The organism is Devosia naphthalenivorans (assembly GCF_003056355.1).
In the GTDB taxonomy this organism is placed as follows: Bacteria; Pseudomonadota; Alphaproteobacteria; order Rhizobiales; family Devosiaceae; genus Devosia; species Devosia naphthalenivorans.
This window is the reverse complement of the sequence record NZ_PYVW01000018.1, coordinates 1-57,065: the sequence shown is the minus strand read 5'-3', so window position 1 is coordinate 57,065 and position 57,065 is coordinate 1. Positions and strand designations below refer to the sequence as shown.

The following is a 57,065-nucleotide window of genomic DNA, read 5'->3' as shown; positions in this document are numbered from 1 at the left end:
GAAGACGATATCGCACTGGTAATGCACCAGGAGCAGACGCTGGTGCTGTCGCAGTTCGATGAGGGCGTGGCGTTCGCTCTCGGCAGTTCCGTCAGGGAGCGTGCCCTGGCCGACAATCTCGGCCTTGTCGTCGATGTGCGTACCTGGGACCGGCAGCTGTTTTTTGCAGCGACTGCCGGCACCGCGGCCGACAATGCTGAATGGGTGCGCCGCAAGATCAATACGGTTCGCCGCTTTCAGCGCGCCAGCTACCGCATGGTGTTGGAGCGGGGCGAAGTGCCGTTCTCACCGCAGTCGGGCGCGGATCCGGCCGACTATGTGATTGCGGGCGGCGGCTTCCCCATTCGGGTGAAGGGCGCCGGGATCATCGGGTGCCTCACCATATCAGGCCTGCCGGGCCGTTCGGATCATGGCGTGGCCGTTGCCGCGCTAGCCATTCATCTGGGTTTCGCACCGGAAGATTTCGCCCTCCCTGCCGAGTGAGACAAATGAAGCTCAACTATCTGCTGCTCGACGTCTTCACGCGAGAGCCGCTCAAGGGCAATCAACTGGCCGTCGTGCCCAAGGCCGATGGCCTGCTTGACGATGAGATGCAGGCAATCGCGCGCGAGTTCAACCTCAGCGAAACGGTCTTCATTCTCAAGCCAAAGGCCGAGCGCAACACGGCTGCGGTCCGCATCTTCACCCCGCACACCGAACTGCCCTTCGCCGGGCACCCAACGATCGGCGCGGCAGTGGCGCTTGGCTTGCAGAACAAGGTCAGCGCTGTCCGTCTCGAGGAGAAGGTCGGCCTCATCACCGCGCTGTTTGAGAAAACCGGCAGGTGTTCGGGCGAGGCGCGCTTCGCGCTGCCACGGCTTCCGTCTCGTGTCGCCGACCTGACCGACACGCTTGGTATCGCCCAGGCGCTGGGTATTGAGGTCGAAGATATTGGTTGCGATGTTTACAAGCCTGCCGTGTTTTCCGCCGGGGTGACCTTTCACCTCGTACCGGTTCGGAATGCGGCGGTGCTGCGCAGAATCCAGGTTAACCAGGCCCTGTTCAGCACGGTGTTTCGCCACGATCACAACTCGGCCTATGTGTTCACGCTCACGGCTGACGAGCCGGACAATGATCTGGCCGCCCGCATGTTCGGCATGGACATTGGGGAGGACCCCGGCACGGGCTCTGCGGCAGCGGCCTTGATCGGTCTGCTGGCAGAAGACGCGCTCGGCACCGGACAGACCGACTACGTGCTGCGCCAGGGTCACGAAATGGGTCGCCCCTGCCGCATCACCATCCAGTTCCGCAAGAACGATGACGTGTTGATTCATGGCGGGATCGGCGGCCACGCAGTGATTATCGGGGAGGGTACGCTGGATCTGGGGGAGTGAGGGTGACCGCAGGCCGCCCCGGTAGACCTCATCCTGAGCTTGTCGAAGGACGAGGTCGTGGCACGATGTGGGCACGCCCTCGCGGTTCGACAGGCTCACCATGAGGGCTAGTGGCTTGGGAGCGGGGGCGCTTTAAGCAAAATCTTCACTTCATCCGAACCCCGCACTTGCAACGCCCAGGACTTTGTCGCATTGTTCAAACGAAATCGAGACCGTATCCATGCAGCGCAACCGCGCACAAGCCAAAGCAATCAGCCAGCGTGAGGCCCTCCAGGCCCGCCTGCGCATTGCCGGCGCCATGCTGCTGCTTCCAGCCGCGCTCCTTCTCCTTCTTATCAGCCCCTGATCACCGGCAGCTCGGTTTAACGAGCGGGTCGTCAGGGGATTACGCCACAAGCCGAACAGTAAATGTCCGGCCTCAAGAGAGCTTTGCTCCGGGCCGCCGATAGGAACCAAGACCATGTCCGCCACCACCGATTCCAACAAAGACCGCGTTTTCATCTTCGACACCACGCTGCGCGACGGCGAGCAATCGCCCGGCGCCACCATGACGCTGGAAGAAAAGCTGCAGGTTGCCGAAGCACTCGACGATATGGGTGTCGACATCATCGAGGCAGGTTTTCCCATCGCCTCCAATGGCGATTTCGAGGCCGTCGTCGCTGTCGCCAAGCAGGTCAAGAGCGCAACCGTAGCCGGCCTTGCCCGCGCTATCACCGCCGATATCGACCGCGCAGGTGAAGCTGTGCGGCACGCCCAGAAGGGGCGTATCCACACGTTCGTCTCGACCTCGCCGATCCATCTGGCTCACCAGATGAAAAAGACCGAGGACGAGGTTATTGAGATCATCGCGCGCACGGTCGCGCAGGCGCGCAATCTGATCGACGACGTCGAATGGTCGGCCATGGACGCGACCCGTACGCCGCTGGAATTCCTCAAGCGCTGCGTCGAGGCTGCGATCAAGGCTGGCGCCACCACGATCAACCTGCCTGATACCGTTGGCTACGCCGTTCCCGATGAACACGAAGCCATGTTCCGCACCATCATCACTTGGGTGCCGGGCGCTGATAAAGCCATCTTCTCGGCCCATTGCCACAACGATCTGGGCCTGGCTGTCGCCAATTCGCTGGCTGCCGTTCGCGGCGGCGCGCGTCAGGTGGAATGCACCATCAACGGGTTGGGCGAACGTGCCGGCAACGCGGCGCTCGAAGAGATCGTCATGTCGCTGCGCACCCGCGGCGATGTGATGCCCTATCAGACCGGCATCGAAACGACCCATCTCGCCCGCGCCAGCCGCATCGTTTCGGCCGCGGCCAATTTCCCGGTGCAGTTCAACAAGGCCATTGTGGGCAAGAATGCCTTCGCGCACGAAAGCGGTATTCATCAGGACGGCATGCTGAAGAACGCCGAGACCTACGAGATCATGACCCCGGCCAGCGTGGGCATCAAGGCCACGACCCTGGTGATGGGCAAGCATTCGGGGCGCGCGGCGTTCAAGGACAAGCTCAAGGAGCTGGGGTACGAGTTGGGCGACAATGCTTTCCAGGAAGCCTTTGTGCGTTTCAAGGATCTGGCTGACCGCAAGAAGCATGTCTATGACGCCGATATCGTGGCGCTGGTGGACGATGAAGTTGGCTCGGTTGGTGATCGTATCCGGTTGGTCGACATGGAGGTCGTGTCCAAAACGGGCGGCGTGCATCGCTGCAATCTGACCCTTTCGATCGATGGCGAAGAAGCCTCTGTTGCCTACGACGGGACGGGTTCTGTGGATGCAATTTTCAACGCTATCAAGGAGGCGGTGGGTCAGCAGCCGCATCTGGTGCTCTATGCTATTGATGGTGTAACCGGGGGTACGGACGCCCAGGCGAGTGCGCATGTGCGCCTGGAAATGAACGGCCGGATCGTTTCTGGCAATGCTGCGGAGCCCGATACGCTGGTGGCTTCGGCCCGTGCTTACCTCAACGCCTATAACCGTTTGCTGATCGAGCGCGGGGCGGCGGCGCAGGGGGCAATGGCGGGGTAGGCTTCGCTTTCGCCGCGAGCATGCTTCGGTTTTGCTTTGGATTTTCGCGCATCTGCACCGCTTGCGCTTGGCCCAGCTTTGTTCCATCAGTCTAGCGCGGGAACGGGGCAGGGCCAGCGGTGAAATCAGCAGAACTTCGCGGCCTTCTATCCGGGCTGGCATTGGTCGGAATAGCGGCGCTGGTCGCTATCGACGGCCCGCAATTGGTGCCCGGCCAGGACCTGCTGCAGAGCCTGCGCTTTCACATCGCGGCGCTCCTGCTCGGGTTGGTCGTCCTGCTCTTTGCCAGTCGGGCGCGCTGGCGGGGACTGTTGATGCTGGTGCTGGTGGGCGCAAGCCTGGGGCAGGGCGCGCTGGTGGTCTATCGGCAGCAGGAGGCGCGAGCGGCCTTCGACGCCCGTGATCCCGTCGCCACGGCGCGGGTTCTGAGCTTCAACGTGCTGGCCTACAATCAGCGCGGCGGTGACATCGCCGACTTCATGATCGAGTCGGCGGCCGATATTGTGTTCATCATGGAATCGAGGGCGATGCTCCCCCAGCTTGAGCGGCTGGCGAGTGCGTTCCCGTATCGGGCCGGCTGCGACCAGGCCGGGGACAATTGCGACACCATGGTGTTTTCACGCACCCCGCTGACCGATGTCCGGGTGGTGGCGCTGCAGCCGTTCGAACGCCTGCGACTGGTGATCGCCACAACCAGCATCGATGGCCAGGAGGTAACCGTCGTCGGCACTCATTTGAGCAAGCCGTATTTCGATGAAAGCGCCTGGATCGAGGTTCAGCACATTCGTCGCGCGCTCAACACCATAGAAGGGCCGCTCATTCTGGCCGGGGACTTTAACGCGGCGGCCTGGTCGGACCTGGTCGCGCGTTTTGCGGCCGATACGCAGCTTGTGCCGCCGCCTTACTATCCAGCGACCTGGCCGATCCGTTTTGGCGCACTGGGCGTGCCGATCGATAATATGTTCACGCGGGGCGGGGCGCGTATCGAAGCCATCGAAGCCATGGATGACCCGCTGGGCTCCAATCATCGGGGCCTGCTGGCGACGGTCGGTCTTTACGCCGACTGAAGTTTTGCGAGCACCTGTCCCAAGGCGCTGTCGAGCAGTTTCCGATCGGTGGCCGTTCCGGCGCTGACGCGGATGCAGTGGTTCAGCCCTTCCGCAGCCGGCTTGCGGACGAAGACGCCGTGCGCCGCGAGACCGGCGAGAATCGCCTGCGCATAGGCGGCATCCCGCCCGCAATCGATGGCGACGAAATTGGTGGCAGTTGGCAGCGGCGAAAGACCGTGCCGGCGGGCTATGGCGGCGGTGTCCTCGAGGGATTGCCGCACAGCCAGCAGCGAAGTCCTGAGGTGCTCGGTATCGGCCAAGGCGGCAATGGCACCGGCCTGGGCGATATTGTTGATGCCGAAATGGTTGCGGATGCGGTTGAAGGCGGAAATGCTCTCCCGCTCCCCGATCACATAGCCCACCCGGGCGCCAGCCAGCCCATGAGCCTTGGAGAAGGTGCGCATGCGCAGGAGGTGCGGGCGCTCCACCTCGATTGGCGGCAACGTCCCCTCCGGCGCGAATTCGCCATAGGCCTCGTCCAGGATAATCATGGTCGTTTCCGGCACCGCGGCAATGAACCGTTCGATGGAAGCGGCGTCCCACCAACTGCCCATGGGGTTGTCGGGATTGGCGACATAAACCATGGCGGCACTGGTGTTCCGGGCCGCGGCGGCGAGCGCCTCGATGTCCTCCCGCATGTCGCGATAGGGCACGGTGTGCATCACCGCCCCATGGCCGGCGATGTGGTAATTGAAGGTCGGATAGCCGCCGAGCGAGGTCACCACCGTTGTCCCGGGCGCTGCATAGAGGCGAACCGCCATGCCAAGGATGGCATCGACGCCTTCCCCGGGCATGACGTTTTCGGCGGGGATGCCGAGATGGGCGGCAATGGCTGCCCGCAGGTCGTGATTCTCGGGGTCGCCATAGTGCCAGCTCTCGGCCGCCGCCTGCTGCATGGCCGCAAGCACCGACGGGGCGGGGCCAAACGGGTTTTCGTTGGCGCCGATGCGGGCACGTGTCGGCACGCCTTCCCGCCGCTCGATGGCTTCGGGCCCAACGAATGGCGTGGTTTCGGGCAGGGCGGCAGCAATGGGGGCAAGGCTTGGACGGGGCACGGGTACGACTCGCAATGGTTAAACCATCTTAGGGCGTCGCCGTTGCAGCAAGCCAGAGCGTCGGGGAGCGATCAAAGAGGTTTCCCGCTCTTCTGCACAGGCTTGAAAATTTGCCAAACGCGGCAAACCTCAGTCCTCCTGCGAGATTTTGGGCCAACATACATGCGCGGCATTTGACTAAAATTGCCGGCAAGCTGGCAAGGTTCGCGAAGGCATACCCGCCCACTCTGGCCCATGCGTCGACCGAATCGTCGCTCCCCACTTCGACTACAAGGAGCCAAGCCTATGCTGCCAACCTATCTACTTGCCCGGGACCATCTGCAGCGCGCCGCGGCAATTATTCAGGGGGAAGACAACCGCTCTCGCCAGCTGCGTTATATCATCGAGCGCACCGTGACGCTGATGGACGATTTCCAGCCTGAAGAAGAACCAGACCAGGGCAATGTGCTGAATTTCGCGGAGTTCAGAGCCCGTTCAGCCGTGCGTTAAACGACCATCAAGCCTGTGCTGGCGGAGCAAATCCGCCGGCGCGGTCGATCACGATCTTGAGCTTTTCCTGCAAATCCGCCCGCGCCATGTTCCAGTCGCTGCTGCGCACCGGCACCCGCACCGCCAAGGTCACCGAAGTGTCGGTCAGTGTATCCACCAGGACTTCCGGCCGGCTTGCGGGCGCCACATAATCTCCCACCAATCCCTGCTGCACCTCACCGCGAACCTGAGCGATATCGGCGCTGCGCGGCACGTTGAACTTGAGTTCCACAACGCGGGACGCTTCCCGGCTGTAATTGGTGATCTTGGCGTTGGAGAGCTTGGAATTGGGCGCAAAGACGAAGACGCCGTCATAGGTCCGCAATTGCGTGCCGAACAGCCCAACCTCCACCACCGTTCCCACGATGCCATCGGCGTCGATGTAGTCGCCCACGTTGAAGGGACGGAGGAAGATCAGCAGGATACCCGCCGCAATATTGGACAGGGTGCCCTGCAGGGCCAGCGCAATGGCGATTCCCGCAGCGCCCAGCACTGTCAGGATGGATGCCGTTTCGACACCGAACTGGCCGAGCACGATGACAAAGGTAACGAACAGGATCGCGTAACGCACGACCTGGCTGACCAGCGGGCCCACTGTTGCGTCGCGCTTGAGCCGCTGCCGGAGCAGGTTGTACACATAGCTCGACACCATACCCGCCAGGAACCAGCCCGCCGCCAGAACCGCCAGCGCGACCAGGAACGACCATACATTGGCGATGACCCAAGCCGTAGAGATGCCGAAAAAGGCTGTGTTGTTCATGCTGTCTTCCTGCTCGTTGTGCTGCGGGATAAAGCCGGCGTCCGGTATATAGTTGCCGTAGATTCAGTGTTTACTCTGATCACAGGGGGTCGGTTTCACGAAGGTGGGAGTTTCGTTTGTGGCCAGGTCAAAGTGGGGTTCCCGCTTTCGCGGGAATGACGCGGTGGATGAATTGGAATCGAACGCTTGCCATTGGCGCGATGTCGTCAAAAACGCCGTGTTGCCCTCGGGTTTGACCCGAGGGCCATTCCGAGAGCCATTGCTGGAGCGGTGTGTCTGCGGAAAATGGCCCTCGGGTCAGGCCCGAGGGCAACACGGTGAGTAGGATAAATCTGTGCCATGCGGCCAAAGTGAACACTCCCATGCAGTAGGGCGGCTATGAATGGTGCCGGTTTGGCAGCGTGGCCGCCAGCCGCAATTGCTGCCGTATGAGGGAGCACTGCGGGTTTGGTGGACTTACAAACAGGTGATGTGAGGAAAGTGTCATCAAGCGCTGGACATGGCAAAATCCCTTTGATAGAGAGGCGCCACTTTGGAAGCTCCAGTAGGGGCGAGTAGCTCAGCTGGTAGAGCAGACGACTCTTAATCGTCGGGTCCACGGTTCGAATCCGTGCTCGCCCACCAAAGTCCCTCTCCCTTTTTTGTGGATTGTGCTCGGCATGGCGCCGGGCATCCGTGTCCTGCGTAATGCGGTCCGGCAGCCCAGGCCTCAAGCTGTCATCAATCTGTCGACAGGGCCCGCATCACCCGAATCTTGTTGGATTTTAGTCTAGGCGGCGCAGTTCTGCTTTGCAGTTGGGAAGCATGGCGCTATAGCGCTGACACACCCTTTCTGCCCTCCAACAAGGAATTTCCATGTTCGGCATCGACCCGAGTTTTCTGAGCTCGCTGGTACAGGTCATCCTGATCGACCTCGTGCTCGCCGGCGACAATGCCGTCGTGATCGGCCTGGCCGCTGCGGGCCTCGCAGACGACGTGCGCCGCAAGGCCATCCTGATCGGCATCATTGCCGCGACGCTCCTGCGCATCTTTTTTGCCCTCATCACCACGCAATTGCTCGCGCTCGGCGGTGGCCTGCTGATCGCCGGTGGCGTGCTGCTGCTTTATGTCTGCTGGAAGATGTATCGCGAACTCACCGTCTCCCAGGGCGATGAGCACGAAGCGCAGGAAGCGCTCGAGAACGCCGACACCAACGCCGATGGCACCGTTGCCGGCAAGGCACCGCGCAAGACGCTGCGCCAGGCCGTCATCCAGATCATCATTGCCGACGTGTCGATGTCGCTGGACAACGTGCTGGCTGTGGCTGGTGCTGCTGCGCACCACTTCGAAGCCCTGATCATCGGTCTGGCACTGTCGGTCGTGATGATGGGCGTTGCCGCCACCTTCATCGCCGGCCTGCTGCACAAGCATCGCTGGATTGCCTGGGTCGGCTTGGTCATCATCCTGTTTGTAGCCATTCGCATGGCCCTGGAAGGACTTGGTGCATTCGTCACCATCCCGGAAATCCCGCTGCTGTATTCGCCTCACGCTCCTGCGACAGCGCATTAAGCTTTGCTAACCACGCCCTGAACTTTGCGGCATTTGCCGCATCGGAATAGGGATTTGATCACCTCCACTCGCTACCTTCCGCTCGAATTACTTGAGCGGAAGGTTTCTTCGATGTCCGTGATCGCCGATAGACTGGTCCAGGATGGGCCAGAAGCGCGCCAGGCGCCCCGCTCCGATGCGATTTCCGCTCCGGTGCTGGAAACCAGGATCGTCAGCGGCGCCGAATGGGACGCTACCATCGCCGACTTCGACGAAGTCTGCCAGGAACAGCTGCATGCCTTTGCCATCAGCCGCTGGCCCAGCGTCGTGCAGGAGCCGATGCTGTTTCTTGCCAACGGAGAGATCGTTGGCGGTTCGCTGATGATGGTGCAGCGCCTGCCGCTTGGCCTCGGAACCATCGCGGTTTCCAAATGGGGTCCGATGCTGCGGTTTGCCGGACGGGCCGACGCGGACATGATCCATGCCGGCATGATCGAGGCGCTGATCGCCGAATATGCCGACAAGCGGGGACAGATGCTGTCCGTGCTGCCCCGCGCATCGACCACGCCGGTCAACGGCGCCTATCAGCGCCTGGTGGCGCGCGGCTTCAGGCGCGGCTCCGAGCTGATGTTCCCCAATCGCTATATCGTGGCGCTGCGGCTGGACGACGCCGCCCAGCGCAAGAGCTTCCACCAGAAATGGCGCTACCACCTCAACAAATCCGAAAAGGCCGGGCTGAGCTTTGAGCATGCCGAGCCGGAGCGGCTGGGCGAATTTGAAACGCTCTATGCCGCCATGACCGATCGCAAGCAGTTCCCCGACCACTCGGCCTACGAAACCGTGGAGACGCTGATGGCGCTGGACGACGGCCTGCGGCCCGAGCTGTTCTTCGTCCGGCACGATGGCGAACTGGTCGCGGGTGCCCTGATCTTCAAGGCGGGCGACCGCGCCGTCTATCTTTATGGCGCCACCAACGACAAGGCGCTGCCACTGCGCGCCGGCTATTTCCTGCATTGGCACATTATCCGCTGGCTGCGCGACCACACCAGTGCCAGCTGGTACGATCTGGGCGGCACCGACGGTTTCCAGGGGCTGCACCAGTTCAAGAAGGGCATGGTCGGCGATGCGGGCGTGATCCAGCCGGTGCCGCCGGTTGCCAATTATGCCAGCAAGCCCTGGGCCTATCTGGCAGGGGCGGGTGCCTTTGCCGCGCGCGACGGGGTCTATCATCTGCGCCGCATCGTCGATGGGTGGCGCAATCCCAAGGCGCGGCCGACGCAAGCGCGTACTTCCGGCGAGGCCAGCGAATGAGCCTGCAGCGGCGCCTGGCTTCGCAATCAACCATCATCTTCGCGGCACGCCTGGTGGGCGCGGGGCTCATTTTCCTGGTCCAGGCCTTCATCGCCCGCCTGTGGGGGGCGGAACTGCTGGGCGAATATCTGATCGTCATCGCCACGGTGAACCTGGTTTCCGTGATGATGCCGCTGGGTTTTCATACGGTGGGGACCTATTTCGCCGCTGAATATCGCGCGCGGGGCGAGCGCAAGCAGTTCACCGTCTTCCTGATGCGCAGCTATGGTCACGTGGTCGCGGCGCTGGTGGCGCTGATGGTGCTGGGCCTGCCGCTGCTGGGGCTGATCGGGCAGGGCGACAGCGTGCTGGCGCATCATTTCGTGCCGCTGGTGCTGCTCGCCTTCGCAACGGCGGTGATCTATGTCAATGGCGCCGTGCTGATCGGGCTCAAGCGCCCGATGGCGGGCTTTTTCGCTGATACCATCTTTCGGCCCATGGTGTTCTCGGCGGCCTTCCTCGCGGGGCTGGTGTTTTTCGCGCCGGTCGAGGGGTTTTCCTTCATGCTGTGGGCGATCGGGCTGGGCTATATCGTCGTGGCGCTTGTGCATTTCGCCATTGCCGTCAATTCCATCAAGGCCATTCCCGATAATGTGGCGGTTCGTCCGCTCGAAGCGCGCCGCTGGTGGCGCTTCGCCTTGCCGTGGGTGATGATATCGCTGGCGACGGATTTTTTCTTCGACATCGACCTGCTGCTGCTCAGCCACACGCTCAGCCGCGAGGATCTGGCGATCTTCGGGGTGTGCACGCGCATTTTTTCGCTGGTCTCGTTCGGCGTCGCGGCGGTCTATGCGGTCACCGTGCCCGATATGTTCGAGAGCGAAGCCAATGCCGACCGGGCCGCCTTCAAGCGCAAGATCGGCGAGGCCAATCTGGTGGCAAGCGGGATCGCGGTGGCGCTGTTCGGCATCATGGCCATCGCCGGGCCGTTTGCGCTGACGCTGTTTGGCCCGGCCTTTTCGGCGGGCGCTGCGCCGCTGGCGGTGTTGTGCCTCGGGCTCGTCGTCCGCTCGGTGATGGGGCCGGCATCGCTGGTGCTGTCCATCCATGACCGGCCCAATGCCAGCCTGCCGTCGGTGGCCATGGGGCTGGGCACGCTCCTGGTGTTCAACTGGCTGCTGGTGCCGCCCTTCGGGCTCATGGGGGCGGCCTTTGCGGCGCTGATTGCCATCACCATGTGGTCGGTCGGGCTGTGGTGGATCGCGCTGCGCACCGCCAAGATGGACGTTTCCATCATGGCCTGGTTCCGCAACCGCCGTGCGGTGCCGGTGCCGGCGGAGTAGGGGTTTACCGTCTAATCGCCAGCTTCAGCCTGCGCAGCAATCTGTGCCTGAACCCGCCCTTGATGCCCCGGTCATAGCCGGGTTCGGCCTTGGCGAGCTTGTGCTCGAAGAGCAGGTAGTCTTCGCCGAAGATGTGCTGTTCCAGCGTTGCCGTATGCGCGAAGCCCAGCCGGAGCATGATGGCCGCCGCCGCTTCATTGCCGTGCTTGGTATAGGTTGCAACCTTGTGGAAGCGGCCATTGTCCCAATGCTTGAGGAAGGTGCGCATGCCCTGCACGCCCAGCGTCGAGCGGCGGTATTCGGGGAATACATAGGACCAGTAGAGCCATAGCGTGCCCAATTCGGGGCCCGAGATCATGAAGCCCCCAACCTTGCCGTCGCGCAGGTGCAACATGACGTGGAAAGGGTCCGCGTCGATGAGGCTGGCCAGATAGTCGGGCGTCAGCCGGCCGCTCTCATAGGCCTTGAACTCCTCGCTATAGAACGGGGAGGTGGCGATCGCCTCCTGCAGCCGCCCATGCACGAGGGCGATCTCGGCATAGCTGGCGCCGCGCATGGTCGCGCTTTTCGCCTGGGCTGGTGCCTTGGCGTCGGACGATTCGATCGCGGCATCGGTCATGACGGTCTCCAATCCTGGGGAGACACGTTACCACCCCGCGTCCAACGCCCGAAGCGGACTCAGCTGCGGCAGTTAATATCGTCTAGCCAGAGACTTGCAGTGAGTTGGGCTGCATTGGGCTTGCCCGGCGCGCGTGTGGTCACTAGAACGAAGGTTGGGAGAGATAAGGGAGGAAATCTATGAGCGAGCAGCTCGTATTCCAGCCAAGTGCGGCTGCAGTCGCACGCACCCATGTAACCGCGGCACAGTACGACGAGATGTATGCGCGCTCGCTCAGCGATCCGGATGGATTCTGGGCCGAGGAGGCCAAGCGTCTGGACTGGATGAAGTTTCCAACGGTGATCAAGAACACCAGCTTCGCCTATCCAGACGTCTCGATAAAGTGGTTCGAAGACGGCGTCCTGAACGTCTCCTACAACTGCATCGACCGGCATCTGGAAACGCGCGGCGACCAGACCGCCATCATCTGGGAAGGCGATATCCCTGGCACCGATGGCAAGGTCACCTATCGCGAACTGCACGAGCGCGTCTGCCGCTTCGCCAATGTGCTCAAGGCCAATGGCGTCAAGAAGGGCGACCGCGTCACCATCTACATGCCCATGGTTATCGACACCGCTGTCGCCATGCTGGCCTGCAGCCGCATCGGCGCCGTGCACTCGGTGATCTTTGGCGGCTTCTCTCCCGATTCGATCGCCGGCCGCGTCACCGACTGCGGCTCCCGGATCATTCTCACGGCCGATGAAGGCCGTCGCGGCGGCAAGACCATCGCGCTCAAGAAAAACGTCGATGATGCGCTCGCCAAGATCGATGGCGTGGACAGGGTCATCGTGGTCAAGGTCACCGGCAATCCAGTCAACATGGTCGAGGGCCGGGACGTCTGGCATGACGATGCCGCAGCGAGCGTGGATGCCGATTGCCCGCCCGAGCCGATGAGCGCGGAAGACCCGCTTTTCATCCTCTATACCTCCGGCTCCACCGGAAAGCCCAAGGGCGTGCTGCACACCACTGGCGGCTATCTGCTGTGGGGCGCGATCACCCATGAACTCAGCTTCGATTATCGGGACGGCGAAGTGTTCTGGTGCACGGCCGATGTGGGCTGGGTCACCGGGCACACCTATATCGTCTATGGGCCGCTGGCCAATGGCGCGACGACGCTGATGTTCGAGGGCGTGCCGAGCTATCCCGATGCCAGCCGCTTCTGGCAGGTGGTGGAAAAGCACAAGGTCAACATTTTCCACACCGCGCCCACGGCCATCCGCGCGCTGATGGGGGCCGGTTCCGAATTTGCCGACAAATACGACATGCCCAGCCTGCGCCTCCTTGGCACGGTGGGCGAGCCGATCAATCCGGAAGCCTGGCGCTGGTACCACGAGCATATCGGCAAGGGCCGCTGCGAAATCGTCGACGCCTGGTGGCAGACCGAAACCGGCGGCCACATGATCGCGCCATTCCCCGGCGCTATCGCGACCAAGCCCGGCTCGGCGACCAAGCCGTTCTTCGGGGTCCAGCCGGTCGTGCTGTCGCCGGAAGGCAAGCTGCAGGAGCAGACCAAGGCAGAGGGCGTGCTGGCCATCGCCGATAGCTGGCCGGGCCAGATGCGCTCGGTCTATGGCGATCACCAGCGGTTCATCGACACCTATTTCGCCCAGTACAAGGGATACTACTTCACCGGCGATGGCTGCCGGCGCGACGAGGACGGCTATTACTGGATCACGGGCCGCGTCGATGACGTGCTCAATGTTTCCGGGCACCGCCTGGGCACAGCCGAAGTCGAAAGCGCCCTGGTGGCCCATCCGAAGGTGTCGGAAGCCGCTGTTGTCGGTTACCCCCATGATCTGAAGGGGCAGGGCATTTATTGCTATGTCACCCTGATGGCGGGGGAAACCAGCGACGACGCGCTCAAGACCGAGCTGCGCAACTGGGTGCGCCGGGAAATCGGCCCGATTGCCACGCCCGACCACATCCAGTGGGCGCCCGGCCTGCCCAAGACCCGCTCCGGAAAAATCATGCGCCGCATCCTGCGCAAGGTCGCCGAGAACGACTTCGGCTCGTTGGGGGATACATCCACGCTGGCTGATCCGGCTGTGGTCAACGACCTGATCGAGAACCGGCAGAACCGGTAGGGGGATTGTTTTTACATTCCCGGTTGCGGGCTATGGCATATGGCATGGCACCGTTTCACCGTGCTGCCCTATCCTGCTCACGGTGTTGCCCTCGGGCTTGACCTGAGGGCCGCGTTCCGCAAGCACACCGCTCCGGCAAGGGCTCTCGGAATGGCCCTCGGGTCAGGCCCGAGGGCAGAACGGCGTTTTTGACGGCATTGCGCCGCTGGCAAGCGGCGACAGTAATCACTTCCTTGGAAGGGTGTGTTTACTGTGCGCTTTCCACCGCGTCATTCCCGCGAAAGCGGGAATCTTCCGTTTCATTCCAGAAGTGAGGTTCCCGCTTTCGCGGGAATGACGCGGTGATAGGGGTGGAAATGACGCGGTGGTGGGGCGGGAAATGGCCCGATGGTGGGCAAAAATGACGCGGTGGTGGGGCGGGAGTAACGCGGTGGTAGGGGCGGAGTGACGCGGCGGAAATACCGCGCTTGTCGCGACACCCGCCATTGTTTCACCTGCTTTTTAGGGTCAACCTCGCCCAACGATTCCCTCCGCCCGGACTTTGCCGTGACCTCGCTCCTTCGCCTCGCCCTTGCCTTGCCGATGCTGGCACTGGCCGTTCCCGTGGTCCATGCGGCCACGCTCGAGCAGATGGCGGGGCAGATGATCGTTGTCGGGTTCCAGGGCGACGATGCCGACGACGCCTCGGTGGAGGCCCTGCGCGCCGATATCGCCGCCGGGCAAATCGGCGGGGTGATGCTGCTCAAGACCAATGTCAAAAGCCTGCCTGCCGTTGCCGCGATGAATGCGGGGTTCCGCGAAGCGTCGCCCGAATTGCCGCCCTTCATCACGGTGGATCAGGAAGGCGGGTCGGTCGAGCGGTTGACCAAGGAAGTGGGCTTCACCGAAATCCCCAATGCGGCCAGCATTGCGGCCAAGAATTCTCCCGAAAAGGCGGAAGCGGTTTACGCCGCCATGGCATCGGGTATTGCCGAGTTGGGGTTCAGCGTCAATTTCGGTCCCGTAGCCGATGTCAATCTCAACGGTAATAACGCGATCATCGCCAAATACGGACGCTCGTTCAGCGCCGACCCAGCGATTGTGGCAGCCTATGACGAGGCCTTCATCAAGGCCCATCGCGCTGCCGGCATCCTGACCGCTCTCAAGCATTTCCCCGGCCACGGCTCATCCACGGCGGACAGCCACGAGGGTTTTGTCGACATCACCGAGACCTGGCAGGAGACTGAGCTTGATCCGTACCGCGCCCTGATCGCAGCGGACGATGTCGACATGGTCATGGTTGGCCATCTCTACCATGCCGACTATTCCGATGCGAATGCGCAGACACCATCATCGCTCTCGCCGCAATGGATCACGGGCGTGCTGCGGGACGAACTCGGCTACAACGGCGTGGTGATCACGGACGATCTGGAAATGGGCGCCATCCGCGACCATTTCACGCTGGAGCAGACCGTGACGCAAGCCGTCCGCGCCGGCTCGGACGTGCTGCTGTTTTCCAATACGGCCAAGTACCGCGCCAGCCTGGGGCGGGAAATCCTGGATATTCTGGTGGCCGAAGCTGCCGCCGATCCGGCTTTCGCCAAGCGGATCGAGCAGAGCTACGAACGCATCGTGGCGCTCAAGACGCGGATTCGCTAGCTGCCTGCGCCACTATCGCAGCGTCGCAACACTTCCCTTATCTTCCGGGCTGTGGCAGTTCCCTCGCGGGATAAGCCCAGATAAAGTGCGCCCACGAAGCAGGAGTCGTTGCCGTATGGCGGAAGACCGCGAAGTCAGACAGGTCCGTGCCATGTTCATCTCGGATGTGCATCTGGGCATGAAGCCGATACGGGTCGGTCAGCTCACCGAGTTCCTGCGCGCGCATGATGCCGAAACCATCTATCTCGTTGGTGACATCGTCGATGGATGGCGGCTTGCCAAATCCTGGCACTGGCCCGCTGAATACAATGTGCTGGTGCAGATCCTGCTCGACAAGGCGAATGCCGGCACCAGGATCGTCTACCTGCCCGGCAATCACGACGAGTTCCTGCGCGAATATCTGGGTACCTATTTCGGCGAGATCGAGTTTGTAGACCGGACTGTGCACACCACGGCCACGGGCAAGACCTATCTCGTGATTCATGGCGACCAGTTCGACGTGGTGGTGATGAACGCCAAATGGCTCGCCCATGTGGGCGACTGGGCCTATAACGCCGCGTTGCGCGTCAACATCGCCATCAACTGGGTGCGACGGCGCCTTGGCCTGCAATATTGGTCGCTCAGCGCCTGGGCCAAGCAGAAGGTGAAGAACGCCGTGTCGGTGATCGGCCGCTTCGAGGAAGCGCTGGTGCATGAAGCCAAGCAGTCGGGCGTCGATGGCGTCATTTGCGGGCACATCCACTTCGCTGATATGCATGACCGGCTGGGCATCCACTACATCAACACCGGCGACTGGGTTGAATCCTGCACGGCAATCGTGGAAACGCCGGAAGGCGGGTTCGAACTCATCAAGTGGACCGAAATGATCGTGGGCGAACCACGCAAGTTCCGCCTACGTCGCGCGGCGGCGAGTTAGGCGCGCTTTGTCGCGGTGACCGCCGAAAAGCCGGCGAGGGCGACCTGATCGACGCAGATTGCGGCTTGCCTTAACCCGATATTGGAGTCACCAACATTTTCGGGCGCTGGTTTGCCCGGAGTTCGTTTTTCCATGGCATCGGCTCTTTCGCGTTTCGGTTCGCCCGAACTGCGCGCGTCGCTCTTTCATTCCACTGTCTACCTGCCTGGCGCCATCAGTTCGGTGTTTCTGGGCATCTGGCTTAGCGATCATGGCATGCCGGCCGATCAGATCGGCATCATCAATTCGGTGCCGATGCTGTGCCTGCTGGTGCTCAACGTGGTGGTCGGGCGGGTGGCGGACCGTGCCAATGACTGGCGCAGCGTCATCATCATCATTGCCCTGATCGGGGCGGCTGTCCCGATCGGGCTGTTCTTCGTCAACGAGTTCTGGGGCATCATGCTGATCTGGGCGTTGTGCACCATGACCGGCGGCACCATCCCGCCCATCATCGACGCCGCGACTGTGCGCATGACGCGCCGCAACGGCACCGATTTCGGGGCGGTGCGCGCCTGGGGCACGGTGGGCTATGTGATCGGGGCAGGCGGATTTGGCCTGTTGATCACGGTCTGGGGCTCGGCAGCTTTCGTGCCGCTGTTCTTGCTGATGTGCCTGATGCGGGCCGGCCTTGGCCTGCTGCTCCCACGCTTTCGCGCCCCGGCGCATGCCGTGACCCTGGCCGAGGCCGCTCCACCTACCAAATTGCGCGACAGCCTCAAACTCTGGTTCGTGCTGCCGCTGGTGGCGTTCGCGCTGGTCAATTCGAGCCACGCATTGATTGGCGGCTTTGCTGCGCTGCTTTGGCTCGAGAACGGGGTTCCCGGCTATTATCTCGGCCCGCTGCTGGCCATTTCTGCCGCGGCGGAGGCGGTCATGATGTTTGCCTGGCGCCGGTTCGGCAAGCGCATCACGGCCCGCAACATGATCCTGGCGGCCTGCATCGCCTCGGTGGTGCGCTTCGCCGTCATGGCGTTCAATCCGTCCGTGGAACTGCTTTTTGCCGTGCAAACGCTGCATGCCATCACCTTCGGCGTGGGCTATTTCGGCGTCGTGCATTTCATCGCCAATTGGACCGATGAATCCAACGCCGCCGAAGCGCAGGGCTTTGCCAATACGCTGCAGCAGGGCGCCTCCGTCCTGGCGCTGGCCCTGTTCGGCTGGCTGGTGGTGCATTTCGGCAGCTACGCATTCTTCGCGCCCACCATCGTGGCGGCTTTGGGTGTCGTCTGCGTGCTGGTGTCGCTGAAGATCCGGCCGCCCAAGGACGCGGGCTGAAAACAAAACGGCCCCGGTTTCCCGGGGCCGTTTTCATTTCTGGCTGAATTCTAGCTCAGTCGTCCGCTGGCGTGGGCGAGGGTGGTATAGACCTTGCCCTGGTCGCTGAGCAGGTATTCGCGGGTTTCCTGCGCGGGGCGGGACCCGGCGGCGGCGCGCTTGAGCAGCTGCTCGAACTCGCTCATGTAGGCCTGTGCCGTGCGCGCGAATTCGGGATCGCGCTGCAGCTTCTTGCGGACATCGTCATAGGTGCCCTGGCCGGACAGCGTGTAGATGCGGCGCGAGAAGACGTTGGATTCGCCCGACTGGTAGCGGGCCCAGGCATCGGCAAGGGCCGTGTCGTCGATCGAGCGGGCGATCTCCTCGGTCAGGCCCGAAAGACCTGGCTGCGGCTGCGAGCTCTGCTGCTTGGCCGTGGCGTTGCGCAACACGTCGCGCAGCCAGCCGCCAGCCTCGGGCTGCTGCGGTGCAGCGGCCTCGATGATGGGCTGCGGCTCTGCGGCGCGGGCAGGCTGCGGTGCTGGTCCCTGGAACACCGGCTGACGCGGTGGCTGGGCCGGGCGCTCGGCGGTGCGGATCGGATCGACAAGCGGCTGGCGTGGCTGGTAGCCGGGCTGCTCCTGACGTGGGGCAGGGCGGCGCTCATTGATGTCGAGCGTTGCCGGCTGGCTGCGCACGATGGCGTTGAGCTCGCTGAGGGCTTCGATCTGCTCGGCGACGACCCGGCGCATCGCGGCGGCGCTGGCGCGGGTTTCCTCGGGCAGCTCGTTTACGCCGCGTGCCAGTTCGGCGCGGGTGGCTTCGAGTTCGCCGCCCACTTCCTTTGCGGTCTCGCGCATGGCGCGGGCGGTTTCGTTGAAGCGTTGCGTCGCTTTCTCGATGGCGCGCTGCATTTCGCTGACCATCTGCTGCTGTGCCTGCTGCAGGGCAGCATTGGCACGGCGGCCTTCGGCGCCAGCGGTATCGCGGAACTCGCCCAGGCGCGAGGACACATCGCCGGTGGCCTCGTCCATGACCTGGCGCAGGCGGTCGCCCGTGCCGTCGATGGTCTGGTGGAAGTGCTCGGAAGTTTCGTCCAGGCGCTGGCGGAAGGTGCCGGTGGTCTCGTCGAGAACCTGCCGCACGACGTTGGTGGTTTCGTCCATGGCCTGGCGCACGCTGCCGGTGCTCTGGTCGATCGCGTTGCGCAACTGGCCGGTGTTGGAGGCAATGGCACCGCGCACCGAGGAGGACGAATCGTTCAGCGTTTCGGCCAGGGTGCTGGTGGTGGTATTGAGCACGTCGGTGACGCTGGAGGCCGTGGAGGTCAAGACGTCGCTGACGCGGTTGGCGTTGTCTTCCAGCACTTCGTTGACCTGGGCGGTCTGGTCGGACAGCGCCATGCGCACCGAAGACGCGGTCTGGTTGAGGGCATTGGCAGCCGCCTCGGCGGCGCGCTGCACCACATTGTCCACCTGTGCGACATTGTTGTTGAGCGTCGAGGTGAAGCGCTCATTGGTCGCGTAAAGTGCGTTGCTGACATTGTCGGAGGTCGCGCGCAGGGTGTCGTTGATTTCGCCTGTGGCGGTGCCCAGCTCTTCGCGGATGGTCGACGTGGTCAGGGCCAGCGTTTCGGCAACATTGCCGGTGGTGGCGTTCAGAGCCTCTTCCATGGCGCGGCGGGCGCCGATCAGGCGGCGTTCCGTATCGTTGACCGTATCGGCAATGGACTGCGCGAACATGCGCATCCGGCCATCGATGTCGTCCGCGCGGTTGGCAAAGCTCTGGGCCAGCGCATCCATGGCGCCGCGGCGTTCTTCGAGCACTTCCATGGCATTGTCGCCACTGACGGTGAGTGCCCGCGAGGCCTGGTTCATGGTTTCGGCTTCGCTGTCGAGGCGGCCAAGCACGCTGGAGAACTCCTCGACCATGCCGCGGATGGTGGCCTGCAGCGCGGTAACGTGCTGGCTGACCATCGTGCCGGCCTGTTCGGTCTGGCCGATCGCGTCGCGAATGGTGTTGGAATAGGTCGAGGTCTGCTGGGCAACCGAGGTTTCCAGGTTGGCCAGGTTGGCCGTCGAGGCATCCAGCACGCGCTGCAGCAGCAAATTGCTGTCGTTGAGCTTGCCGAGTGCTGCCGTGACGTCGGTGAGAATGCGCGAGGTCGAAACTGCCATGATGGCTTCGGCTTCGCGGGCATTTTCGCCCAGGGCATCGCGCAGCAGATTGCCGTGGCTGGAGAGGGCGCCCTGCAACTGGTCCGAACGCTCGCTGACCAGGGCGGCAAAGGCGCTGGTATGCTCTTCGACGGAACGGTTGATGTCGGTGAGGCGCGTTTCGATGGTGTCCACCGCGTCCACGGCCTTGACCGTCAGCAGCTGATCGATATCGCCGGCCGCAACGCGGATCTGCTCCAGTGCGGTGCGCACTGCGCTGTCCATGCGGTCGGCGGTGTTGGTGATGTCGCTGGCGATATTGTGCGTGGCGGCGGTGATGCGGGTGGCAATGGTTTCCTCGATCCGGTCGGCGCCGGCTTCGAGATCGGCCATGGACTGGGTGATCGAAGTATTGATCGAGGCATTGAGTGCGGCGAGGCGCTCGGCGGTGATATCGGCACGCGCCGTGATCGCCTCGGGCAGGGTGCCCAGGCGGCTGTCCACCATGTCGGTGATGGCCTTGCGGGCGGAGTCGACGCCGTGCTCGATGAGGTCGGCGGCCTGGCGGGCGCTTTCGCCCACCGTCGCGCTGGCCGTCTCGATGCGGGTGGTCATGCCGTGTTCGGCATCGTTGATGCGCGCGATAGCGCTATCGAGGCCACTGCCCAGGCTGGTGTTGAGTTCGGTCACGCGACCCGAGATCAGGTTCGTCATGGTGTTGACGCGATCGCCCATTTCGTCGCCAGCCGCACGCATGGAGTCTTCGATCTTGCGGCGGGCTTCGTCGCCCTGGCTGGCCAACGTATCGGCCAGTTCGGCGGTGCGCAGGCCAATGGTTTCCCCAATCGAAGTGGTGTGCGTCGCCAGCGTGTCGCCCAGGGCCTGGGTGCGCATGTTGAGTGCTTCGGAGAGCTGCTGAGTGCGGGTGCCCACGGCCATGGCGAGGTCCTGGGTGCCTCCATCGAGGGCTGCCCGCAGTTCGGCGGCGCGGCTATCCAGATCGCTGGTGAAGGTGCCGGTCCGTTCGGCGATCTCGGCTGAAAGCGCGCCGGTGCGTTCCGCGATGCTGTCGGTGAGATTGGCAGTCCGCGTATCGATCTGCTCGACCAGTGCGCCGGTGCGTGCATCAAGGCTGTCGCCCAGTGCCAAGGTGCGCTCGTCGATGCTCTCGATGAAGCTGCCGGTGCGGCTGTCCAGCCCTTCGGTCAACTGAACGGTGCGCGTATCGATATTGCGGAGCAGGGCGCCCGTGCGATCATCGAGCGCTGCGGCAATGGTGCCGGAGCGACTATCGAGACCGTCGAACAGCGCCGCGCCTTGCGTCTGGATTTCGCTGCTGAAGCGCGTGGTGCCTTCGTTGAGCCGGTCGGCCAACTCGCCAGTGCGCTCGGCGATCTGGGTCGCCAGGGCCTCGGCACGCTCTTCGAGCGCGCTGGCCAGTGTTCCAGTGCGGCTATCCAGTTCCAGCGACAGGGCAGTGGTTTTTTCGCCCAGCGTATCGGCCAGGCGCTGCGTGCGGCCGGCAATCGCCAGATCGAACGCGCTGGTGCTGGTGGAAAGGGTTTCACCCAGTTCCTGGCTGCGCACGCGAATGGCTTCGCTGAAGTCGCGGCTGCGGCCGGAGAGGGTTTCGTCCAGCACCTGGGCGTGGGACTCGATCGTCGCCGTCAACTCGCCCGTGCGGTTGGCGAGGATGTCTTCGATAGCCTTGGTGCGGCCGTCGAGCGCTTCGGCAATGATGTCGGCATGGCCTTCCAGCGAGTCGGCGATTTCGCGGCTGCGGTTCACCAGAGTTTCGGTGATGGCGCTGGTGCGGGCGCCCAGTACTTCGCCCATTTCGCGGGTGCGTTCGGCCACGACGTCGTTGAAGCGGCCGGATTCTTCGTTGAGCGCCATTTCCAGCACATTGGCGCGGGCGGCAAAGCTGGTGCCCTGCTGCTCCAGCCGAGCGATCAGGCTCTCGCCCTTGTCGCCGATTACCCCATCCAGCGTGTTGAGGCGGGTGTCGAGGATTGCGGCGATTTCAGTCAGGCGCGCATCGAACTGGCTCAGGGAATCCTGTCCGGCCGAGGCCAGCGTGACGCGGGCGCGCTCGGAGGTATCGTCCAGCGCGCCGTTGATCTCGATGACGGCCGATTGCAGGCGGCTGTCCATGGCGTTGAGCTGGATGGAAACGGATTCGTCCAGTTGGCGACCCAGGGCGCTCAGCAGCACTTCGGCTTCGTGCGAGCGAGCGGTAATGTCCTCGGCGATGCGGTGGCCGATCATGTCCAGCCCGCCGGTCACTTCCTGGCCGCGCTCGCGCAATTGTTCGAGCAGGGACGCACTGCCGTCGGTCAACAGACCCGAGATCGCGGCCGTACGTTCGTCCAGTGCAAGGGAAAGGCGGCCAGTCGTTTCGTCGAGTGCCTCGGAGATCCGGCCGGAGGTCTGCCCCAGCAGGCCCGTCAGTGCGCTGGTGCGCTCATCGAGCGTGGAGGCCAGCAGGCCAGTGGACTGGTCCAGCGTATCGGCAATCCTGCTGCTGCTGCCTTCCAGCAGCCCCTCGAGCCGGGATGTCCGTTCGTCCAGGGTTGAAGCGAAGCGACCGGTCGTGAAGTCCAGCGTGTCGGCGATCTTGCCGCTGGTGCCCTCGAGCAGGCCTTCGAGGCGCGAGGTGCGCTCGTCCATGGCCGTTGTGAAGCGGTCGGTGGTGGTATCGAGGGTATCGGCGATCTTGCCGCTGGTTCCTTCCAACAGGCCGGCCAAATTGGCCGTGCGCTCTTCGAAGCTGCCGGTGATGGTGCCGGTGCGTTCGTCGATCAGGCGCGTCCGCTCATCCATCGCGGCGGCGATGGATGCGGCGTGGTTGTCCAGGGCGTCGGTCAGGGCGGAAATGCGGCGCTCCACGCCCTCGTTGAGATTGCCGGCGCGGCTATCGAGCGCATCGGTGAGAGCGGCTGTCTTGTCGTCGAAGCTCAGCGACAGGCGGCTGGTGCTGTCATCCAGCGCGGAAACGAAGTCGGTGGTACGGTTTTCCACCAGGTTCACGAAGCTGTCGGTGCGCTCGCCGAACGAATTGGTCAGCGTATTGCCGGCAGTTTCAAGCGCGCGGGTCAGGTTCCCGCCGCTTTCCACGATGGTGCCGGAAATGCGCTGGCTGATCATGTCGAGGTCGAACACCAGCCCGGTGTGGCTCTCGGTGATCGCTTCGCGCACGCGCTCGGTGTTGGTCAGCACGCTTTCGCGCTGGTTGGCGAGTTCGGCGATCAGCGCGCGCATGCGTGATTCATTGTCCGAATAGGTGCGTTCGAGGGCAGTGACCTCGTTATGGATCATCACTTCGAGTTCGCCCGCGCGGGAGAGGGCGCGTTCGAGGCCGTCGCCCAGCGCATTGACTTCGCGGCGCACGGCCTGACCGACCGACGCAACCTTGTCGGCAGCGGTGACTTCGGGTTCAGCCAGGCGAATGGCGGCCTGGGTGATGGAGGAGGCAGCATTGCGCAGGTCCTGCGCGCGGCGGAACAGGCTTGCCACGGCAAAGAAGCCGAACACCGGCAGGAACATGATGGCGAGCAGGCCGACGAAATCGATGGTGCCGGCGAACTGGCCGAAATTGCTCAGCTCCGAGCCATAGCGCAGATAGGCGCCGATGCCCGAGACAGCCAGCCACACCACAGACAGGCCGGCCGCAATCCAGGTCGGAGCGGCCGAAGAGGTGTTATGCAGCCCATAAAGAATCTTGGAGGTGGGGAAGCGGTCGTCATTGGCGACGGTGCCGGCCTGCTGGGCGATCTTGTCGGCGGCGCGCAAACGCTCGGAGCGTACCGGTTCCGGCTTCTTGTCAGCCGGCTTGGCTGGCGTCGGACTATCGAGATTGAACACCGAATCCTTGAGCGCATCTTCCACCGCTGAAAAGGCCAGCGCTGCCGGATCATTACTTGGGGTCGGGTTCTTCGCCATACTCTTTACAACTCTCGCGTCGGCTTAGCAGCGACAGGGCGGATGATAGGAGTAAACATGACAGCCCACCCGTTGCCGGTTGGACCGTCAAATAGAGACAATTCGAGACAAATGCCCCGGATCGTATCCTCACCTACGCCGCCGCGCGCTGGTTCAAAGCCCATTAATACATTCAATTTGAACCAAACCGAACGCTTTCTTACCCATAGGTTAATTTTCTGGGGATGAAGGCGCCGCCATCCAAACGGTAAAGCCGTGGCAAAGATGTGGCTTAATCGCCTGTTCACCGGCCCCCACTAGGGTGCATAGTCGGGCCGGGTATCGCAAGGCTCCGCTCAAGGCGTAAAGGAGTTGCCAGCATGGCCCAGAGTTCAGCTGCCCAGGCCATCGGGCCAGTTCCAAACAATCGCACCATGCGCCCCATCGATCTGGTGCACCTGGCAAAGCAATGCCTGGGCGACGAGCACCTGGAATACGAAGTGCTGCGCCTGTTCGACACTACGATCAAAACCTATTTCGCGCGGCTGTCGGCTGCGGGGACGGATGATGAGGTGCGGCTGAACCTGCACTCGCTCAAGGGCGCTGCCAGTGGTGTGGGTGCCTGGACGATCGCCGAAGTGGCTAAAGCGGCAGAGGTCGAGTTGCTGGAGGCTGGGGTGGTTACGCCGGAGACCATTGCGGATATCGGGGTCGCGGTTGAGGAGGCGAGTGGGTTTATTGTGGGGATGTTGAGTAAGGAGCCGAAATAGCGGTTTGGAGTAAACAGAGGTTCCCGCTTTCTCGGGAATGAGCCGGTGGAGATTTCAGGCATAACGGCAATTACTCCACACCCACAGCGTCATTCCCGCGAAAGCGGGAACCTCTGTTTCCATCCTGCCTACTCATCCCCCCTGTTTGACCCTCAACCCATCATTCACTATATAGCGCCTCAAACGCGTGCGCCTTTTTGCGCCCTCAAACATTCAGCAGATCCGATGTCCCTTTCCACTGCCGCCGTGGCCGCGCCGCGGCCTTCCGCCGAACCGTTCCGCACCCGCCGGACTTTTGCGATCATTTCGCACCCGGACGCGGGCAAGACGACGCTGACGGAACGCTTGCTGGCGGCTGCCGGCGCGATCCAGTCAGCCGGCGCCGTGCGCGGCAAGTCCGGCGTGCGCTCCACCCGTTCGGACTGGATGGAGATGGAGCAGCAGCGCGGCATTTCGATCACCTCATCGGTGATGACGTTCGACTATGACGGGCTGACGCTGAACCTGCTCGATACGCCCGGCCACTCGGACTTTTCCGAGGATACCTATCGCACCCTGACCGCCGTGGACGCGGCCATCATGGTGATCGACGCTGCCAAGGGCATCGAGGCGCAGACGCTGAAGCTCTTCGAAGTCTGCCGCCTGCGCGATATCCCCATCATTACCTTCATCAACAAGATCGACCGCGAAGGCCTGTCGCCGCTCGACCTGATCGACGAAATCCAGGGCAAGCTGGCGCTCGACCTTACGCCCGTCCTGTGGCCGATCGGGCAGGGCGTGGATTTTCATGGCTATCTCGACCTGCTGGAAAAACGCGTGCTCAGCCCCCAGGGCAAGCCGATTGCCGAATACGAGCAGATCGAGGATTTGCTCGACAATGAAGCGCTGGTCGATGATCCGGTGTTCATGACGGCTTTGGAAACGCTGGAAATGGCCACGGCCATGCTGCCGCCGTTCGATCTGGACACATTTCATGCTGGGCATCTGAGCCCGGTACTGTTCGGTTCGGCCCTCAAGGGGATCGGCGTTGCCGAACTGCTGCGTACGCTGGGCGAATGGGGCCCCGAGCCGCGCCCGCAGCCGGCTATCCCGGCACCGATCGAGCCGGCCGACAAGAAGGTCACCGGGTTCGTGTTCAAGGTGCAGGCGAACATGGACGCCAACCACCGCGACCGCATCGCCTTTGTGCGACTCTGCTCGGGCACCTTCACCCGCGGCATGCGGCTCAAGAATGTTCGCTCGGGCAAGGACATGGCCGTTTCCAATCCGATGTTCTTTTTCGGCAATGACCGCGAATTGGCGGAGCAGGCGGTGGCGGGCGATATCGTGGGTATTCCCAATCACGGCACGCTGTCGGTTGGCGATACACTGACCGAAGGCGCTGCGATCAACGTCACCGGCATTCCGAACTTTGCGCCCGAAATCATCCGCCGCGTACGCCTCACCGATCACATGAAGACCAAGCAGATGGCGAAGGCGCTGTCGGACCTGTCGGAAGAAGGCGTTACCCAGGTGTTCCGCCGCATGGTCGGCGCGGACTGGATCGTGGGCGTCGTCGGTCAGCTGCAGCTGGAAGTGCTGTCGTCGCGCGTTGCCAAGGAATATGGCGTGCCGATCACCTTTGAGAGCCTCAACTATGAGGTTGCGCGGTGGATCGAGAGCGACGATCCAAAGGAGCTTGAGCGCTTCATCGCTGCCCAGAAGATGAACATCGCCGAGGATCGCACCGGGGCGCCGGTATTCCTGGCGCAGAATGCCTGGTGGGCTGATCGTGCCAAGCAGGATTTCCCGAAAATCCGGTTCCTGACGACGAAGGAACGGCATTGAGCACCGAGCGCATCGAGGAGTTCCTCTCCGCCGTGAAGTCGGCCTTTGCCGGCAGCACGCTGATCAAGCTCAAGCTCGGCGGCTACCACGGGGGCGAGCCGGATCTGAAGTCGGTCGACGTCAAGAAGATCGTCGCCAAGGGCGTGGAGAAGTTCAGCTTCACCTTCCACTACAAGACGCGCGACATCATCAAGAATCAGATCCAGCCCGAGGCCATGGGCAATCTGCGCACCGCCCTCAAGGATGAGTTCCGCAGCGCGCAGCTCGCCACCACCGAATTCGACATGAGCTTTGAGCGCAATGGCGACAAGGTGCGGATCAAGCGCACTGAGGTTGAGGGCCGGGCTGCCGTCTCCACGGAGCATAACCGCGCCAAGAACCGCCCGCTGACCCAGACCGACAAGCCTTATCTGCATGCCCTCGGCATCACCGGCAAGGACGGCGCGGTGCGCAATGACGCGCAGGATAAGTTCCGCCAGATCAACAAGATGGTGGAAATCTTTGCGCCTTTGATTCAAGCGATCACGGCCGAGCAACCGCGTATCGTGGATATGGGCGCGGGCAAGGGTTATCTCGATTTCGCGCTGTATGATTACCTCGCCAATGTGGCGCAGCGGCCGGTCGAGATCGTCGGCGTCGAAATGCGCGAGGGGCTGGTCAAAGACGGCAATGCCACGGCGGCAGCCTCCGGTTTTTCCGGCCTCAGCTTTCAGCCGGGCACGATCCTCGACTATGACGCCAGCGGCGCGGATGCCGTCATTGCGCTCCATGCCTGCGATACGGCCACCGACGACGCCATCTATAAAGGCATTGCGGCCGGTGCATCGCTGATTGCCGTCGCGCCTTGCTGCCACAAGCAGATCCGCCGCCAGATCGAGGCCGGCAAGCCTGAAGGCAAGCTCGACGTGCTGCTGCGCCACGGTATCTTCCTCGAGCGCCAGGCCGAGATGGTCACCGATGCTCTTCGCGCGCTGCTGCTGGAGCTCAATGGCTACCGCACCAAGGTGTTCGAATTCGTCTCGGACGCACATACTCCGAAGAACAATTTGATCGTCGCTGAAAAGGACGGCCGGGCAGGGCGCGACCGGGAGGCTATTCTGCGGCAGATCGCGGAGACCAAGGCGATGTTTGGTATCGAGCGGCATTATCTTGAAGGGTTGCTGGGGCTTTAGCGCTCACCCCACCCACGCGGTATGAGGGCAGCTCAGTTGCCGCAACGGGCTACTCGCCCTATATCCCACCCAATCAGCAAGCTCTCTGGGACCTCATGACCAAGATCACTTTCGTCCAGCAGGACGGCGAACGCATCGAGACGGAAGCCCAGAACGGCGCAACCGTTATGGAAACTGCCATCATGAATGGCGTGCCCGGCATCATTGCGGAGTGCGGTGGCGCCTGCACCTGCGCGACCTGCCATGTTTACGTGGATGATGCCTGGACGGAAACCGTCGGTGGTCCGTCGATGATGGAAGAGGACATGCTCGATTTCGCCTTCGATGTAAAAGCCTCGAGCCGCCTTAGCTGCCAGATCAAGGTTAAGGACGATCTGGATGGGCTGGTGGTGCATGTGCCCAGCCGGCAGGGCTAGGGGCACGACCTCGTCCTTCGACAGGCTCAGGATGAGGTCCTCTGAACTATTCGTTCAGATCGCTACATCCCGAACGGACCTCATGGTGAGCTTGTCGAACCACGAGGTCTGGCCCTAACTATGGTGTACAATCCAAAGCAAAATTTTCTCCGCAGCCTTGCTGCTAAGATTCATTTAGCGGCTTCCAGCCCGGAACGCTTCCAGCTTTCCAAGCGGCCCCTGCGCAGGGAAATATAAAAGCTATTGAATTTCAAAGCCTTGTTAGACTTGCCCAATCTGCGTATTTTTCCGCTACTCGCAATGGGATCAAGATGGGCGCTCTCAACACATTTCCGTTGAGCTACAAAGTACAGGGCAAACGCATCGTCATCATCGGCGGTGGAGATGAAGCCCTCAACAAAGCCCGGTTGGTCACTAAGACTACTGCGCAGGTCGTGATTATCTCCCGCCAGATCGAAGCCGATTTCAGCGGCTTCGAAGTCGAAGTCATCCAGCGCGCCTTCCGCCCCGCCGATCTCGACAATGCCGCACTGGTGTTTGTTGCCGAAGAAGGCGCCGATGCGGAGCTTGCCAAGAATGAGGCCCGCAGCCGGGGCATTCCGCTCAATGTCGTTGACGTGCCGCCCGAGTGCGATTTCTATACGCCATCCATTGTCGAACGCGCGCCGCTGACCATCGCCATTTCGAGCGAGGGCACTGCCCCGGTGCTTGCCCGCCTGGTGCGTGCCCGGATCGAGGCGATGCTGTCACCGGGCTTCGGCAAAATTGCCGGACTTGCCGGTGGTTTACGCCAGCGCGTTGAGCATCTGATTCAGGATGGTCCCGCCCGTCGTCGTTTCTATGAAGCGCTGGTTACCTCGCCAAGGGTCGAAGCCGCTGTCGCGATCAGCGCGATTGCCGGACAGTCGGAAGCAGAAGCGCTGCTCGAGCGCCACGTCAGTGAAGGCTCCGGGCAGGGCGCCGTGTGGCTGATCGGCGCCGGTCCCGGTTCGGAAGACCTGCTGACGCTGCGCGCTCAGCGCCTGCTGCAGGAAGCCGATGTCATCGTTCACGATCAGCTGGTTCCCGGCGTGGTCGTCGATATGGGCCGGCGCGACGCCGAACGCATCGATGTGGGCAAGGCCAAGGGGCATCACAGCTTCAGCCAGGCGCAGATCAACACCCTGCTCGTGCGCCTCGCCAGGGAAGGCAAGCGCGTTGCCCGGCTCAAATCCGGCGACCCGATGGTGTTCGGTCGTGCCGGCGAGGAGATCGCCGCGCTGCGCCAGGCCGGCATCGTTTATTCCATCATTCCCGGTGTCAGCGCGGCGCTGGCGGCTGCTGCCGACACCGCGACGCCCCTGACCCTGCGCAAAGTGTCGAGCGGCTTCGTCACGGCCACCGCGCATGGTGCCGACGACGCCGACCTGACCCATTGGTCGGCCTTGGCGCAGTCCGGGCTGACGCTGGCGCTCTATATGGGCAAATCCATTGCCTCCGACGTCGCAGCGCGCCTTGTGGCGCATGGCGCCAGTGCGACGATGCCAGTGGGCATTGTGGTCAATGCCGGGCGGCCTGACATGAAGACATATTCGGGCAATCTGCAGTCACTGATCGAGAGCGATGTGACGTTCGCAGACGGTCCCGCCATTATTTTCGTAGGCGAAGCAGTTGCGGCTGGTGATTGGGCGAACGGCGCCCAGCTTGCCGCGCGAAGCTTCAAGGTAGCATAGCGACATGGAAATTCTCACAGGCAACGAGCTGATCTCGGGGGCGACGGTTTACCTCAGCACATCAGGGGCTTGGGTCCCGGACCTGCAGGCCGCCCGCATCTTTGGCAAGGAAGAGGTCGCCGACCGGGATGCCGCGATAGCCGCGAGCAAGGCGACTGGCCGCATCGTGGGCATCGAGATCGAGGAAGTCCTATCCGAGGCGGGGGGCATCACCCCCAAGCGCCTGCGCGAACGCATAAGGGCGGCGGGCCCCACCGCACCATTGACACTGAACGGCGCGATCTACGACCGCCAGCACCTAAGCGAGGACGGTCATGTATCGATATGACGAATTCGACGCGGCCTTCGTATCGGGCCGCACCGCGCAGTTTACCGACCAGATCAACCGCCGCATTTCGGGTGAACTGAGCGAAGACCAGTTCCGCCCGCTCCGGCTGATGAACGGGCTCTACCTGCAGCTGCATGCCTATATGCTCAGGATTGCAGTGCCTTACGGCACATTGTCCTCCCGGCAGATGCGCAAGCTGGCGCACATAGCGCGCACTTATGATAGGGGCTACGGCCACTTCACGACGCGCCAGAATATCCAGTTCAACTGGCCCAAGCTCAAAGACGTGCCCGCAATTCTGCGCGAACTCGGGTCGGTGGAAATGCACTCGATCCAGACCTCGGGCAATTGCATTCGCAATACGACGACCGACCAGTTTGCGGGGGCGGCCGCTGACGAGATCATCGACCCCCGGCCGGTGGCCGAGATCATCCGGCAATGGTCGAGCCTGCATCCCGAGTTCAGCTATCTGCCCCGCAAGTTCAAGATTGCGATGAGCGGCTCGCCCAACGACCGCGCCGCTATCCGCTTCCACGATATCGGCCTGCAGGCGGCGACAAACGCCGCGGGCGATATCGGCTGGGAAGTGTGGGTGGGCGGTGGTCTCGGCCGCACGCCGATGATCGGCAAGATGATCAACAGTTTCGTGCCCAATGAGCACCTGCTGGCGTATCTCGAGTCCATCATGCGCGTGTACAACCGCTATGGCCGGCGGGACAACAAGTTCAAGGCGCGCATCAAGATCCTGGTGCACGAGGAGGGCCTGGAAACCATCAAGGGGCAGGTCGAGGCCGAGTTCGCCGAAGTGCGCGGTGGCGTGCTGACGCTGCCCGCCGAGGAAGTGGACCGGATCACCACCTATTTCGCGCCGCCGCAGTTCAAGGCGCAACCGGCGACCAGGATCGACGTGGCGTACGAATCCATCATCGATCCGGCCTATGGCCGCTGGCTCGACAACAACATCAATTCGCACCGTGAACCCGGCTACGCGTCCGTGACCATTTCGCTCAAGCCGGTCGGCGGAGCACCAGGTGACGCAACCGACACGCAGATGGACGTGGTTGCCGATCTGGCGGAGCGCTATTCCTTCGACGAACTGCGTGTCACCCACGAGCAGAACCTGGTGCTGCCGCATGTGGCGGTCGCCGATCTGCGTGCCGTCTATGACGCGCTGGTAGGTTCAGGGCTCGCCGAGGGCAATACGGGGCTGATCACCGACATGATCTGCTGCCCGGGCCTCGACTTCTGCGCCCTGGCCAATGCCCGCTCGATCCCCATCGCGCAGGAGATCTCCCGCACTTTCGCCGAGCCCAAGCGGCAGGCAGAAATCGGCGATCTCAAAATCAAGATTTCGGGTTGCATCAATGCCTGCGGCCACCACCATGTAGGCCATATCGGCATTCTGGGCGTCGAGAAGAAGGGTGGCGAGCTCTATCAGATCACGCTTGGTGGTGACGCCACCGAACAGGCATCGGTGGGCAAGATCATCGGCCCCGGCTTCGAAGCCGAAAACGTGCCCGGCGCCATCGAGACGCTGGTCGATACCTATATCGCCAAGCGCGAGAGCGCCGACGAAACCTTCATCCAGGCCTATCGCCGCCTGGGCGAAGCGCCCTTCAAGGAGGCCCTTTATGGGAATGCCTAAACTCGTGACCGTGCAGCCGGCGCATGACAAGCTGCGCGCGCTGGGTATCCTGGCGCTCAATGGCATGTTCGACGAGATGGATGCCGTGGGTGTGCTGCGCTATGCCACCAGCGATGTGCTGCCCGGCGATCTGGCGATCGTGTCGTCCTTCGGTGCCGACTCGGCCGTGCTGTTGCATCTGGTCGCGCAGGTCGATCCGTCCATGCCGGTTTATTTCCTCGAAACCGGCAAGCATTTCGCCGAGACGCTGGCCTATGTCGAGACGCTGAAAAAGCATCTGGGCCTCATCAACATCCACGCCATTCATCCCGACCAAGCGGATGTGCAGCGTTTCGATCCCGCCGGCACGCTATGGGAAACCGACCCGGACAGTTGCTGCCATATCCGCAAGACCGAGCCGCTTGAGCCGATCACCGAGCAGTATGGCGGCTGGGTCACGGGCCGGAAGCGCTTCCAGACCGTGGAGCGCGGCGTGCTGCCGCATTTCGAATTGACCAGCGATGATCGTATCAAGGTCAACCCACTGGCCTATTTCAGTGACGCGGACGTCAACAAATACAAGATCGAGCACGGCTTGCCAGAGCACCCGTTGTTTGCCAAGGGTTACAAGTCGATCGGCTGCGCGCCCTGCACTTCGGTGGTTGCCGAGGGCGAGGACCCGCGGGCTGGGCGCTGGCGCGGCCTCAACAAGAAGGAATGCGGCATTCATTTCGATTTCAACGGGGCGATCGCCAAGCCCGTGACAGCGGCAGCCAAGCACACACTCTGGAAGGACGGAGCCTTTATCGCGGACCCGTTCCATGACTGGAGCGAGACGAGCGATCCGGCGACGGCCAGCTATACGCATGTGCCGCTCAGCGTGTTTCTCGCCAATCGCGAGGCGTTCCTGGCCAACCCGCATCCGCTTGGGCTGCTTGTTTCTCCGGGCGAGCGCATCGAGGATGTCGAGGCCGATCTCGGCCGCTTTGCATCGGTCGCCATCAAGTTCCCGGCCTTCAGCGACGGCCGCGGCTATTCGAGTGCTCGTTTGCTAACTCAACGTTATCATTATGCTAACGAGATCAGAGCCATCGGTGACGTTCTGCAGGATCAGATTCCGCTGATGCGGCGCTGCGGCATCAATGCGTTCGTCGTGACGCATGAGCCGACGCGGGAAGCGCTGATCGAAGATCGGTTGCCCGAAGTGGCCCTGTTCTACCAGCCGGTGGGCGCCACGGAAGTTCCAGTTGGCACACGCCCCTTCCTTCGGCGCGCTTCCTAGGGTAAGCGGATCACGTTTATCAACTTAACCACAGGGCATTCCCGCGAAAGCGGGTACCCTCGTTTGCTGAAACAGAATTCCCGCTGCCGCGGGAATGACACCGGGGCGAAGCAAACCCCGGTCGGAACGGACTTCGAGATCATAGATGAGCACTGAAATCACCACCGACGTTGTTGTGATCGGCGCGGGCCCCTGTGGGCTGTTCGCGGCCTTCGAACTCGGTCTGCTCGATCTCAAATGCCACTTCATCGATATCCTGGATCGTCCCGGCGGGCAGTGCGCCGAGCTTTATCCGGAAAAGCCCATCTATGACATTCCGGGCTTTCCCGTTGTCACCGGCCAGCAGCTGACCGACAATCTGATGGCGCAGATCGCGCCGTTTGCGCCCGAGTTCCACTTCAATCGCATGGTCAATTCCATCGAGAAGCAGGAAGACGGCTCGTTCAAGCTCGCGACCGACGCCGACGAAATCTTCCACACCAAGGTTGTGGTGATCGCGGCGGGCGGCGGTTCGTTCCAGCCCAAGCGCCCCCCGGTGCCTGAGATCGAGCAGTTTGAGAACAAGTCGGTGTTCTATGCCGTCCGCAAGATGGACGATTTCCGCGGCCAGGACGTCGTGATCGTCGGGGGCGGCGATTCTGCTCTCGATTGGACGCTGAACCTGCAGCCCATCGTGCGCACGCTGACGCTGGTGCACCGGCGCGATGCCTTCAAGGCCGCACCGGCTTCGGTCAACAAGATGAAGGAGTTGGTGGCGGAAGGTAAGGTCAACTTTCAGCTCGGCCAGATTGCCAAGCTCGACGGTACCGATGGCCAGATCAACCATGTGCATCTGACAACGGAAGCGGGCGATCTCTCGATCCCCGCGACACGCCTGTTGCCGTTCTTCGGGCTGACGATGAAACTGGGCCCGGTGGCCGATTGGGGCCTTGAGCTCAACGACAACACCATCGTGGTCGATACCGAGAAGTTCGAGACCTCCGTGCCCGGCATCTTTGCCATCGGCGACATCAATTATTATCCCGGCAAGCTCAAGCTGATCCTGTCCGGCTTCCATGAAGCTGCGCTGATGGCGCAGGCGGCCAAGGCGATCGCCTCGCCGGGCGAGCGGGTCGTGTTCCAGTACACCACCAGTTCCACCAAGCTGCAGAAGAAGCTGGGTGTGGCGTAACCGATTGCCGTAACTTCGCCCCTTGCGGGCGAGCGTTGGCGTCCATAAAACACGGCGTCATTCCCGCGAAGCGGGAATCCAACTTACCGCTGCAAGGGAGATTCCCGCTTTCGCGGGAATGACGCGGTGGTACCAATGAGGCAGGGTGCCCATGATTATCCACGTCACCGATCAGGCCGGCGAAAACCACGAGCTTGAAGGGCTTGAGGGCTGGCGCGTGATGGAAGTCATCCGCGACTGGGGTCTCAATATCAAGGCAGAGTGCGGCGGCGCGCTTAGTTGCGCCACCTGCCATGTTTATGTCGATGCTGCCTGGATGGATGCTGTGGGCGCCCCCAGCGACGAGGAGGAGGACATGCTCGACAGCGTCGGCGATGTCCGCTCCAATTCGCGCTTGTCCTGCCAGATACTGATGAGCGATGCGCTCGATGGCCTCAAGGTGACCCTGGCGGCCAGCGCCGCCAAGGAATAGCGGCTTACTCGGCTGCGATGGCGGTTTCCGCCACCGTGCCATGCCGCTCGACCCAGGCGCTAAACCTGTCTACCCAGCCATTGAGGAAGGCGGCCGTGGTCTCGTCCGTAATCTCCAGTTCGTCGGTAATCAGCCCTGGGCGCATGTTGAAATACACTTCGGGCTGACCCATCACGACAAAGCCATAGACGGGCAGCACTGAGCGCAGATGCCCCTGGCCTGCCGCTGTTCCGGTTGTGCCCGGTGTCGCGCCGATCAGTGCGGCCGGCTTGTCCATCCACGAACTCTGGCCAAAGGGACGCGATGCCCAATCGAGCGCGTTCTTGATCACGCCGGGGAACGAGCGATTGTATTCCGGCATGGCGATCAGCACGCCGTCGGCAGCTTCAACCGTATGCTTGAGAGTGGTGACCGACTGCGGCGGGTTGGACCACAGATCGTTGTCGTAGTGGGGAAGGCTGGCGATATCCAGATAGTGGAACCGCAACTTGCCTTGGGCTAGCTTTTCCAGCGTTCTGGCGAGCTTCCGGTTAACCGAAGTAGGGCTTTGGCTTCCCACCATAACGGCGATATTTTTCATCTCAGTTCCATGGTATATGTTGGTAACTGACGCTATATGAAGAACCTTGTTCGGTGTCGCAAGGCGGCACTTTGTCCATACGAGAGGCACTAAAATGAAACCGTCTATTCATCCCATGGACCATGATTGCCGGCCGGTGGGGGAGATCCTGCACCAGATCGGCGGTAAGTGGACGGTGTTGATCATCAATACGCTCAGCGACGGTCCGATGCGGTTTTCCGAACTCAAGCGCATGGTGGGCGGGATCAGCCAGAAGGTGTTGACCTCGACCTTGCGCGAGCTGGAAATGGACGGCTTCATCACGCGAACCGTGACGCCCTCCATTCCGCCGCGCGTCGACTACGAACTCACCGATCTTGGACGCGACCTGCAGCGGCCTCTCAAGGTGCTGGGGCAGTGGGCTATCGACAATCGCCCCAAGGTGCTGGATGCGCGGCGGCAGTATCTGGCTGAAAACCCGCAGGCGGCGAAACAGTACAAGGGGCTTCACTATGTTCCACAGCTGCAGGCCGCGGAATAACGAGTAGCTAGGATTGCCGGGCCGTGTCGCCGACCAGCTTGGTGAGTTCGGGTATGAAGTCGCGGACGAGCGGCTGGGGCTGGGTTTCGAACGGCATGGGGCGGACGACGCGCATCGCGGCAATGCCGACGCGCACGGTCATCAGGCCATTGACCACGCCTTCGCCCAGCCGCGCCGACAGCTTGGCGGCTATGCCCTGGCCGACAAGCTGTTCGACGATACCGTCGGTCAGGACCAATCCGCCCGTAACCGCCAGGTGTGCAAGCACCGACCCGGCGAGGCGCCAGAACCCGAAAAAGCCGGGGCGGGCGCCGTAGAGCGCTGCGATGGACCCGGTAAGTCGAATGCTTTCGTAGATGACGAAGGCGACATCGACGAGGGCCCGCGGGGAGACGGCGGTGACAAGTGCCACGCGGCGGGCAGAAGCTGCGGTGAGCACCTTGGCGCGGGCGTCCAGCGGGCTCATCAGATTGCGCTCGGCTAAAGCAACGATCTCATGGCCATCGAACAGATGCGGCAGGTTATCCGTGACCGATTGGCGGGCACGCGCCAGGTCGGGCCGGGCCGCATAAACGCCGGTGAGGGTGTCGACAACTGACTTTGCCCGGTGCTGGTCATTCTCGGCAGTGGCGAGGGCTGCGTCGGCCCTTAGTGCATCCAGAACTTTCAGCCGCCGCAAGGCGAAGGCTTCGCGCGTGCCAAGCACCACGATGGCGAGCAGAAACATGCCGAGCACGACAAGGCCCAGCCAACCCAGCCAGGGATTGGCTTCAAACAAGTCGCGGATCAGCCGGTCTGCGGCGAGGCCCAGTCCGGCGGAAACCAGTATGCCGCCAGCAGTCCAGGCGAGCTTGCCAATCCAGCCCAGGCGGCGCGGTGGCGGGGCGACGAGGCTCTCCGGTATATCGGGATCAAACACCGGCTCGGTGACGGCGACGCTGCCCGGCGCATAAGCACGCGGCGTGCGGATCGCGGTGGAGTTTTCGCTGCTGTCTATCGGGTGCGCGACGGGGCGTTTCATTTCAGCCAATCTCCCACCAGATAGTCGAGCGCACGATCAAACCGGATATGGGGCAGCACGACGTCGCCCTCCACATTGCGCTCCAGCTTTTGCGGCGGCGCAAAGCGCAGGAAGTTGAGCGCGACAGGCGTGCCGTCTTCGAACAATGAATCCGGCCGTTCCGGCAAGTCACCGGGGAATAACGCGATTTCGGTCTTGCCGTCATAGCGCGTGCCGTCCAGCACTTCGCCCTCGATGGGGGTGCCGATGATGGTGGGCAGCACCTCGCCGCCCTCGTTGATCGTGCCCTCGCGGGTCGCCCTGATGCCGGCGAGCGCAATCGACTTGGTCTCTGCCCCGGCGAACCGGGCGCGCTTGCTGGCATTGGCAACCAGCCGGTTGAGGATCGCCTCCAGCCGGTCGTGGCTGGTGTGATGCACATGGTCCGCCTTGGTCGCGGCGAAGAGAATCCGGTCGATCTTGCGCGTGAACGGCCGCAGCAGCAGATTGCTTTCACCCTGCCGGAAGCAGGCCAGCACGGCGCTCAGTGCGGTTTCAAGATCAGCGACGGCAGCGGGGCCGGCATTGAGCGCGCGCAGCGTATCCACCAGCACGATCTGCCGATCGAGCCGCGCGAAGTGATCGCGGAAGAACGGGCGAACCACACGATCCTTGTAGGCCTCGTAGCGGTGCTCCAGCATAGCATAGAGCGTGCCATTGCGCTTCGCTGTAATCAGGGGCAGGGGCGCGAATGTGAGGGCTGGCGAGCCCTCCAAATCGCCCGGCAACAGGAACCGCCCCGGCGGCAAGGTCGAGAGCGCGCCATGCTCCCGGCTGCGCCGCAGATATTCGGTAAAGGCCGCGGCCAGCCTCTCCGCGTCCGGGTCGTTCGCCTCCTTGGATGGATCGATGCTGTCGAGCAGATCGAGAAACGGCCCGGCCTCCTTGCCATGGCCCGGCTGCCGCGCCCGCTCCAGCGCCTCGGCGCTCCATTCGGCAAAGCTCAGCCCCAGCAAGGGCAGGTCGAGCAGCCATTCGCCGGGGTAGTCGACGATATCGAGGTTCAACGTCGAGGGCCCGCGAAAGCCCGAGTACCAGTTCTTGGACTGATACTTCAGCACCAGCCGCAATTGCGAAATGCGCCGCGTTCCTTCCGGCCACACCGGCACCTTGCTCGTCAGCACCTCCAGATGCTGCTCATAGGCAAAGCGCGGGATTGTGGCGTCGGGATATTCCGCGAGCCGTGCCCCAATGAACCGCCCTTCCGCCAGCGGCGTGAACCCGGGCAGACGGCCCCCGGTCAGCAGATTATGCACCAGCGCCGTGATGAAGATGGTCTTGCCGGCGCGGCTGAGCCCGGTAACGCCCAACCGCAGCGTCGGCGTGAAGGCGCCTGTTGTGTTGTCGGCCAGATTGGCCAGGGCAATGCCCAGTTCGTCCACGATCGTCGTAGGGGGCTGGGGCACGCGCGGTTCTCTCAACTCAGGACCGCAAACTTAAGCGATTATGCGGTGCTTTCAAGCGCGGCCGAATGAAGTCGCCTCCATCCGGCCGCTGCGACTGTCAGCCCTCGTTCGTTCCGATCTTGTTCAGATCATAGGGCGTGGTCTGATAGATCTCGTTGATCCAGTTCTGGAACAGCAGATGGGCATGGCTGCGCCAGCGGTTTTCCGGTTCGGCCGAGGTGTCGCCATTGGGGAACAGATTGGCCGGCAGGGGGGTATCCAGTCCTGCGTTCACGTCACGCTCGTACTCGTCCGCGAGCGAGCGATTGTCGTATTCCAGATGATTGAGGAAATGCACCGCCCGGTGCTTTTCGTCACCCAGCATGCAGACCCCGATTTCGGGATTGTCGATCATCACCTCCAGGTCAGGCGACAGAGTGGTGCGGTCGATGTCGTTGTAGCGCGACACCGGGATCATCGGGCTGTCCGAAAACCCGCGCAGGAATGGCGATTTTGGTGCCGTCACCTTGTGGCGGAACACGCCGAAGGCCTTGTTCGGCATGCGGTAACGCTGCGCGCCGTGGAAATGGTGCAGCGCTGCCTGCGCGCCCCAGCAGATGAACATGGTGTGGTGCACATTGGTCTGCGTCCAATCCATGATCTCGAGCATTTCCGGCCAATAGCGAACGTCCTCGAACGGGATGTTGGCAACCGGCGCGCCCGTCACGATGAAGCCGTCGAACCTCTTGTTCCGCACCTCTTCCCAAGTCTTGTAGAACGTCTTGAGGTAATCCTCCGGCGTGTTCTTGGCGATGTGGTCGGTCACCCGCACCAGCGTCAGTTCCACCTGCAGCGGCGTCGAACCGATGAGGCGTGTGAACTGGGTCTCGGTGCGCTCCTTGTTGGGCATCAGGTTGAGCAGGCCGATTTCGAGCGGGCGAATATCCTGCCGGGCCGCGCGGGCGGAATCCATGACATAGACGCCCTCTTCCTCAAGCGTCTTGCGGGCGGGGAGATTGTCGGGAATGCGAATAGGCATTGGAGCCTCTTGGTAGAGTGAAATCGAAAAGCGGTGTCAGGCGGTGCGCGTCTCCGGAGGGAGGCGCGCTATCGCATTCGCTTTTCGATAGCGGCGGCCATCAGGTCGACGAATTCATCGCCATCGCGCACCAGCGCCAGATCCGATGCTTCCACTACATAGCCGAAATTGTCGGCCAGTGCCTGGTAGCGGGGCAGACGATCGTGCAGCAGCGCCTCGAACCCCCAAGCGCCGAAGCCAGCCGGATCGACGTCGCAATCCTCGACGATGCCGTTGATGAGCTTGTACTCGGCCCACTTTTCGACGAGGAAATGCGGCCGGTAGTACATCGGCTTGGGGCTCTGCTTGAAGCGCCGGACCAGTTCGGACGCGTCCTTGCCGGTGCCGCGGATATAGAGCAGGGCTGTCGATGCCGCCAAGGTCTTGACCACGGGATCTTCGGCGTCGGCCGGATCGATCACCTCGATCAGCGAGCCACCCGTATCGGCAATGAAATCATCATAGCCGTAGAGCGCCTTGGCCCGCTCCACGAAATAGGGAACGTCCTGCAGCGCAGCGATCTCGGCGATGCGATGCTGCTCCTGCCGGCGCTGGTACTCGGCCAAGGGCAGGCCGCCCTTGTCGGGGTTGCCGGGCGTGCCAAGGTAGGTCGAGAGCGGATCGAGGTTGTCGAAGGTGATGTTGGACGAGATGTAGATGGAATCCGAGCGCAACAAATCGCGCAGGAACGGCACCTTCATGGCCTCGGCCTTGAAGTTGTCGACGATGAACTCGCCCATATAGCGCGTGCCGATACGATAATCGGCGGAATAGTGAAACCAGCTCGACGCGCGCAGCATGTTGGACAGCCGCGTCTTGCCGACGCCGGCCATGCCGAACACGGTAACCGCCCGGCGCGGCGACTTGACGAACTCATCGGCGGATTTGAACAGCATAGGAGGCCCCGGTCTTGAGCCTTCCAATACTGCAAGCTCCGCCAAGCTACAAGCATCCGGCAAATTCTGCCGCCCGAGCGGACGCAATTGCCGCATTGTCGCCGCAAAATCCATGGCTGGCGGAAAATTCCTCAACAGAAACAAGGTGCCAATCAGTTGGCATCCAAATTGCTCCTATCGAGACGAATTGGCGCGTCGGCGCGCAACACCTTTGAGGAGTTTCAGATGGGCATCTACGGCGCGCTTTCCGCTGCGGTCACAGGTCTTCGGGCGCAGTCCCATGCGCTGGAGAACATTTCCGGTAATATCGCGAACTCGCAAACCACCGGATACAAGCGCATCGAGACCGACTTTCTCGACCTGATCCCCGATGCGCCGCTGAAGCGCCAGGTGCCCGGCGCCGTTATCGCCCAGTCGCGCGGCACCAATGATGTCAAGGGTGACATCAGGACCGTCTCGAACGAAACCTTCGTTGCGCTTAATTCCAACGGGTTCTTCGTCGTCGAGCCGAAGATCGGCCAGTCGGACGGCAACTCGGTCTTTGCCGGCACTAATTTCTACACCCGTCGCGGCGATTTCGAGATCGACAAGGATGGTCGCCTGGTCAACGGGGCGGGCTACTATCTAAAGGGTCTCGATATCGATCCGGGCACGGGCAATATTTCGGGCTCCGTGCCCAAGGTGATCGAACTGTCGAACGCCTTCCTGCCAGCGCAGAAGACCAACACGATCAACTATCAGGCCAACCTGCCGCAATTGCCGAAGACCGCGAATTACAAAGCGGAAGATGATGAAAGTGAGTTGCTCAAGGTCGGAGATTTCACTGGCGGAATTGACACCATCAAGGGCGGTGATGGCGACGAGTTCGTTTCTAAGTCCATTTCTGGTGGTGCTATAACCATCTATGCGACGAACGGTGCCCCAGCCAACGTGCAAATGCGTTGGGCAAAGACTGCAAGCGCCGATGCCGACGCCGGCACTAAGGACACGTGGAATCTGTTCTACATGACCGACAGTGACGCTGATGTTGCTGAAGACATGTGGATCAAGGTGGATCAAGACTTCACTTTTGGTGCGAATGGCGCTTTGGAAGCGCCCACCTCGGGCATCACTTCACTCACGGAAGATGGCCCACTCAGCATTAATGGCATAATTGTCGATGAAGTGGTGCTTAATCACGGCACTAAAGGCATCTCCCAGTTCGCCGACGTCAACGGAACGGCCAACGTTTCGACGCTGAGCCAGAACGGCTATGGCGCGGGCGAGTTCGTCTCGGTGGCGATCAACGACAGCGGTCGTGTCGTCGCGACCTATTCCAATGGCGAGCGCATCGACATGGCCCAGTTGGTCACGGCCGATTTCAACGCCATCAACGGCCTCAAGCGTCTCGATGGTGGCGTTTTCTCGTCCACCTCGGAATCAGGTGAGCCGATTCTCGATTTTTCCGGCACCGGCGTCATCGGCGGAGCCCTGGAAGCGTCCAACACCGACATTTCGGACGAATTCACCAAGCTGATCGTGACGCAGCAGGCCTATTCGGCCGGCACCCGAATCGTCAGCACGGCCGACGAGATGCTGCAGGAAGCACTCAATATGATCCGCTGAGGCGGACAGTGATGGAATTTGGCCCGGGATTGCTCGGGCCAAATCTGCTTAGGGAGATCGTCCTATGGGTCTGACAACCTCTTTGAACAACGCAGTCTCCGGTCTGCGCATCAATCAGGATTCGATCGACGTCCTGAGCCGCAACGTCGCCAATGCCGGCACGCCGGGCTATAACCGCCAGTCGCTCAATGTCATCGACTACAATGCCCAGTCGGGCACCTATGCCCGCTCTGCCGGCGTCACGCGGGCGTTCAATTCGAGCCTGCAGACCTATTATACCCGACAGGTGGCGGACACTGCGAACTCCGGCGTCCAGGCCAACTATTTGAACCGCCTGCAAGGCTTCCTCGGCAAGCCGGGCTCTGCAGCGTCGCTCGATACGCTTTATGGCAATCTGCAGAACGCCATGCAGAAGCTGGCAACCAGCCCTGACGACTATACCGTGCGCGCCCAGGCTGTTTCGGCAGCACAGGGCATGGCTGAGACTCTCAATCGCCTGTCCACGACCGTGCAGGAGATGCGGCGCGAAACCGAAGGCCAGATTGCCTCTAGCGTCAACAACGTCAACGGCATGCTGACTTCGCTGTCCGAGGTCAATTCACGGTTGATGGATCTGGGCATGACCGATTCCGCGCGGTCCTCGCTGCTCGACCAGCGCGATAGGCTGGTGTCTTCGGTTGCCGAAATCATCGACGTCAAGGCCGACTACCGCCCCAACGGCACCGTGGCGCTGATGACGCGCTCCGGTGTGGGCATTCTTGATAACGGCGTCTCCAAGTTCAAGTTCGACGGTGCGGGAAGCCTCGACGCCACGGCCGAATTCAATGTGGATTCCTCCAAAAGCAATGTTGGCCGGCTGACCCTCACCACGCCGTCCGGCCTGACGGTCGATCTGGTGCAGCAGGGTGTGCTGCAGGGCGGCGAGCTTGCGGGTCTGGTGACCCTGCGTGACAAGACGCTGGTCGAGGCGCAGGCGCAGCTGGACGAGATTGCGGCCGGCTTGGCGCAGGCGTTCTCGACGCAGCAGACGATTGGCGAGGAAAGTGAAACGGTTCCTGGTACCTTTTCGGTGCCTGTCACTGCTATGTCGCCCGGGAACAGCCTGACCATCAAGTTCAAGGGCGATGGCACTGAGCAGACCATCAAGATCGTCAACACCACCGAAACAGGGGTCGACTACCAAGATGCCTCGGGTACACGAGTGGTCGGCGTCAACATGTCGAAGCTGCCTGGGGATACCACGGAAGCGCTTGCTGGTGTGCGCTCCGCGCTCGGATCAGCAGACCCAGCGTTACCCATCGACATCGTTGGCGATAAGTGGGAGTTACTTGCGGCCGCTCCTGCAGTGGTCACCGAACTCAGCACTCAAGTGACAGCCAACGGCACTGACGGAAGCGCCGCCTTCAATCTGTTTGTAGATAGCGGTAACAGTGTTTTCTCCAACAATTTGACCGGCACGCCGCCTCAGAAGGTAGGATTCGCACAGCGTATCGCGATCAATAGCGATATCCTGGCCGACAACCGCCTAATGGTGAAATCTGACCCCAGCGTTTCGCTGGGGAACGCTGACCGTCCCAACTACATTCTCGACCAGATGAAGTCGCTGCAGTTCGTTTCGGGCGGCGACCCCAAGGCCAGCAGTGGACGCTTCCAGCTCAATGGCAATCTGGGTGAGGTTATTGCCCAGGTCATCAATTTCCAGGGCTCCACCATCGGCGCTGCCATCACGCGCAGCGATGATCGCCAGCTGACGCTCGACACCATCGTCGACCAGATGAGCAGTGAATATGGCGTGGACGTCAATGACGAGATGGCGCGCCTGATGGAGCTGCAGAACGCCTATGCCGCCAATGCCCGCATCGTGTCGGTGGTCAAGGAACTCATCGACCAACTCTTCGCATCGACCTGAAGGAGACAATAGATGATCGTCAACAAGTCGATGTATCCGCTGCAGACCAGCTTCGGCGTCATCTCCAAGATGCAGGACAAGTTCGCCACGCTGCAGATGCAGCTTGGCACCGGCGAGAAATCATCGACCCTGGCCGGTATGGGACGCGATCTGCCGCTGTCGCTTTCCGTTCGTTCGCGGCTCGACAAGATCGAGGGCTATTCTGCCAATATCGAGACGGTCAATCTGCGCCTGAGTTTTCTCGACAAGACCCTGACCCGCTTCGACAAGCTCGAAGGCGAGGCGCGCAATGCCGCCATTCAGGGGCAGTACGGCACTGGTGGCATCAACATGGCCACCTTGCCCGGCCTCTCAAAAGCCCGGTTCGACGAAATCGTCACCATGCTTAATGAGGATGTGGCCGGGCGCTATCTGTTCGGTGGCACGGCGACGGACAAGGCGCCGCTGCGGGATACAGAGACGCTGCTGAATGGGGCCGGGGGAAAATATGGTTTCAAGCGCGTTAGTGAGTTGCGTGCCAAAGCTGATGGGGTTGACGACGCTCATAAGCTAGGGCGCCTTCAATTGCCTACGCCCGCTTCTGACACTGTTTCCCTTTCGGAAGACGGAGACCATGTGTTCGGCCTTAAGTTATCGAATGCAACTACAACTGCGTCTTCCTCGGCGATCGTTATAACTCCACCAGACGTCAACGCATCCCCTGCGACGCTCAATGTTCAATTTGTAGGGCAGCCAACACCTGGCCAGTCAATCGCCATCGGCCTCACACTGCCAGATGGTAATGAAACGCAGGTGACGTTGACCGCTAGCAGCGACAGTTCGTCCGCGCCAGGTAGCTTTCTCGTCAGTGATGATCTTGATGAAATGGCAGCCAACTTTGCTGCGGCTCTCAAAACAGGACTTGAGGTTGTCACTCAGACTGAACTCAAGGCAGGTTCCACCTTTGCGGCGGCAAATGATTTTTTCAACGAGTCGGGTATTCCCAAGCTGCCTCTAGGAGATCCAGCCACTGAATTGGAGGATGATACCACGGGACTTGCTATACGGTGGTACACAGGTGACACCGCAGCTAACCCGCGTGCTACAGTTTCATCAAACATCGACGATACCGCTCGCGTCAACTACGGTATGCAGGCGAACGAGAGCGGCTTTTTGCGGCTAATCCGTTCGCAGGCGGCCTTGGCCATCTCTGAATATCCCTCTGAAGAAGCCGTACGCAGCAAGGATATGTACGAGGATTTGCGCCTTGCAGCCATGGCCTTGCCCGAAGGGGCGGATCGCGACGTCAAGCTAGCGGAATACAACGCGGCGGTTACCGCTGACTACCGTCTATCGACAGGCTTCTTCGACGGCATGGCCAAGCGGCAGCAGTCGGAACTCTCTGAATCGCACAATACCGAAACCGGCTCGATCGAGATCATCACGATGGAGATCGGCCTGGCGCAAGGCACACTGCAGAGTGCCACGACCCGCCACACCGACTACAAGGCGCAACTGGATAACCTGCTGAGTGATATCGAGACAGTGTCCAAGGAAGATGTCGCGATGGAAATCCTGGCGCTGCAGACGCGATTGCAGGCGAGCTTCCAGACCACAGCGATGGTCAGCCAATTGAGCCTCGTCAACTTCCTCTGAGCGGCATAGCGCGGCTCAAACGCCGCATGCGCTATGGCTTGAATCCCAATTGTTGCCTCGCCCACCATTGCTGCCTCCGGACTCGATCCGGGGGTCTTTGTCCGCTTGTGCCGCGCTGAGAGTGACCCCCGGATCAAGTCCGGGGGAAGCGCGGTGGGGAGGTGAGATAGGCGGGTTACTCGAACGCCGGAAGTCGTGTCGTCACATGGTGTAGGCGGGCTGACGCAGTTATGGCCGGACTGCCACGCCCTCGTGGTTCGACAGGCTCACCATGAGGTCTACTGAGAACCATTAGAACGTCTGAACGCCTTTGTCTCAGCTGCCGCGCAGGCCGGCCGCGAGTTGGCGATTGATGTTGATCAGCGGGTCGAGCCGGGCAGGGGTGACGGGATCGAGCAGGATTTCGCGGGTTTCATTCAGAATATAGATGCCCAGATTGGCGATGTTCTGGCGTGCCTGAGCGGGGAGTGCATTGTCTTCGCGCGTTACCGAGGTCATGAAGATCGTCCACAACTTCCGGTTGAATGTCAGTGCGCTGATGAGTGCTTCGGTGTCTTCCAGCCAGTTGTCACGTGCGGCCTGAATGGATGCCGCTGCCTTGATCAAGAGTGCAGCTTCGCGTTCGCGGGGCGATTCAACTGTCTTGGCTGTCGTCTGGTAGGCTGCCGCGCCGTAATGCTGCATGCTCAAACAGGTCCTGTTCGTACTGGATCAGCTCTTTTGCTGTCTTCAGAGCCTTGTACAGATTGCCAGTTAAGATCTCGTTATTTATACGGTCCGCAATCGATACGGTTGACGGTGCGGCAGTAACGAAGTCGTTGATGAGCCCGAAATATTCCTCCCGCAGCGTGTCGATATCCTCCTCGATATACATCAGCTGTACGGCTAGATAGACGCGCTTGGCGGGGCTGTCTGCCGTGTCCGGCGTCAGGATATCCTTCTCCCGCAGAATGGGCGCCTTGCCATCTATAAACAGCCGCGAACGCTGGTCTGAATTGGTGATGATGCACTGTCCCACCAGCAGCTTTTCACCGGGCCTGAGTTCAACCTTCAATGCCATGCCGACGCTCCTTCGCCGCTCGTCCCTGAGCAGCATTGTGCGCTTCTAGCTGGAGTAGGGGAAAAGAAAAAGGCGGGCTGTGAAGCCCGCCTTTCATTTCGTTTGCGACGCCTATTAACGGAGCAGCTGCAGCACGCCCTGATCCGCCTGGTTGGCCATCGACAGGGTCGACTGCGCCAGCGACTGACGGGTCTGGAGGGCCATCATGTTGGCAGCTTCCTGGTTCATGTCAGCTAGGGTCAAGTTGCCAGCGCCAGTTTCCAGCGTGTTGATCATGGACTTGGTGAAGTCCTGACGGTTCTGAACGATGGACAGGTTGGAACCAAAGGCAGACGACTGGGCGCGAACGCTGTTGAGGGCCGACTTGACGGTATCCAGGAAATCATCGATGCCGGTATCGCTGTCGAGATCGCTCGCGCTGAGCGTGGTCTCCAACCCCAGATTTGTGGAGTTGATGGACTTCTCGTCCTTGGTCTGAATGTCAATCGACGAGGTACCAGTCTCGTTGAAGGTGATTTTCAGGTTGTCGCCGCGCAGCAGGTTGATACCATTGAACGAAGCGTCATCGCTGAGCTTGTCGAGCTGGTCGCGCAATTCGTTGTACTGCAGAGCGAGGTCGGCACGCACGGCGTTGCCTTCAATGTCCGTCGCAGTGACGCCTGCTCCCGCGACATTCAGGTCTTGGGTTGACAGGTTCTCGATGCGGAGCTTGCCGTCGTCGTTCGAAGCGCGAACGGCACCCGCGATATTGCCGCCTTCGGCAGCTGCAGTGTTGATCTTCTCAACTATCTGGTCGACGGTGTCGTCTGCGTCAAAGGCCACGTCAACAGGGGTCCCGGTGACGCCGGTAGTTGCACCACCGATGAAGCTGATGTTGCCTGCAGTTGTTGTATCGATCGTGAAAGACTTGGTTTCAAACGACTTGTCCTGGCGAGCCTGGCGCAACGTCGATTGCATTGCTTCCAGGTTCTTTGTGATCGCGGACAAGCCATTATCAGCTGCTTCAATGGTCTTGATGCCATTCGCCATCGAGTCCATGAGATTGTTCAGGTCACCAGCGCGGCTGTTCAGTGACGAGGCGGTGAAGAAATTGGTGGGATTGTCGAGGGCCGAGTTGACCTTGTTACCGGTCGACAGGCGGTCCGAGGTCTTGGACATCAGCGTGGCGGTGTTCTGCAGCGAGCTGAGGTTTGACCGGACGGCGGCGGAGAGATTGATGTTCGCCATTTGCAAGTTCCCTTTCTAGGATACTCATCATTGTTTGACGCCTCTTCTGAGACCTTGCGATGCTTGCGCTTTTCGAAATAAAAATCCGTTAACGTGGCTCGTCAGTTGTTTGGCAAATGCGAGTTTTCTTCTTCAGGCTATCAAATCCTTGAGCCTAGCCTCGGATTCCTCCGGGATGGGGCTGGTGCCGATGCGCAGGATCAATTCTTCCATGGTTCGGGGGCGGGGGGAGAGAGCGCCGGCGATGACGGCGGCGGCGAAGATGGCAGATGAGTCTTTGCGTGCCGGCGCGGGGGAGGGATTCCGTGCCGCGGTAGGCTCCGGGGCGAGGGGATCATCATCACCCGTGCTGTGTGATTTGGGCGCGCTTGAAGGGGCGTCGGGAAGCAGGGGCGGTTGGGCAACGTGGCGCTGGCGGCTCGATAAGATGTTCGTCTTTGGGATGGCCGGTTCAGGGCTCACTGCGGTGATCATGACGCTTTCTCGCATTTGATAATGCCAAAGAGAAACGTGGGCATGATCGTGTTACGAGCGGCGTAATGAACCCCGGTCAGTTTGAATCGAATGGTAGCGAATCATAGCGCGCGGTTGATTGCTATGCCGCGGGCAGATGCTGCCGGATCGTTGCTCATGCGGCCGCCATTGCCGTAGGTCGTCGCCTTGCTTTGTTGGCCGACGATCTTGGCGACATCGGTGAGAAGGTCTTCGGTGACGGTGCGGGACGTGGCGAGGACGCGCAGGTTTTCCGCCATTTGGGTGGCGAGCATTTCGTGGCCTTGCCGGAGGCGTGCGATTGCATCTGGCGCCTGCGCTTTGAGGCGTTCGCCCTGGCGCTGAACGGAGCGGGCAAAGCCGACATAGTCCTGCGCGAGGCGGGTCTTTTCAGGCGTCAGGGTGCTCGCCTGGCGCATGTGACCGGCGCGGAGCAAGGTGGTTTCCTGGTTCATTACGTCGACAAGAGCGGTGAGCGCGGCTTCGGCCAATTGGCACAGCTCGCCCGCGGGCAGATTATCCAAGGCAGCGAGGCGTGCAGCTGCGGTCATTTGTAAGCTCCCGTAGGTATGGTCTTGTTCTGGTTGTTGGCGGCTTCCTGCAGCGCCAGAAGGTCGGGCATCAGCTGCTCGGCGATGCCAAGGCCGCCATTCTGCGCCATGGTGGTGGCGAGTTGTTCGGCCTGCATTGAGCGCCAGGTTTCTTCGCCGAAGCCGCCGCCCATGGCGTTCTTTTCGGAGCTGAGGCTGGAGAACATCTGCTTGGTCAGCGTGTTCAGGAAAATTCCCTCGAACTCTTCGGCTTGCTGGCGGACGCGAGCGACCTGCGCGGAATTGGGTTTGTGGTCGAGAGCGTTGAGCATCAGAGGACCTCGATTTCGGCCTGGAGGGCGCCGGTTGCCTTGATGGCCTGGAGGATAGCGATGAGGTCCCGCGGTGAAATACCCAGCGCGTTCAGCCCGTCCACGAGTTCCTGCAGGCTGACCGATTCATTGACGACGCTGAGGGCGCTTTCGGACAGATTGGCGTTGAGCGTGGTGTTGGGCTCTACGGCGGTGACGCCATTGCTGAAGGGTTCGGGCTGAACCACGGTCGGGTTCTCGGCAATGGTGACCGTCAGGTTCGATTGGGCCACTGCGACGCTCGATACGCGCACATCCTTGCCCATGACGATGATGCCGGAGTTTTCGTCGATGACGATCTTGGCGTTCTGGTCGGTATCGACCATCAACTGCTCGATGTCGGTCAGCAGGTCCACGATATTGCCGTTGAAGCCCGGCGGCAGCGTAACGCGTACTGTTGCCGGGTCTTCTGGAGTGGCGGTGGGGGCGCCGATGAAGTCGTTGACGGCCAGGGCGATGCGGCGTGCCGTGGTCAGGTCGGGATTGCGCAAAGCGAGGCGAAGCGAAGTCTGAGAGCCGAGATGAAAATCGATCTCCCGCTCGATCAGTGCGCCGGAGGATATGCGGCCCGTGGTGGGCACGCCGGAAATAATGCTGGCAGCATCGCCTTCGGCCTTGAAGCCGTTGATGCTTACCGAGCCCTGGGCGATCGCGTAAACTTCGCCATCGGCACCGAGCAGGGGCGTCACCAGAAGCGTTCCGCCTTGCAGGCTGTCGCTATCGCCCAGAGCGGCGACAGAGACGTCCATGCGCGAGCCCTGAGTGGCAAACGGGGGCAGGTTGGCGGTTACCATGACGGCGGCGACGTTGGCGGTGCGCACGTTTTCGCCCGCCGTGTTGACGCCCAGCCGTTCCAGCATGGATTGAAGGGACTGCTTGGTGAATGGCGAGTTGTTGAGACTGTCGCCGGTGCCATTGAGGCCGACGACGAGGCCGTATCCCACGAGCTGGTTTTCGCGGATGCCTTCAAAGTCGACGATGTCCTTGATGCGGGCCGAGGCGGCGAAGGCGTCCATCGTCGGCATCAGCACCATGGCGGTGCCGAATATGGCGGCGCATAATCTTTGCATCAGCTGTGTTTTCATTCCGGACCCGCCTCAACGTGACGTTTGCCGAGGGTATTGCGAAAACTGTGCCAGTCCCGGCGATGAGTCCTACCGAATTGTTTTATATAGGTAATTTTAAATTGGTCGCGTCGGCGGCCGCTCGGGGGAGCAATTCTTGCCGGGTGCGTTAATGCGCTGTTAACGGCTATGGGCAGATTTTGCCGGGGTAGCAGCAAGTGGATTGAGTCTCCTGTGCGGATCGACGGCACCAATCGGACATCGGGCGTCAGCAAGGGCGGTTCTGCAGCGCGGAACAGTGGCGCTGCCTTCGTGCCAACCGGCCCCGAGGCTCCAGCACGCGCTGCGCCGGCTGCGCCGGTCGCCGGTGCGGCAGGGATCGATGCGATCCTCGCCTTGCAGGCAGTGGGCGGTCCGCTTGAGGGAAAGCGGAAGGCTGTGCGGCGCGGGAACTCCCTTCTCGATAGTCTGGACGAGATCAAGGCCGACCTGCTGATCGGGCGGATAAGTCTTGATCGCCTGGACCGGCTCGCTTCGATGCTCGGCGATATGCGGGAAGACGCCGTGCCGGGTCTTGACGCCGTGCTCGACGACATTGAATTGCGCGTCCGGGTGGAATTGGCAAAGTTCGGGCGCTTTCCGCAGGCCTGAGCCAATTCATCAAAATGTTGTCAAACCGGGCTATGCGGCTCACGTGCAAGCAAATTCCAATGTTAATGACGCTCGCATTGGGTGCTTGCCCGGCTTTGCGCACGCGCATATATAGGCCGCCTGAGGGGCGCATTGGAGTTGAGTCTGCTGATGTCTTCGGTTGCAGAAGTAATTGAATACCGGCCCAGTGACGACGAGCCGTTTATGAACCCGCGGCAGCGGGACTATTTCCGGGGCAAACTGAACACCTGGAAGGAAGATATTCTTCGCGAGAGCCGGGAGACTCTCGAGAATTTGCAGGAAGAATCGCAAAACCATCCGGACATGGCCGACCGGGCCAGCTCGGAAAGCGATCGCTCGCTGGAACTGCGGACGCGGGACCGGCAGCGCAAGCTGATTGCCAAGATCGATGCCGCGCTGAAGCGAATCGATGATGGCACCTACGGCTTTTGCGAGGAGACGGGGGAGCCGATCGGCATTGCGCGGCTCGATGCCCGCCCGATCGCAACCTTGAGCCTGGAAGCTCAGGAAATGCACGAGCGTCGTGAGAAGGTTTACCGCGACGAATAAATTGCCGGCAAAGACTAGGGCCCGCAGCGATGCGGGCCTTTTTGTCTGGCGGTGCATCCAAATGCTCAAAAGCCGAACACCGTAGTGAGGCTGGACTGGCCATTGCCGTTCTGGCTGCATTGGGCATCGGTGTTTTCGCCGAACTGGAACAGGCCGCAGCTGTTGTTGTTGCCGTTCTGGTGGATGGTGCCGGTGTGGCCGTCGCCTTCCTGAACGATGACGCCGTTATTGCCCGAGCCGTTCTGCGATCCGCCGGCCGAGTTGCCATTGCCGTGCTGGCTGATGTTGGCGCCGGTGGAGTTCATGCCATTGAAGAGCGAGAACATCGACAGGCCGAGGCCCAGGGCCTGTTGCTGGTCGGGGTCGGTGGGCGTGTAGCTGACGGAAACCTGGCCGCCGGCGGTGGCGGGAGCAGCGAGGCTCGCAACGCCGATGAGCGAAGCGGCAAGGGCGGCGGCGAAGGTCCTGGTGAACTTGTTGGTCATGGCGTCTCTCCTGTTTGGTTCTGGTCCGAGTGTGCTGGTGTTTCAGCCGATGGGGAGAGATTAGGAGAGAGCGGCTGAACCGATCCGGAGTGAGGTATTCAGAATTCGTTCACTGATTGGTTGGTGCGATGCCGACAAGCGAAAGGGGCCCCGGTAAGTCCGGAGCCCGCTCGAATTTGCGTTGCAGTTGACGCGCGCTGCGCATCGCTGGATTTTCGGGATCGGGCCACCTTCGCCCCTCAGGGGAGAAGGGAGAAAGGCAGCACCGCGCTAAGGGTCACAAACTAGCGCAGGTCCGCGAGGTCCTGATCGCAGTCGAGTTTCTGGCCGTTGGCTGTGACGTCGAGATCAACCTTGTAGTTCGAGCCGGTGTTGATCATCACCTGGCCCAGGGTGGTTTGCTCGTTGGCTGGAGCGGAGAAGTTGCCGCCCTGGCTGATGTTGGAATTGCCGCCGCCACCGGAGCTCTGAACCTTGAACTGGTACGAGCCTTCGAGCGGCACGGGGCTCAGGATAGAGCCCTGGATGAGCAGCATGCCGTTCTGGGTTGAGGTGAGCACGCCGCAGGTGCCTGAATTGCTGCCGGCATTGGCCATGCCGCTGGTGGCGGCGAGTGCTGCGAGGCCAAGGCCGAGCAGGGCGATGGAACTGAGCCGTTTGGTCTGGGTATTCATCTGATCCTCCTATTGTTTTGCCTAGGACGATTGGCCGGAAGGGGGCGCCCTTCCGGCCATATGATCGGGAAAAGCAGAGGGCTCAGGGGCACGCCTGGACGAAGGCGGTGACGTTGCCGGAGCCAGCCTGGTTGACGTTGGCGTTGCAGTTGTTGCCGACCTGCACGCCGGCAGCGACGTTGCCGTTTCCGTCCTGCGTCAGGACCGTGTTGTGATTGGAGCCGAACTGTCCGACGCCGGCGGCGTTGCCGTTGCCCTGCTGCCAGACATCGGCGCCATTGTTGAAACCGTCCTGGCCGACCGCGCCGACATTGCCGTTCCCGAACTGCTGCACGATGGCGTCGTTCCAGACGCCGTCCTGATCGACGCCGATGGTGTTGCCGGAGCCGATCTGCTGGCCGCCGACCTGGTTGCCCCAGCCCTGCTGGTGAACGAAGATGCCTGCGGCGGACGCCGGAGCGGCGGTCATTGCGAGAACGGCGGCGATGGCGGTGGTGATGACGATGGATTTCATTTTGGTCTCTCCTGTTTGGCTGCGCTCCCTCCGAGCGCTTCTTGCCGATGACTGTTGGTTTAGACAGGTGAGCCGGAACCGAGGCTGAACCCCTGATTCAGAAACCGTTCATCATCTACCTTTCTGCAGCTCTGCGAGATCGATGGTTCGATCGATGCCGATCTTTTCGAGGAAATCGGCGTCGTGGCTGACCACCAGCAGGGCGCCATCGTAGCCGCGCAGGTCCGCCTCCACCTGCTCGATGGCGTGGATATCGAGATGGTTGGTGGGTTCGTCCAGGATCAGCAGTTGGGGCGGGTTGTTGCCGCCGATGGTGCAGGCAAGGCCGGCGCGCAGGGTTTCCCCGCCGCTGAGGGTGCCGACTTCCTGCAGCGCGGCGTCGGCGCGGAACATGAAGCGGGCGAGGGCGGCGCGGCAGGTATTTTCGTCGGCCTGCGGATTGAGGTGGCGGAAATTCTCGCGGATGCTGAGGGTGGGATCGAGCAGGCTGACCGTTTGGTCCAGCAGGGCGTAGGGCACATGGATGCGGGCGGTGCCGCCGGTGGGCTGGAGGGCACCGGTGAGCAGCCGCAGCAGGGTGGTCTTGCCGGAACCGTTGGGGCCGACGATGGCCACACGCTCGGGACCGACCAGGCTGAAGGAGCGCGCCTGGATGATCGGGTGATCGCTGGCTGGCCCGCCGGTCAGATTGTCGGCTTGCAGCACGGTGCGGCCGGAGGGCAGGCCAGTGGGTGTCAGGGTTACCGAGAGCGGGGTGAGAATCTCGATCCGGGAGCGTGCTTCGCCCGCGGTTTCGGCTGCGTCGCTGCGCAGGCGATTGGCGAGACGGGCACCGCTGGCGCTGGTGTTTTCGGCGTTCTCCTTCATGCCGCCCAGCATGATCTTGGGAATGTCGCCCTTGGCGGCCTTGCGCTTGCCGGCGCCGTCCTTGCGCGCCTTGCGTTCGGCAACGGCCTGGACCTTGCGGTCGATCTCGGCGATGCGGCGTTCGGCGGTGGAAAGGTCATGCTCGGCGGCGGCGAGTTCGAGTGCCTTGCGTTCGGCGTAATGGTCCCAATTGCCGCCATAGCTGGTGGCGCCGAGCGTGGTGAGTTCGACGATGGCATCCATTTCGCGCAGCAGGGCGCGGTCGTGGCTGACGACGATGGCCGCGCCGCGCCAGCGATGGAGCAGATCGACGACAGTCTCGCGGCCCTCGGCGTCGAGATTGTTGGTGGGTTCGTCGAGCAGGATGATGTCGGGCCGATCAAGGATCAGGCGGGCGAGGGCAAGCCGGGTGCGCTGGCCGCCGCTGAGGGTGTCGATTGGCCGGTCGGGTTCGAACGGCGGCAGGCCCAGTTCGGCGAGGGTGGAGTCGATGTCACCCAGAAGGCTCCAGTCGGCTTCTGCAGCATCCTCGGCGGTACCCAGGCCCTGTTCGAGGCGGTCGAGGATGGTCAAAGCTTCCTGCACTCCCAGATGATCCGCCATGGTCTGCGCGCCGACTTGTACGGTCTGGTCGAGCATGCCAAGCGTTCCGGTGATCGTAACCGATCCGGAGGCAGGTGGGATAATTCCGGCGATGATGCGGAGCAGGGTGGATTTGCCCGTGCCGTTACGGCCGATCAGACCGGTCCGTTCGCTGCCGAACGAGAGATCGAGATCGGTAAAAAGCGGCTGGTTATCGGGGGTCGAATAGCTGAGCTGATGCAGGGTGACGGTGGAAGGCATGGGCGGATTCCAGGTGAGCGATGCGGGCGAGGCAGTCGTTCAGGGTGGAGTCCATGAGTACCGTCCGGTCAGTGCTGCGGATGGGGAGGAAGATAGGGATGGGGGTGGGGATGTCAAGGTTTCAGACTTCGGCGATGCCCCTTGAAAGCAGCTACTGTCCGAAACCACGGTCGCTTCCCTCGGACTTGATCCGAGGGTCACTATCAGACCGGCACAGGCGGAAAATGGTCCTCGGATCAAGTCCGAGGACAACGCGGTGTGTGGGGGTGGCTGGAGTTCAGTTAAGCCAAATATCGCTGCTTCAGATGGGCCTTGAAGTAGTCGGCGTTGAGGGGTTCGCCGGTGGCTCGGGTGATGAGGTCGGGGGTGGACCAGCGGGAGCCCTGGGACCAGATGTTGTCGGCGCGCCATTGGTTGATGCTGGTGAAATCGCCCTTGCTTATGTCGTTGCGGATGTTGGGCTGGGCTTTTTCGAGGGTAGCCCATTGCTGGGCGGCGATCATGGCGCCCAGGGTGTAGCTGGGGAAATAGCCGAAGGCGCCGCTGGGCCAGTGGACGTCCTGCATGGGGCCGTCCTTGGGGTCGTTGATGGTGGAGAGGCCCAGATATTCGGTCATCTTGGCGTCCCAGGCTTCGGGGATCTGGCTGGCTTCGAGCTTGCCGTTGACGAGGTCCTGTTCCAGTTCGTAGCGCAGGATTACGTGGAGCGGGTAGGTGACCTCGTCGGCATCGACGCGGATATAGCCGCGCTGGACGAAGTTCACTTCGTTGAGCACATCGGCCACATCCCAGCCGGGGATGGCGTCTTCGCCCAGGTGCAAGTGGACGAGTGGCAGCATGAATTCCCAGAATTCGGGGCTGCGCGAGAGCTGCATTTCAACGAACAGGGATTGGGATTCGTGGATGCCCATGCCGCGTGCCTTGCCGAGTGGCCAGTGCGACCAGTCCTTGGGCAGGCCCTGTTCGTAGAGGGCGTGGCCGGTTTCGTGCAGCACGCCCATGAGCGAGGACAGGAATTCATCGGTGCGATAGCGCGTGGTCATGCGCACATCGGTCGGCACGCCGCCGCAGAAGGGATGGTGCGACACGGCTAGCGAGCCGTGGGTGAAATCGAAGCCGACGGCACGCATGGCGGCGAGGCCAAGCTCGCGCTGCTTCTCGATGGGGTAAGGGCCGTTGAGGGTTTTCCGCGGACGGGTGGCGAGGCGCTGCTCCTGTGCGTCGAGCGCCTGGGGCACGAAGCTTTTGAGGAAGGTTTTGAGGTCGCCGAAGACGGTGTTCAGTTCGGCGGTGCGGTTGCCGGGATCGTATTGCTCCATGAGGGCGTCGTAGGGCGCAAGGTTGAGGGCTTCGGCGCGTAGCTGGGCTTCTTCGCGGACCAAGGCGACGACGCCTTCGAGGGCTGGCAGGAAGCTGTCCCAGTCATTCTTGGCGCGCAGGTCGCGCCAGAGCTGTTCGGAGCGCATGCTGGCGGCGGTGCGGCGTTCGACGAACTCGGTGGGCAGGCACGTGGCGTTGATATATTGGCGCTTGAACTCGGCCAGGGCGAGTTTTTGGTCTTCGGTTTCAGGACGGGCGGCTTCGATCCATTCGGCGATCTCGGGAGCGGTGGCCTGGGCATGGTACATGCCGGCCAGGTTCGACATGGCCTCGGCGCGCTTTTCGCCGCCGCCGACGGCCATGTGGGTGGCTTCATCGGCACCCAGTATGGAAAGGGCATGTTCGAGGGCTTCGAGCTTGCGGCCGAGTTGATCGAGTCTTTCGAATGACATGGTGGGCTCCGATTTGTGGCCGTGAGGTTTTTCACAAGGCGGGGCAGAGGGCAAGGCGTGCGGAAGCGCCGCCCCTTGTGCGGTGATATCAGCGAGCAAATGGCGAGGCGCTGCCTCGGAGTAGTTTTGTGTAGTGAGACAGAGCCTCGCCACTCGCGATGGGATTTTTGGTTTATCCCGGCGAGACTCTGGACGAGGAGCGTCAATAGCCCCCACGACACTTCCGCCGTCCTACGAGGATCGCGACATCCCCGCCCCATCTGCCCCTTCACAAGCCGGTTCGCGCGACCCGCTGGTTAGTGAAGGCAGTGGGGGGAGGATAGCGCAGGGGGATGGTGGGGGGAGAAGGGGGAGAAGGTTGGGAGATTTTGGTTCCTACTCCCACAAACACCGTGCTTCCCTCGGGCTTGAGCCGAGAGGCTCTCGTTGCTTGTGCCGTGGGGAGAGTGGCCCTCGGGTCGAGCCCGAGGGAACGTGGTGGGTGGGTGAGGTGGTGCCCCACACGCTGGATCGTCATCCTCGGGCTTGACCCGAGGAGACTGCACTTGCGGTGGGTTGGCAAAGTGCAGAGCCCTCGGGTCGAGCCCGAGGGTGACGATTTGTGGGTGGGTGGGGTTGCGGATGGCCCCCGCTACCACCCACTGCGTCATTCCCGCGAAAGCGGGAAGGTGGACTCACGTTTGAAGTGCAACACGGTTAGAGAAGCTGGAGAAGACCTCATTTGGGGTTTGGAAGTCGAGACATTTTCGCGGGGTGTTGTTGTAGAGGGCGACAATGGTTTGCAGGTGCTCGTCGGTGATGGTTGCCAGGTCGGATTTTCGCGGCAGCCTGC

Annotated in this window: 50 protein-coding genes and 1 tRNA gene (1 of these 51 running past the window's edge); 30 read left to right on the top strand and 21 right to left on the bottom strand. The window is 61.9% G+C overall.

Features of this window, described 5'->3' with window-relative positions; translation table 11 throughout:
- The 5 genes from C8264_RS18630 to C8264_RS18615 all read left to right on the top strand — a co-directional run.
- Window positions 1-483 carry the 3' portion of a heme-degrading domain-containing protein gene (locus C8264_RS18630; protein WP_108462497.1) on the top strand. The gene continues 9 nt to the left of window position 1, outside the view, so 483 of the gene's 492 nt are visible here — the last part of the coding sequence; its start codon lies off the left edge, out of view; it ends in the stop codon at window positions 481-483.
- Window positions 484-488: 5 nt separating this feature from the next.
- Window positions 489-1,373 (top strand): PhzF family phenazine biosynthesis protein, encoded by an 885-nt coding sequence (locus C8264_RS18625; RefSeq protein ID WP_108462496.1) that lies wholly within the window; start codon window positions 489-491, stop codon window positions 1,371-1,373.
- 220 nt (window positions 1,374-1,593) lie between these two features.
- The gene (locus C8264_RS22785) at window positions 1,594-1,719 is read left to right on the top strand and encodes a hypothetical protein (protein WP_281261466.1); all 126 of its coding nucleotides are present in this window, start codon (window positions 1,594-1,596) and stop codon (window positions 1,717-1,719) included.
- Window positions 1,720-1,833: 114 nt separating this feature from the next.
- On the top strand, window positions 1,834-3,393 hold the full coding sequence (locus C8264_RS18620) for a 2-isopropylmalate synthase (protein WP_108462495.1): 1,560 nt from the start codon (window positions 1,834-1,836) through the stop codon (window positions 3,391-3,393).
- A gap of 119 nt (window positions 3,394-3,512) precedes the next feature.
- Window positions 3,513-4,460, top strand: a complete 948-nt coding sequence (locus C8264_RS18615; protein ID WP_162783762.1) for an endonuclease/exonuclease/phosphatase family protein — start codon at window positions 3,513-3,515, stop codon at window positions 4,458-4,460.
- Here C8264_RS18615 and C8264_RS18610 read toward each other — a convergent pair.
- Window positions 4,448-5,557: a pyridoxal phosphate-dependent aminotransferase gene (locus C8264_RS18610; RefSeq protein WP_108462493.1), complete on the bottom strand. Its 1,110-nt coding sequence runs from the start codon at window positions 5,555-5,557 to the stop codon at window positions 4,448-4,450. The two genes, C8264_RS18615 and C8264_RS18610, sit on opposite strands and share 13 nt — an antisense overlap.
- Window positions 5,558-5,842: 285 nt before the next feature.
- Here C8264_RS18610 and C8264_RS18605 point away from each other — a divergent pair, with 285 nt between their 5' ends.
- The gene (locus C8264_RS18605) at window positions 5,843-6,046 is read left to right on the top strand and encodes a hypothetical protein (RefSeq protein WP_108462492.1); all 204 of its coding nucleotides are present in this window, start codon (window positions 5,843-5,845) and stop codon (window positions 6,044-6,046) included.
- Window positions 6,047-6,053: 7 nt separating this feature from the next.
- Here the strand turns inward: C8264_RS18605 and C8264_RS18600 are convergent, their stop codons facing one another.
- Complete coding sequence (locus C8264_RS18600; RefSeq protein WP_108462491.1) at window positions 6,054-6,845, bottom strand: mechanosensitive ion channel family protein; 792 nt, start codon at window positions 6,843-6,845, stop codon at window positions 6,054-6,056.
- A 548-nt stretch (window positions 6,846-7,393) separates the two neighbouring features.
- On the opposite strand from C8264_RS18600, the gene C8264_RS18595 reads away from it, so the two are divergent.
- From C8264_RS18595 to C8264_RS18580, 4 genes are all read left to right on the top strand, one after another.
- Window positions 7,394-7,469: transfer RNA gene (locus C8264_RS18595), tRNA-Lys, on the top strand.
- Between the two features lie 231 nt (window positions 7,470-7,700).
- The gene (locus C8264_RS18590; protein ID WP_108462490.1) at window positions 7,701-8,393 is read left to right on the top strand and encodes a YjbE family putative metal transport protein; all 693 of its coding nucleotides are present in this window, start codon (window positions 7,701-7,703) and stop codon (window positions 8,391-8,393) included.
- Window positions 8,394-8,504: 111 nt separating this feature from the next.
- Window positions 8,505-9,683, top strand: a complete 1,179-nt coding sequence (locus tag C8264_RS18585; protein WP_108462489.1) for a lipid II:glycine glycyltransferase FemX — start codon at window positions 8,505-8,507, stop codon at window positions 9,681-9,683.
- On the top strand, window positions 9,680-11,005 hold the full coding sequence (locus tag C8264_RS18580; RefSeq protein ID WP_108462488.1) for an MATE family efflux transporter: 1,326 nt from the start codon (window positions 9,680-9,682) through the stop codon (window positions 11,003-11,005). The genes C8264_RS18585 and C8264_RS18580 overlap by 4 nt, the downstream gene beginning before the upstream one ends.
- 4 nt (window positions 11,006-11,009) lie before the next feature.
- On the opposite strand, the gene C8264_RS18575 is transcribed toward C8264_RS18580, so the two are convergent.
- Complete coding sequence (locus C8264_RS18575; RefSeq protein WP_108462487.1) at window positions 11,010-11,624, bottom strand: GNAT family N-acetyltransferase; 615 nt, start codon at window positions 11,622-11,624, stop codon at window positions 11,010-11,012.
- Window positions 11,625-11,803: 179 nt separating this feature from the next.
- On the opposite strand from C8264_RS18575, the gene acs reads away from it, so the two are divergent.
- The 3 genes from acs to C8264_RS18560 all read left to right on the top strand — a co-directional run bounded on the left by acs (window position 11,804) and on the right by C8264_RS18560 (window position 16,301).
- Window positions 11,804-13,747 carry an acetate--CoA ligase gene (acs, locus tag C8264_RS18570; protein WP_108462486.1) on the top strand — a complete coding sequence of 648 codons (1,944 nt, stop codon included), beginning with the start codon at window positions 11,804-11,806 and terminating at the stop codon, window positions 13,745-13,747.
- Window positions 13,748-14,293: 546 nt separating this feature from the next.
- Window positions 14,294-15,385: a glycoside hydrolase family 3 protein gene (locus tag C8264_RS18565; RefSeq protein ID WP_108462485.1), complete on the top strand. Its 1,092-nt coding sequence runs from the start codon at window positions 14,294-14,296 to the stop codon at window positions 15,383-15,385.
- A gap of 115 nt (window positions 15,386-15,500) precedes the next feature.
- Entirely contained in the window at window positions 15,501-16,301 is an 801-nt protein-coding gene (locus C8264_RS18560; RefSeq protein WP_108462484.1) for a UDP-2,3-diacylglucosamine diphosphatase, read from the top strand.
- Here the strand turns inward: C8264_RS18560 and C8264_RS22290 are convergent.
- Window positions 16,298-16,435, bottom strand: a complete 138-nt coding sequence (locus C8264_RS22290; protein WP_162783761.1) for a hypothetical protein — start codon at window positions 16,433-16,435, stop codon at window positions 16,298-16,300. The two genes, C8264_RS18560 and C8264_RS22290, sit on opposite strands and share 4 nt — an antisense overlap.
- Here C8264_RS22290 and C8264_RS18555 point away from each other — a divergent pair.
- Window positions 16,434-17,615: an MFS transporter gene (locus tag C8264_RS18555; RefSeq protein WP_108462483.1), complete on the top strand. Its 1,182-nt coding sequence runs from the start codon at window positions 16,434-16,436 to the stop codon at window positions 17,613-17,615. The two genes, C8264_RS22290 and C8264_RS18555, sit on opposite strands and share 2 nt — an antisense overlap.
- A 50-nt stretch (window positions 17,616-17,665) precedes the next feature.
- Here the strand turns inward: C8264_RS18555 and C8264_RS18550 are convergent, their stop codons facing one another.
- A complete protein-coding gene (locus C8264_RS18550) occupies window positions 17,666-23,692 on the bottom strand; it encodes an apolipoprotein A-IV repeat region-like domain-containing protein (RefSeq protein ID WP_108462482.1) in 6,027 nt (2,008 codons plus the stop codon).
- Between the two features lie 359 nt (window positions 23,693-24,051).
- On the opposite strand from C8264_RS18550, the gene C8264_RS18545 reads away from it, so the two are divergent.
- The 10 genes from C8264_RS18545 to C8264_RS18500 all read left to right on the top strand — a co-directional run bounded on the left by C8264_RS18545 (window position 24,052) and on the right by C8264_RS18500 (window position 34,445).
- Window positions 24,052-24,441, top strand: coding sequence for an Hpt domain-containing protein (locus C8264_RS18545; protein ID WP_108462481.1), 390 nt, complete (start codon window positions 24,052-24,054; stop codon window positions 24,439-24,441).
- Window positions 24,442-24,666: 225 nt separating this feature from the next.
- Entirely contained in the window at window positions 24,667-26,268 is a 1,602-nt protein-coding gene (locus C8264_RS18540; RefSeq protein WP_108462480.1) for a peptide chain release factor 3, read from the top strand.
- Entirely contained in the window at window positions 26,265-27,440 is a 1,176-nt protein-coding gene (locus C8264_RS18535; RefSeq protein WP_108462479.1) for a class I SAM-dependent methyltransferase, read from the top strand. Before C8264_RS18540 ends, C8264_RS18535 begins: the two co-directional genes overlap by 4 nt.
- A 95-nt stretch (window positions 27,441-27,535) precedes the next feature.
- Window positions 27,536-27,856 (top strand): 2Fe-2S iron-sulfur cluster-binding protein, encoded by a 321-nt coding sequence (locus tag C8264_RS18530; protein WP_108462478.1) that lies wholly within the window; start codon window positions 27,536-27,538, stop codon window positions 27,854-27,856.
- 311 nt (window positions 27,857-28,167) lie between these two features.
- The gene (gene cysG, locus C8264_RS18525) at window positions 28,168-29,568 is read left to right on the top strand and encodes a siroheme synthase CysG (protein ID WP_108462477.1); all 1,401 of its coding nucleotides are present in this window, start codon (window positions 28,168-28,170) and stop codon (window positions 29,566-29,568) included.
- 4 nt (window positions 29,569-29,572) lie between these two features.
- Window positions 29,573-29,896: a DUF2849 domain-containing protein gene (locus tag C8264_RS18520; protein ID WP_108462476.1), complete on the top strand. Its 324-nt coding sequence runs from the start codon at window positions 29,573-29,575 to the stop codon at window positions 29,894-29,896.
- A complete protein-coding gene (locus C8264_RS18515; protein WP_108462475.1) occupies window positions 29,883-31,541 on the top strand; it encodes a nitrite/sulfite reductase in 1,659 nt (552 codons plus the stop codon). Before C8264_RS18520 ends, C8264_RS18515 begins: the two co-directional genes overlap by 14 nt.
- The gene (locus tag C8264_RS18510; protein ID WP_108462474.1) at window positions 31,528-32,802 is read left to right on the top strand and encodes a phosphoadenylyl-sulfate reductase; all 1,275 of its coding nucleotides are present in this window, start codon (window positions 31,528-31,530) and stop codon (window positions 32,800-32,802) included. The genes C8264_RS18515 and C8264_RS18510 overlap by 14 nt, the downstream gene beginning before the upstream one ends.
- Window positions 32,803-32,947: 145 nt before the next feature.
- Window positions 32,948-33,973 carry an NAD(P)/FAD-dependent oxidoreductase gene (locus tag C8264_RS18505; protein WP_108462473.1) on the top strand — a complete coding sequence of 342 codons (1,026 nt, stop codon included), beginning with the start codon at window positions 32,948-32,950 and terminating at the stop codon, window positions 33,971-33,973.
- 151 nt (window positions 33,974-34,124) lie between these two features.
- A complete protein-coding gene (locus tag C8264_RS18500; RefSeq protein ID WP_108462472.1) occupies window positions 34,125-34,445 on the top strand; it encodes a 2Fe-2S iron-sulfur cluster-binding protein in 321 nt (106 codons plus the stop codon).
- A 4-nt stretch (window positions 34,446-34,449) separates the two neighbouring features.
- Here C8264_RS18500 and C8264_RS18495 read toward each other — a convergent pair whose 3' ends face one another.
- Window positions 34,450-35,025, bottom strand: coding sequence for an NADPH-dependent FMN reductase (locus C8264_RS18495; RefSeq protein ID WP_108462471.1), 576 nt, complete (start codon window positions 35,023-35,025; stop codon window positions 34,450-34,452).
- 94 nt (window positions 35,026-35,119) lie between these two features.
- Here C8264_RS18495 and C8264_RS18490 point away from each other — a divergent pair, with 94 nt between their 5' ends.
- Window positions 35,120-35,545 (top strand): winged helix-turn-helix transcriptional regulator, encoded by a 426-nt coding sequence (locus tag C8264_RS18490; protein WP_108462470.1) that lies wholly within the window; start codon window positions 35,120-35,122, stop codon window positions 35,543-35,545.
- Between the two features lie 7 nt (window positions 35,546-35,552).
- Here the strand turns inward: C8264_RS18490 and C8264_RS18485 are convergent, their stop codons facing one another.
- The 4 genes from C8264_RS18485 to C8264_RS18470 all read right to left on the bottom strand — a co-directional run bounded on the left by C8264_RS18485 (window position 35,553) and on the right by C8264_RS18470 (window position 39,964).
- Window positions 35,553-36,566 (bottom strand): YcjF family protein, encoded by a 1,014-nt coding sequence (locus C8264_RS18485; RefSeq protein WP_108462469.1) that lies wholly within the window; start codon window positions 36,564-36,566, stop codon window positions 35,553-35,555.
- Window positions 36,563-38,011 (bottom strand): YcjX family GTP-binding protein, encoded by a 1,449-nt coding sequence (locus C8264_RS18480; protein ID WP_108462468.1) that lies wholly within the window; start codon window positions 38,009-38,011, stop codon window positions 36,563-36,565. The genes C8264_RS18485 and C8264_RS18480 overlap by 4 nt, the downstream gene beginning before the upstream one ends.
- Window positions 38,012-38,108: 97 nt before the next feature.
- Complete coding sequence (locus C8264_RS18475) at window positions 38,109-39,029, bottom strand: homoserine O-succinyltransferase (RefSeq protein ID WP_108462467.1); 921 nt, start codon at window positions 39,027-39,029, stop codon at window positions 38,109-38,111.
- A 68-nt stretch (window positions 39,030-39,097) separates the two neighbouring features.
- Window positions 39,098-39,964, bottom strand: a complete 867-nt coding sequence (locus tag C8264_RS18470) for an ATPase (RefSeq protein WP_108462466.1) — start codon at window positions 39,962-39,964, stop codon at window positions 39,098-39,100.
- Window positions 39,965-40,189: 225 nt separating this feature from the next.
- Between C8264_RS18470 and C8264_RS18465 the strand changes: the two genes are divergently transcribed.
- The 3 genes from C8264_RS18465 (at window position 40,190) to C8264_RS18455 (ending at window position 45,113) form a co-directional block, all read left to right on the top strand.
- Window positions 40,190-41,569, top strand: coding sequence for a flagellar hook protein FlgE (locus tag C8264_RS18465; protein WP_108462465.1), 1,380 nt, complete (start codon window positions 40,190-40,192; stop codon window positions 41,567-41,569).
- A gap of 64 nt (window positions 41,570-41,633) precedes the next feature.
- Window positions 41,634-43,478, top strand: a complete 1,845-nt coding sequence (flgK, locus tag C8264_RS18460) for a flagellar hook-associated protein FlgK (protein ID WP_108462464.1) — start codon at window positions 41,634-41,636, stop codon at window positions 43,476-43,478.
- Window positions 43,479-43,490: 12 nt separating this feature from the next.
- Entirely contained in the window at window positions 43,491-45,113 is a 1,623-nt protein-coding gene (locus C8264_RS18455; protein ID WP_108462463.1) for a hypothetical protein, read from the top strand.
- A gap of 315 nt (window positions 45,114-45,428) precedes the next feature.
- Here the strand turns inward: C8264_RS18455 and flaF are convergent, their stop codons facing one another.
- From flaF to C8264_RS18420, 6 genes are all read right to left on the bottom strand, one after another.
- Window positions 45,429-45,797 carry a flagellar biosynthesis regulator FlaF gene (flaF, locus tag C8264_RS18450; protein ID WP_108462462.1) on the bottom strand — a complete coding sequence of 123 codons (369 nt, stop codon included), beginning with the start codon at window positions 45,795-45,797 and terminating at the stop codon, window positions 45,429-45,431.
- A complete protein-coding gene (gene flbT, locus C8264_RS18445; protein ID WP_108462461.1) occupies window positions 45,748-46,173 on the bottom strand; it encodes a flagellar biosynthesis repressor FlbT in 426 nt (141 codons plus the stop codon). Before flbT ends, flaF begins: the two co-directional genes overlap by 50 nt.
- 114 nt (window positions 46,174-46,287) lie before the next feature.
- Entirely contained in the window at window positions 46,288-47,400 is a 1,113-nt protein-coding gene (locus C8264_RS18440; RefSeq protein ID WP_108462460.1) for a flagellin N-terminal helical domain-containing protein, read from the bottom strand.
- Window positions 47,401-47,975: 575 nt separating this feature from the next.
- Window positions 47,976-48,443, bottom strand: coding sequence for a hypothetical protein (locus C8264_RS18430; RefSeq protein ID WP_108462458.1), 468 nt, complete (start codon window positions 48,441-48,443; stop codon window positions 47,976-47,978).
- Window positions 48,440-48,754 (bottom strand): rod-binding protein, encoded by a 315-nt coding sequence (locus tag C8264_RS18425; protein ID WP_108462457.1) that lies wholly within the window; start codon window positions 48,752-48,754, stop codon window positions 48,440-48,442. The genes C8264_RS18430 and C8264_RS18425 overlap by 4 nt, the downstream gene beginning before the upstream one ends.
- Window positions 48,754-49,878: a flagellar basal body P-ring protein FlgI gene (locus C8264_RS18420; RefSeq protein WP_108462456.1), complete on the bottom strand. Its 1,125-nt coding sequence runs from the start codon at window positions 49,876-49,878 to the stop codon at window positions 48,754-48,756. Before C8264_RS18420 ends, C8264_RS18425 begins: the two co-directional genes overlap by 1 nt.
- 213 nt (window positions 49,879-50,091) lie before the next feature.
- Here C8264_RS18420 and C8264_RS18415 point away from each other — a divergent pair, with 213 nt between their 5' ends.
- Window positions 50,092-50,508 (top strand): flagellar assembly protein FliX, encoded by a 417-nt coding sequence (locus tag C8264_RS18415; protein WP_162783759.1) that lies wholly within the window; start codon window positions 50,092-50,094, stop codon window positions 50,506-50,508.
- 150 nt (window positions 50,509-50,658) lie between these two features.
- The gene (gene dksA / locus C8264_RS18410; RefSeq protein WP_108462532.1) at window positions 50,659-51,078 is read left to right on the top strand and encodes an RNA polymerase-binding protein DksA; all 420 of its coding nucleotides are present in this window, start codon (window positions 50,659-50,661) and stop codon (window positions 51,076-51,078) included.
- Between the two features lie 65 nt (window positions 51,079-51,143).
- Here the strand turns inward: dksA and C8264_RS18405 are convergent, their stop codons facing one another.
- The 5 genes from C8264_RS18405 to C8264_RS18385 form a co-directional block, all read right to left on the bottom strand.
- The gene (locus C8264_RS18405; RefSeq protein WP_108462454.1) at window positions 51,144-51,563 is read right to left on the bottom strand and encodes a curlin; all 420 of its coding nucleotides are present in this window, start codon (window positions 51,561-51,563) and stop codon (window positions 51,144-51,146) included.
- Window positions 51,564-51,847: 284 nt separating this feature from the next.
- Entirely contained in the window at window positions 51,848-52,237 is a 390-nt protein-coding gene (csgH, locus tag C8264_RS18400; protein WP_108462453.1) for a curli-like amyloid fiber formation chaperone CsgH, read from the bottom strand.
- An 82-nt stretch (window positions 52,238-52,319) separates the two neighbouring features.
- Complete coding sequence (locus C8264_RS18395; protein ID WP_108462452.1) at window positions 52,320-52,751, bottom strand: curlin; 432 nt, start codon at window positions 52,749-52,751, stop codon at window positions 52,320-52,322.
- Window positions 52,752-52,862: 111 nt separating this feature from the next.
- Complete coding sequence (locus C8264_RS18390) at window positions 52,863-54,461, bottom strand: ABC-F family ATP-binding cassette domain-containing protein (RefSeq protein WP_108462451.1); 1,599 nt, start codon at window positions 54,459-54,461, stop codon at window positions 52,863-52,865.
- A gap of 281 nt (window positions 54,462-54,742) precedes the next feature.
- Window positions 54,743-56,233 (bottom strand): carboxypeptidase M32, encoded by a 1,491-nt coding sequence (locus C8264_RS18385; RefSeq protein ID WP_108462450.1) that lies wholly within the window; start codon window positions 56,231-56,233, stop codon window positions 54,743-54,745.
- Between the last annotated feature and the right edge of the window lie 832 nt (window positions 56,234-57,065).

Coding starts and splice junctions, on each gene's coding strand:
- C8264_RS18625 (WP_108462496.1), top strand. CDS start 489: ATGAAGCTCAACTATCTGCTGCTCGACGTCTTCACGCGAGAGCCGCTC.
- C8264_RS22785 (WP_281261466.1), top strand. CDS start 1,594: ATGCAGCGCAACCGCGCACAAGCCAAAGCAATCAGCCAGCGTGAGGCC.
- C8264_RS18620 (WP_108462495.1), top strand. CDS start 1,834: ATGTCCGCCACCACCGATTCCAACAAAGACCGCGTTTTCATCTTCGAC.
- C8264_RS18605 (WP_108462492.1), top strand. CDS start 5,843: ATGCTGCCAACCTATCTACTTGCCCGGGACCATCTGCAGCGCGCCGCG.
- C8264_RS18600 (WP_108462491.1), bottom strand. CDS start 6,845: ATGAACAACACAGCCTTTTTCGGCATCTCTACGGCTTGGGTCATCGCC.
- C8264_RS18590 (WP_108462490.1), top strand. CDS start 7,701: ATGTTCGGCATCGACCCGAGTTTTCTGAGCTCGCTGGTACAGGTCATC.
- C8264_RS18585 (WP_108462489.1), top strand. CDS start 8,505: ATGTCCGTGATCGCCGATAGACTGGTCCAGGATGGGCCAGAAGCGCGC.
- C8264_RS18580 (WP_108462488.1), top strand. CDS start 9,680: ATGAGCCTGCAGCGGCGCCTGGCTTCGCAATCAACCATCATCTTCGCG.
- C8264_RS18575 (WP_108462487.1), bottom strand. CDS start 11,624: ATGACCGATGCCGCGATCGAATCGTCCGACGCCAAGGCACCAGCCCAG.
- acs (WP_108462486.1), top strand. CDS start 11,804: ATGAGCGAGCAGCTCGTATTCCAGCCAAGTGCGGCTGCAGTCGCACGC.
- C8264_RS18560 (WP_108462484.1), top strand. CDS start 15,501: ATGGCGGAAGACCGCGAAGTCAGACAGGTCCGTGCCATGTTCATCTCG.
- C8264_RS18555 (WP_108462483.1), top strand. CDS start 16,434: ATGGCATCGGCTCTTTCGCGTTTCGGTTCGCCCGAACTGCGCGCGTCG.
- C8264_RS22290 (WP_162783761.1), bottom strand. CDS start 16,435: ATGGAAAAACGAACTCCGGGCAAACCAGCGCCCGAAAATGTTGGTGAC.
- C8264_RS18550 (WP_108462482.1), bottom strand. CDS start 23,692: ATGGCGAAGAACCCGACCCCAAGTAATGATCCGGCAGCGCTGGCCTTT.
- C8264_RS18545 (WP_108462481.1), top strand. CDS start 24,052: ATGGCCCAGAGTTCAGCTGCCCAGGCCATCGGGCCAGTTCCAAACAAT.
- C8264_RS18540 (WP_108462480.1), top strand. CDS start 24,667: ATGTCCCTTTCCACTGCCGCCGTGGCCGCGCCGCGGCCTTCCGCCGAA.
- C8264_RS18530 (WP_108462478.1), top strand. CDS start 27,536: ATGACCAAGATCACTTTCGTCCAGCAGGACGGCGAACGCATCGAGACG.
- cysG (WP_108462477.1), top strand. CDS start 28,168: ATGGGCGCTCTCAACACATTTCCGTTGAGCTACAAAGTACAGGGCAAA.
- C8264_RS18520 (WP_108462476.1), top strand. CDS start 29,573: ATGGAAATTCTCACAGGCAACGAGCTGATCTCGGGGGCGACGGTTTAC.
- C8264_RS18515 (WP_108462475.1), top strand. CDS start 29,883: ATGTATCGATATGACGAATTCGACGCGGCCTTCGTATCGGGCCGCACC.
- C8264_RS18510 (WP_108462474.1), top strand. CDS start 31,528: ATGGGAATGCCTAAACTCGTGACCGTGCAGCCGGCGCATGACAAGCTG.
- C8264_RS18505 (WP_108462473.1), top strand. CDS start 32,948: ATGAGCACTGAAATCACCACCGACGTTGTTGTGATCGGCGCGGGCCCC.
- C8264_RS18500 (WP_108462472.1), top strand. CDS start 34,125: ATGATTATCCACGTCACCGATCAGGCCGGCGAAAACCACGAGCTTGAA.
- C8264_RS18495 (WP_108462471.1), bottom strand. CDS start 35,025: ATGAAAAATATCGCCGTTATGGTGGGAAGCCAAAGCCCTACTTCGGTT.
- C8264_RS18490 (WP_108462470.1), top strand. CDS start 35,120: ATGAAACCGTCTATTCATCCCATGGACCATGATTGCCGGCCGGTGGGG.
- C8264_RS18485 (WP_108462469.1), bottom strand. CDS start 36,566: ATGAAACGCCCCGTCGCGCACCCGATAGACAGCAGCGAAAACTCCACC.
- C8264_RS18475 (WP_108462467.1), bottom strand. CDS start 39,029: ATGCCTATTCGCATTCCCGACAATCTCCCCGCCCGCAAGACGCTTGAG.
- C8264_RS18470 (WP_108462466.1), bottom strand. CDS start 39,964: ATGCTGTTCAAATCCGCCGATGAGTTCGTCAAGTCGCCGCGCCGGGCG.
- C8264_RS18465 (WP_108462465.1), top strand. CDS start 40,190: ATGGGCATCTACGGCGCGCTTTCCGCTGCGGTCACAGGTCTTCGGGCG.
- flgK (WP_108462464.1), top strand. CDS start 41,634: ATGGGTCTGACAACCTCTTTGAACAACGCAGTCTCCGGTCTGCGCATC.
- C8264_RS18455 (WP_108462463.1), top strand. CDS start 43,491: ATGATCGTCAACAAGTCGATGTATCCGCTGCAGACCAGCTTCGGCGTC.
- flaF (WP_108462462.1), bottom strand. CDS start 45,797: ATGCAGCATTACGGCGCGGCAGCCTACCAGACGACAGCCAAGACAGTT.
- flbT (WP_108462461.1), bottom strand. CDS start 46,173: ATGGCATTGAAGGTTGAACTCAGGCCCGGTGAAAAGCTGCTGGTGGGA.
- C8264_RS18440 (WP_108462460.1), bottom strand. CDS start 47,400: ATGGCGAACATCAATCTCTCCGCCGCCGTCCGGTCAAACCTCAGCTCG.
- C8264_RS18430 (WP_108462458.1), bottom strand. CDS start 48,443: ATGACCGCAGCTGCACGCCTCGCTGCCTTGGATAATCTGCCCGCGGGC.
- C8264_RS18425 (WP_108462457.1), bottom strand. CDS start 48,754: ATGCTCAACGCTCTCGACCACAAACCCAATTCCGCGCAGGTCGCTCGC.
- C8264_RS18420 (WP_108462456.1), bottom strand. CDS start 49,878: ATGAAAACACAGCTGATGCAAAGATTATGCGCCGCCATATTCGGCACC.
- dksA (WP_108462532.1), top strand. CDS start 50,659: ATGTCTTCGGTTGCAGAAGTAATTGAATACCGGCCCAGTGACGACGAG.
- C8264_RS18405 (WP_108462454.1), bottom strand. CDS start 51,563: ATGACCAACAAGTTCACCAGGACCTTCGCCGCCGCCCTTGCCGCTTCG.
- csgH (WP_108462453.1), bottom strand. CDS start 52,237: ATGAATACCCAGACCAAACGGCTCAGTTCCATCGCCCTGCTCGGCCTT.
- C8264_RS18395 (WP_108462452.1), bottom strand. CDS start 52,751: ATGAAATCCATCGTCATCACCACCGCCATCGCCGCCGTTCTCGCAATG.
- C8264_RS18390 (WP_108462451.1), bottom strand. CDS start 54,461: ATGCCTTCCACCGTCACCCTGCATCAGCTCAGCTATTCGACCCCCGAT.
- C8264_RS18385 (WP_108462450.1), bottom strand. CDS start 56,233: ATGTCATTCGAAAGACTCGATCAACTCGGCCGCAAGCTCGAAGCCCTC.